At 35.2% G+C, this 57,671-nt stretch carries 46 protein-coding genes, 1 tRNA gene and 4 pseudogenes (2 of these 51 cut by a window edge); 21 read left to right on the plus strand and 30 right to left on the minus strand.

Annotation, left to right across the window (positions count from 1 at the left end):
* Both RT723_RS01590 and RT723_RS01595 read left to right on the plus strand, forming a co-directional pair.
* On the plus strand, window positions 1-782 hold the 3' portion of the coding sequence (locus tag RT723_RS01590; protein ID WP_315945620.1) for a dihydrolipoyllysine-residue acetyltransferase. 850 nt of this gene lie to the left of the window's left edge; the window shows 782 of its 1,632 coding nt (coding positions 851-1,632); its start codon lies beyond the left edge, outside the window; the stop codon is at window positions 780-782.
* Window positions 783-954: 172 nt separating this feature from the next.
* The gene (locus tag RT723_RS01595; protein WP_315945621.1) at window positions 955-2,802 is read left to right on the plus strand and encodes a protein kinase domain-containing protein; all 1,848 of its coding nucleotides are present in this window, start codon (window positions 955-957) and stop codon (window positions 2,800-2,802) included.
* Here RT723_RS01595 and RT723_RS01600 read toward each other — a convergent pair whose 3' ends face one another.
* Both RT723_RS01600 and RT723_RS01605 read right to left on the minus strand, forming a co-directional pair.
* Complete coding sequence (locus RT723_RS01600) at window positions 2,803-4,446, minus strand: response regulator (protein ID WP_315945622.1); 1,644 nt, start codon at window positions 4,444-4,446, stop codon at window positions 2,803-2,805.
* Between the two features lie 229 nt (window positions 4,447-4,675).
* A tRNA-Tyr gene (locus tag RT723_RS01605) sits at window positions 4,676-4,760 on the minus strand.
* 107 nt (window positions 4,761-4,867) lie between these two features.
* On the opposite strand from RT723_RS01605, the gene RT723_RS01610 reads away from it, so the two are divergent.
* The 4 genes from RT723_RS01610 (at window position 4,868) to RT723_RS01625 (ending at window position 10,023) form a co-directional block, all read left to right on the plus strand.
* Window positions 4,868-5,449 (plus strand): VC2046/SO_2500 family protein, encoded by a 582-nt coding sequence (locus RT723_RS01610; RefSeq protein WP_315945623.1) that lies wholly within the window; start codon window positions 4,868-4,870, stop codon window positions 5,447-5,449.
* A 123-nt stretch (window positions 5,450-5,572) separates the two neighbouring features.
* Window positions 5,573-8,653: a D-2-hydroxyglutarate dehydrogenase YdiJ gene (ydiJ, locus tag RT723_RS01615; RefSeq protein WP_315945624.1), complete on the plus strand. Its 3,081-nt coding sequence runs from the start codon at window positions 5,573-5,575 to the stop codon at window positions 8,651-8,653.
* A gap of 54 nt (window positions 8,654-8,707) precedes the next feature.
* The gene (locus RT723_RS01620; RefSeq protein WP_315945625.1) at window positions 8,708-9,355 is read left to right on the plus strand and encodes a LysE family translocator; all 648 of its coding nucleotides are present in this window, start codon (window positions 8,708-8,710) and stop codon (window positions 9,353-9,355) included.
* Between the two features lie 107 nt (window positions 9,356-9,462).
* The gene (locus tag RT723_RS01625) at window positions 9,463-10,023 is read left to right on the plus strand and encodes a hypothetical protein (protein WP_315945626.1); all 561 of its coding nucleotides are present in this window, start codon (window positions 9,463-9,465) and stop codon (window positions 10,021-10,023) included.
* A 77-nt stretch (window positions 10,024-10,100) separates the two neighbouring features.
* Here RT723_RS01625 and RT723_RS01630 read toward each other — a convergent pair whose 3' ends face one another.
* On the minus strand, window positions 10,101-10,862 hold the full coding sequence (locus tag RT723_RS01630; RefSeq protein ID WP_216055740.1) for a DUF2884 family protein: 762 nt from the start codon (window positions 10,860-10,862) through the stop codon (window positions 10,101-10,103).
* A gap of 309 nt (window positions 10,863-11,171) precedes the next feature.
* Here RT723_RS01630 and glnS point away from each other — a divergent pair, with 309 nt between their 5' ends.
* Window positions 11,172-12,842: a glutamine--tRNA ligase gene (gene glnS, locus RT723_RS01635; protein WP_315945627.1), complete on the plus strand. Its 1,671-nt coding sequence runs from the start codon at window positions 11,172-11,174 to the stop codon at window positions 12,840-12,842.
* An 84-nt stretch (window positions 12,843-12,926) separates the two neighbouring features.
* On the opposite strand, the pseudogene ttcA (RT723_RS01640) reads toward glnS, so the two are convergent.
* Window positions 12,927-13,700, minus strand: a pseudogene (ttcA, locus tag RT723_RS01640) (tRNA 2-thiocytidine(32) synthetase TtcA); the annotation flags it as partial.
* Between the two features lie 688 nt (window positions 13,701-14,388).
* The gene (locus tag RT723_RS01645) at window positions 14,389-15,360 is read right to left on the minus strand and encodes an integron integrase (RefSeq protein ID WP_315945628.1); all 972 of its coding nucleotides are present in this window, start codon (window positions 15,358-15,360) and stop codon (window positions 14,389-14,391) included.
* A 260-nt stretch (window positions 15,361-15,620) separates the two neighbouring features.
* Between RT723_RS01645 and RT723_RS01650 the strand changes: the two genes are divergently transcribed.
* The 6 genes from RT723_RS01650 to RT723_RS01675 all read left to right on the plus strand — a co-directional run bounded on the left by RT723_RS01650 (window position 15,621) and on the right by RT723_RS01675 (window position 19,744).
* Window positions 15,621-15,881, plus strand: coding sequence for a hypothetical protein (locus RT723_RS01650; protein ID WP_315945629.1), 261 nt, complete (start codon window positions 15,621-15,623; stop codon window positions 15,879-15,881).
* Between the two features lie 502 nt (window positions 15,882-16,383).
* Window positions 16,384-16,704 (plus strand): hypothetical protein, encoded by a 321-nt coding sequence (locus RT723_RS01655; RefSeq protein WP_315945630.1) that lies wholly within the window; start codon window positions 16,384-16,386, stop codon window positions 16,702-16,704.
* A 118-nt stretch (window positions 16,705-16,822) separates the two neighbouring features.
* Window positions 16,823-17,659 carry a hypothetical protein gene (locus tag RT723_RS01660; protein WP_315945631.1) on the plus strand — a complete coding sequence of 279 codons (837 nt, stop codon included), beginning with the start codon at window positions 16,823-16,825 and terminating at the stop codon, window positions 17,657-17,659.
* Window positions 17,660-17,769: 110 nt separating this feature from the next.
* Window positions 17,770-18,135, plus strand: a complete 366-nt coding sequence (locus RT723_RS01665) for a hypothetical protein (protein ID WP_315945632.1) — start codon at window positions 17,770-17,772, stop codon at window positions 18,133-18,135.
* Window positions 18,136-18,256: 121 nt separating this feature from the next.
* Window positions 18,257-18,832 (plus strand): hypothetical protein, encoded by a 576-nt coding sequence (locus RT723_RS01670; protein WP_315945633.1) that lies wholly within the window; start codon window positions 18,257-18,259, stop codon window positions 18,830-18,832.
* A 114-nt stretch (window positions 18,833-18,946) separates the two neighbouring features.
* On the plus strand, window positions 18,947-19,744 hold the full coding sequence (locus RT723_RS01675; RefSeq protein WP_315945634.1) for a hypothetical protein: 798 nt from the start codon (window positions 18,947-18,949) through the stop codon (window positions 19,742-19,744).
* A 415-nt stretch (window positions 19,745-20,159) separates the two neighbouring features.
* Here RT723_RS01675 and RT723_RS01680 read toward each other — a convergent pair whose 3' ends face one another.
* Entirely contained in the window at window positions 20,160-21,314 is a 1,155-nt protein-coding gene (locus RT723_RS01680; RefSeq protein WP_216054036.1) for an IS110 family RNA-guided transposase, read from the minus strand.
* A 124-nt stretch (window positions 21,315-21,438) separates the two neighbouring features.
* Between RT723_RS01680 and RT723_RS01685 the strand changes: the two genes are divergently transcribed.
* Entirely contained in the window at window positions 21,439-21,861 is a 423-nt protein-coding gene (locus RT723_RS01685; RefSeq protein ID WP_315945635.1) for a DUF4160 domain-containing protein, read from the plus strand.
* 426 nt (window positions 21,862-22,287) lie between these two features.
* On the opposite strand, the gene RT723_RS01690 is transcribed toward RT723_RS01685, so the two are convergent.
* The 3 genes from RT723_RS01690 to RT723_RS01700 all read right to left on the minus strand — a co-directional run bounded on the left by RT723_RS01690 (window position 22,288) and on the right by RT723_RS01700 (window position 24,351).
* Window positions 22,288-23,055, minus strand: coding sequence for a hypothetical protein (locus tag RT723_RS01690; RefSeq protein ID WP_315945636.1), 768 nt, complete (start codon window positions 23,053-23,055; stop codon window positions 22,288-22,290).
* 605 nt (window positions 23,056-23,660) lie between these two features.
* Window positions 23,661-24,092 carry a thermonuclease family protein gene (locus RT723_RS01695; RefSeq protein WP_315945637.1) on the minus strand — a complete coding sequence of 144 codons (432 nt, stop codon included), beginning with the start codon at window positions 24,090-24,092 and terminating at the stop codon, window positions 23,661-23,663.
* Window positions 24,093-24,099: 7 nt separating this feature from the next.
* Window positions 24,100-24,351 carry a helix-turn-helix domain-containing protein gene (locus tag RT723_RS01700; protein WP_315945638.1) on the minus strand — a complete coding sequence of 84 codons (252 nt, stop codon included), beginning with the start codon at window positions 24,349-24,351 and terminating at the stop codon, window positions 24,100-24,102.
* 410 nt (window positions 24,352-24,761) lie between these two features.
* On the opposite strand from RT723_RS01700, the gene RT723_RS01705 reads away from it, so the two are divergent.
* The 5 genes from RT723_RS01705 (at window position 24,762) to avs4 (ending at window position 34,157) form a co-directional block, all read left to right on the plus strand.
* Window positions 24,762-26,105 carry an SNIPE associated domain-containing protein gene (locus RT723_RS01705; RefSeq protein ID WP_315945639.1) on the plus strand — a complete coding sequence of 448 codons (1,344 nt, stop codon included), beginning with the start codon at window positions 24,762-24,764 and terminating at the stop codon, window positions 26,103-26,105.
* 9 nt (window positions 26,106-26,114) lie between these two features.
* On the plus strand, window positions 26,115-27,362 hold the full coding sequence (locus RT723_RS01710; protein WP_315945640.1) for an SNIPE associated domain-containing protein: 1,248 nt from the start codon (window positions 26,115-26,117) through the stop codon (window positions 27,360-27,362).
* 192 nt (window positions 27,363-27,554) lie between these two features.
* A complete protein-coding gene (locus RT723_RS01715; RefSeq protein WP_315945641.1) occupies window positions 27,555-28,139 on the plus strand; it encodes a hypothetical protein in 585 nt (194 codons plus the stop codon).
* A 549-nt stretch (window positions 28,140-28,688) separates the two neighbouring features.
* A complete protein-coding gene (locus RT723_RS01720) occupies window positions 28,689-29,279 on the plus strand; it encodes a hypothetical protein (protein WP_315945642.1) in 591 nt (196 codons plus the stop codon).
* A gap of 165 nt (window positions 29,280-29,444) precedes the next feature.
* Window positions 29,445-34,157 (plus strand): AVAST type 4 anti-phage nuclease Avs4, encoded by a 4,713-nt coding sequence (avs4, locus tag RT723_RS01725; RefSeq protein WP_315945643.1) that lies wholly within the window; start codon window positions 29,445-29,447, stop codon window positions 34,155-34,157.
* Between the two features lie 904 nt (window positions 34,158-35,061).
* Here avs4 and ttcA (RT723_RS01730) read toward each other — a convergent pair.
* The 17 genes and pseudogenes from ttcA (RT723_RS01730) to ccoN all read right to left on the minus strand — a co-directional run bounded on the left by ttcA (RT723_RS01730) (window position 35,062) and on the right by ccoN (window position 51,695).
* A pseudogene (ttcA, locus tag RT723_RS01730) lies at window positions 35,062-35,945 on the minus strand (tRNA 2-thiocytidine(32) synthetase TtcA).
* Window positions 35,946-36,199: 254 nt separating this feature from the next.
* On the minus strand, window positions 36,200-36,613 hold the full coding sequence (locus tag RT723_RS01735; protein WP_315945644.1) for a hypothetical protein: 414 nt from the start codon (window positions 36,611-36,613) through the stop codon (window positions 36,200-36,202).
* A 193-nt stretch (window positions 36,614-36,806) separates the two neighbouring features.
* Window positions 36,807-37,367, minus strand: coding sequence for a hypothetical protein (locus RT723_RS01740; protein ID WP_315945645.1), 561 nt, complete (start codon window positions 37,365-37,367; stop codon window positions 36,807-36,809).
* 170 nt (window positions 37,368-37,537) lie between these two features.
* Complete coding sequence (locus RT723_RS01745) at window positions 37,538-39,187, minus strand: hypothetical protein (RefSeq protein ID WP_315945646.1); 1,650 nt, start codon at window positions 39,185-39,187, stop codon at window positions 37,538-37,540.
* Window positions 39,188-39,193: 6 nt separating this feature from the next.
* The gene (locus RT723_RS01750) at window positions 39,194-40,921 is read right to left on the minus strand and encodes a hypothetical protein (RefSeq protein ID WP_315945647.1); all 1,728 of its coding nucleotides are present in this window, start codon (window positions 40,919-40,921) and stop codon (window positions 39,194-39,196) included.
* The gene (locus RT723_RS01755) at window positions 40,905-42,113 is read right to left on the minus strand and encodes a site-specific integrase (RefSeq protein WP_315945648.1); all 1,209 of its coding nucleotides are present in this window, start codon (window positions 42,111-42,113) and stop codon (window positions 40,905-40,907) included. Before RT723_RS01755 ends, RT723_RS01750 begins: the two co-directional genes overlap by 17 nt.
* Window positions 42,114-42,314: 201 nt before the next feature.
* Window positions 42,315-42,458: pseudogene (locus tag RT723_RS01760) on the minus strand (tRNA 2-thiocytidine(32) synthetase TtcA); the annotation flags it as partial.
* Window positions 42,459-42,594: 136 nt separating this feature from the next.
* Window positions 42,595-43,524: a universal stress protein UspE gene (gene uspE, locus RT723_RS01765; RefSeq protein ID WP_315945649.1), complete on the minus strand. Its 930-nt coding sequence runs from the start codon at window positions 43,522-43,524 to the stop codon at window positions 42,595-42,597.
* A 93-nt stretch (window positions 43,525-43,617) separates the two neighbouring features.
* On the minus strand, window positions 43,618-44,337 hold the full coding sequence (gene fnr / locus RT723_RS01770) for a fumarate/nitrate reduction transcriptional regulator Fnr (protein WP_315945650.1): 720 nt from the start codon (window positions 44,335-44,337) through the stop codon (window positions 43,618-43,620).
* Between the two features lie 16 nt (window positions 44,338-44,353).
* Window positions 44,354-45,034 (minus strand): sulfite exporter TauE/SafE family protein, encoded by a 681-nt coding sequence (locus tag RT723_RS01775; RefSeq protein WP_315945651.1) that lies wholly within the window; start codon window positions 45,032-45,034, stop codon window positions 44,354-44,356.
* Window positions 45,034-45,236, minus strand: a pseudogene (gene ccoS / locus RT723_RS18055) (cbb3-type cytochrome oxidase assembly protein CcoS). The gene RT723_RS01775 and the pseudogene ccoS overlap by 1 nt, the downstream one beginning before the upstream one ends.
* Before the next feature lie 7 nt (window positions 45,237-45,243).
* Window positions 45,244-47,727, minus strand: coding sequence for a heavy metal translocating P-type ATPase (locus RT723_RS01790; RefSeq protein WP_315945653.1), 2,484 nt, complete (start codon window positions 47,725-47,727; stop codon window positions 45,244-45,246).
* Between the two features lie 5 nt (window positions 47,728-47,732).
* Window positions 47,733-48,197 (minus strand): FixH family protein, encoded by a 465-nt coding sequence (locus RT723_RS01795; RefSeq protein WP_315945654.1) that lies wholly within the window; start codon window positions 48,195-48,197, stop codon window positions 47,733-47,735.
* A gap of 175 nt (window positions 48,198-48,372) precedes the next feature.
* Complete coding sequence (locus RT723_RS01800) at window positions 48,373-49,440, minus strand: c-type cytochrome (RefSeq protein ID WP_315945655.1); 1,068 nt, start codon at window positions 49,438-49,440, stop codon at window positions 48,373-48,375.
* Window positions 49,433-49,618, minus strand: a complete 186-nt coding sequence (locus RT723_RS01805) for a cbb3-type cytochrome oxidase subunit 3 (protein WP_216055750.1) — start codon at window positions 49,616-49,618, stop codon at window positions 49,433-49,435. Before RT723_RS01805 ends, RT723_RS01800 begins: the two co-directional genes overlap by 8 nt.
* Before the next feature lie 5 nt (window positions 49,619-49,623).
* Window positions 49,624-50,268: a cytochrome-c oxidase, cbb3-type subunit II gene (ccoO, locus tag RT723_RS01810; protein ID WP_315945656.1), complete on the minus strand. Its 645-nt coding sequence runs from the start codon at window positions 50,266-50,268 to the stop codon at window positions 49,624-49,626.
* A 14-nt stretch (window positions 50,269-50,282) separates the two neighbouring features.
* Window positions 50,283-51,695: a cytochrome-c oxidase, cbb3-type subunit I gene (gene ccoN, locus RT723_RS01815; protein WP_216055752.1), complete on the minus strand. Its 1,413-nt coding sequence runs from the start codon at window positions 51,693-51,695 to the stop codon at window positions 50,283-50,285.
* Between the two features lie 318 nt (window positions 51,696-52,013).
* Here ccoN and RT723_RS01820 point away from each other — a divergent pair, with 318 nt between their 5' ends.
* Window positions 52,014-52,319, plus strand: coding sequence for a hypothetical protein (locus RT723_RS01820; RefSeq protein ID WP_315945657.1), 306 nt, complete (start codon window positions 52,014-52,016; stop codon window positions 52,317-52,319).
* A 779-nt stretch (window positions 52,320-53,098) separates the two neighbouring features.
* On the opposite strand, the gene RT723_RS01830 is transcribed toward RT723_RS01820, so the two are convergent.
* The 3 genes from RT723_RS01830 to RT723_RS01840 form a co-directional block, all read right to left on the minus strand.
* Window positions 53,099-53,254 carry a hypothetical protein gene (locus RT723_RS01830; RefSeq protein WP_315945658.1) on the minus strand — a complete coding sequence of 52 codons (156 nt, stop codon included), beginning with the start codon at window positions 53,252-53,254 and terminating at the stop codon, window positions 53,099-53,101.
* Window positions 53,236-53,751 (minus strand): hypothetical protein, encoded by a 516-nt coding sequence (locus tag RT723_RS01835; RefSeq protein ID WP_315945659.1) that lies wholly within the window; start codon window positions 53,749-53,751, stop codon window positions 53,236-53,238. The genes RT723_RS01830 and RT723_RS01835 overlap by 19 nt, the downstream gene beginning before the upstream one ends.
* Window positions 53,752-53,826: 75 nt before the next feature.
* Window positions 53,827-55,275: a hypothetical protein gene (locus tag RT723_RS01840; RefSeq protein WP_315945660.1), complete on the minus strand. Its 1,449-nt coding sequence runs from the start codon at window positions 55,273-55,275 to the stop codon at window positions 53,827-53,829.
* A 139-nt stretch (window positions 55,276-55,414) separates the two neighbouring features.
* Between RT723_RS01840 and RT723_RS01845 the strand changes: the two genes are divergently transcribed.
* Window positions 55,415-56,425: a helix-turn-helix transcriptional regulator gene (locus RT723_RS01845; protein WP_315945661.1), complete on the plus strand. Its 1,011-nt coding sequence runs from the start codon at window positions 55,415-55,417 to the stop codon at window positions 56,423-56,425.
* Between the two features lie 110 nt (window positions 56,426-56,535).
* Here the strand turns inward: RT723_RS01845 and RT723_RS01850 are convergent, their stop codons facing one another.
* Window positions 56,536-57,671 carry the 3' portion of a PDDEXK-like family protein gene (locus tag RT723_RS01850; protein WP_315945662.1) on the minus strand. It continues 172 nt past the right edge of the window, so 1,136 of the gene's 1,308 nt are visible here — the last part of the coding sequence; its start codon lies off the right edge, out of view; it ends in the stop codon at window positions 56,536-56,538.

Below are 57,671 nucleotides of genomic sequence, written 5' to 3' on the forward strand. Positions count from 1 at the left end.
AAGCGCAAACACCATACGTAGCAGCCTCAGTTATTCAACAGCAACCTCAAGCTGAGCTAACACAAAATACTAGTGATTCGAGTTATGTTGAACCTATCAAAGGCATTAAAGCAGTTATGGCTAAAGCCATGCAAACGTCTGTTTCAACTATTCCGCATTTTACATTTTCAGATGAAATTGATTTAACTGAAATCGTTAAATTACGTAAACAGTTAAAACCTGAATATGAAAAACAAGGCATTAAATTAACGATGATGCCTTTTTTCATGAAAGCTATGTCATTAGCAATTAAGCAATTCCCAGTAATGAACTCGCAACCAAATGACGACTGCACTGAGTTAACTTATTTTAACGATCATAATATTGGTATGGCCGTAGACTCTAAAGTTGGTTTATTGGTACCGAATATTAAATCTTGTCAAAACAAGAGCATTAAAGAAATTGCGATTGCGGTAATGGAAATGACGGAATTAGCTAGAGAAGGCCGTTTGTCTCCTGATAAATTAAAAGGTGGCACTATTTCAATTTCTAATATTGGTGCGTTAGGCGGTACAACAGCAACACCTATTATTAATAAACCAGAAGTGGCTATTGTTGCCTTAGGTAAAATGCAAACATTACCTAGGTTTAATGATAAAGGTGAAGTAGAAGCACGCCAACTAATGAACGTAAGTTGGTCTGGTGATCATCGAGTGATTGATGGCGGTACAATTGCTCGATTTAATAACCTTTGGACTCAATATTTACAAAACCCAAGCTCTATGATCATGGATATGATTTAAAAAAGAGTAAAACCGAGTTGATGTTGAAACGCTCAGTGGTGTTAATTGCATATTGTGATTAACATTCTGGGCGTTTTTTTATCTTTGTTATCAAAGTCAGTTTCTCTCAATTGAATTCATTAACCATTAAGTGCAATACTGTTAGTAATTAATATTAAGGTGTTCTTAAAAGTTGGAATCAAATCTAAAGAATTTTTACATTGCTGATGAACAGTCAATTTACTTATTATCAGCTAATGACGCCAAAAAATTAAGAGACTGGGTAGAGCTATGTAAAACCCAGCTACGAAAAATGGGCTATTCCAATGTTGAAATGATTGGTAAAGGCGCGTTTGGTTTTGTATTTGTAGGTACCGACAAAAACCAAACCGAACGTGTATTTAAATTTTCACGGATCACGCTAGCGCAAAACATAAGAGAACGTTTAGAAGAAGAAGGGTACATGTTAAATCTTCTAAATCACCCCAACATTCCCGCTTTTATCGACTTTCAAAGTATAAAGAAACAGGGCATTTTAGTAATGCACCGGGGTAAAGGCATTGATTTACACGAACTATCCAAACTACGTGGGCGCTTGCCTGTAAGTACTGTGATTAAAATTGCGATTCAACTGGCGAATATAATCAAGTACTTACGTAGTTTCACTATGTTAAGTGCAAGTGGTCAATTTGAAAACAAACCTATTGTGCATGGCGATATTAAACCGTCTAATTTGATGTGGGATGAGGCAACCGAAACGTTATCGTTAATTGATTGGGGCTCCTGTGTGTTTGCTCAATTAGATGAAAACGCACAACCTGTAGTCAATAATGTAATGGAGTTAATGTCTGCAGATATGCAAAATACCAATGCACGTTTGGGTGATGTCTACTTTATTGGTGATGAGCAATTAAATGGAGCGTTATCTAATACCCGTTTTGATGAACAAGGCGCTGCAGCAACACTTTACGCAATCGCATCAAATCAAAACTGCCGATACGGTTATAATGCCATTCCTCCATCGTCATTAGGTTTACCTAAGGCTTTTGCTCAAACCCTTAATCATTTATTAAGTCACGACGAAGAATTAAAATGCCATGCCGGCGATCAATTTATTAATCATGTTCAACAAATGGAAAATTGGTATTTACCTGATCTGGAACTTGAACCCGAGAGCGCCTACATCCCAATTTGGAATAAACGGTCTAATACTAAGTTAGATACAGTGGTCTATTCATCTCGTAAGTCATTTCTTCGCCAACAGGGCATCCATAGTGCGCTTTATGGTGTTAAAGATGCTCAGCTAGATAAGTACTATAAAAACTATCTACAAGGCATGGGAGACAACGAGAAAGCGTTTGTCGCAACAGTAAGTCGGTTGAGTGAATTTCCAATTGTAGGTGGTTTTGCAATACATTGGTTAGAAGATGGAGTGTATGTTGATTCAAACTTAAATTTGTTTGACGATGTGTATCGAAAAAGTGTCACTGAAACGGTGAATAATATTATTGATATTGCCCGTTCATTAGATCTTAGAGACGGCATTTTTAAAAGTTGTTTATTTGATGCTAAAAACACGATTCACGTTGAGCGTGAAAATGAAAACCAACAATTTGAATTAACGCACATTCCAAATATACCTTTTGAAATAACTCACACACCGGAAGTTGAACAAGGGAAACAACACTCGTACTTTGAAGATGGTGATGATCCAGACGAACGTTTACGTTTACCTGAGCAGATCATGGCACATATCGTTGCACTCAATGAGATCAGACATACAGGCTGTATTATCTTTGAAGTTTTACCTAAGCATTTAAAAATACATAATTATTACAATTTGTTAGACAAAACTAAGGTTGGGGAGTTTACCTTTCATTTAAATGGGATTTTACAAAATATAAAGTATATTGATGATGTTGGCGTATCTGGCTTCATGAAATTACCATATAAAGACGCAAAATTGTTTTGTTATCAAACGTGTCGCTCAGATTTATATTATCCGCAAGACCCTAAGTCGTTTATCCCGAAAAATAGCTAGTTATTTCTTCGCTAAAAATTGCTCAAATTGTTCTTTTAAATCGGTAGCTCGTTTTTTATGACCTTCACCAATTGGCATACCATCAATAATTCGAAATACATTTTTACAGCGTTCAATGTACGTCCATTTTTGTTTTGGATTTTGCTTCATTAGCGCAATCAGAACTTGCACTAAGTTTAATGCACTGCCTGTATTCATTGGGGCAATCACCAATGACTTCTCAAATAAGTCATTGGCTTCTTTTAAGTCACCACGTGAAAATGCTTCAATACCTGTTTTATTTAACAATCGCATACTGGTCATATGGTCTTTCGCCATATATTGCGCATCCATGATCATAGAACGCGTAAAGTCATCTAATTCTATTTTTGATTGTTTTATTTGTTTTACATAATCTAACGCCGTTTCAAATTCACCAATCTTTAACATTAATGAAATACTGTCGGCCAGTAGACCGGATGGAATTTTAAAATCTGGGTCGTTAAATTTTTGCGTTAATTCAGAAAATGACTTTTTAGCTTTTAAGTTAAGTCCATTTACAGAATCTAACCGCGCTAAACATAATTGTTCAAAGTCTTCTTGATCTATATCGGTAAAGGATGAGCTATCGCGTTTGGATTGTTGTAATGCATATAACGCGTCTTGGTTATATTTGCGTTTTTTCTTTTCATCTTCTTCAAGGTCAACAATATCAATAATGTTTCTTATGTGGTTTAACAAATGACGATAATCTTTTTTAAATGAATTAGACGTTAAATCAACCACTTGGCTGCAAGCTTTAATTGACGATTCAAAGTCTTTATTTAATTTAGCTACAGCACTTAACTTATATTGACGTGGTACTGAGAAAGGAGAGCGTTCAATACCAGAACGTACCCAATTATATGCTTGTTCTATTTCGCCTTTTGCTAAGTAACAGTCGGTGATCACGTCATACGCTTCAACATTCATTTTACTTTGTAACACCGCTTCTTTGGCAAACTTAATGGATGCTAGATACTTTTTTTCGTGTTTCAAAATTTTTGATTTGTAAATTAATGCCCAATTCAAACGCTTTTTTTCTAAAAAGCTATCGATGTAATCATTCAACTCTTGGTATCGACCTAAATAGAATAATACTTGTGCTTTGTATTTGTTACAGGACGCTTTATAACGTGGATACTTGGCAATTATCTTATTGATTAGTTCTAACGATGTTTCATAATCGTTGGCATTCATACTGTGGTAAAAGGGCACAAATACCTGTTTTTTTAGCCATGATTTGGTAACGCGTTGCAGTAATAAATTTTGAGAGAATGGCTTGACGATGTAATCGTCGGGCAACACTTCTAGTGCCCCCACGACAGCTGTAGCCTGACTTTCACCCGTTACTATGATGCAAATACTGGAGTCTGGAATTAACTTACGTTCCTTGATCTCTTCAAATAACTGTCGACCATTACGACCAGCACCTAAGTTATAATCTATCAGTAAAATATCGTATTGATTTTGCCCACACTTAACAATAGCGGCTTCGCCTGATTGGGCGACCGAAATTTTACTCACATCGAGATCTTTTAACATTCCTCGTATCATCACTTGAAATGGTTTTTGATCATCAACTATCAGTATTTTCTTACCACTAAATATAATATTTGAACGCAAATCTTTACTACTTATTTAATTTAACTATGCCCATTCTTGTAAAAATACACATAAATACAAGTGTTATTTTCATTTAATTATCGATCTGGGTTCGAACACTAAACCTAAATGTAATTTAAATTGATGGACAAGGTTAATTTGAAAGGCTTGAAGATAATTATATGAAGTTAACAAAGCGCAAGATCAAAAAAACCGATGTTAATTTCTTAACATCGGTCTATTGAATAGATGGTGGAGGGAGGTGGATTCGAACCACCGAAGGCAGAGCCAGCAGATTTACAGTCTGATCCCTTTGGCCACTCGGGAACCCCTCCAACAGGATGCGCATAATACCAAAATTGTTTTGTCTGTAAACATAAAATTAAAGTTTTTTGTTTAACTGCCGTTTAAATACCCAGATGCACAAAGAAAAGAAGTATTGATGCAAACCCAAACCAAAGAACCAATCGCTAAAAACATCCAAGTTATACGGGAATCTTCCGTATTTTCTGATATTCAAAAATCGGTTCACAGCAACGACAGCTCTGCCTTTAGCTTACTTTTAGCTATGGTCACACAAGACAGAATGGAGTTAGATGAATTCCATTTACCAAAAAATAAAAAACCTAAAACAACTTCTGATTTAGAAAAAACATTTCACGTTGTACCTAAAAAATTAATCGATAAAGTAAATAATGAACAAGATTTAATGTTCAATCAGTTAATTAATTCAGGATATAGAGAAAGTGTGAGTCTCATGTTGAATTTACACCCTCAACCACTTATTTCGACAAATAGTGAAATAAATAACCCTATCAATATTCCAGCTAAGTTATTTAACAGCTTGGATATAAACCAACAAGCTAAGTTATACCAAGAGATCCAATCTAAAACATCAAATGTGGTAACAGAAGCGCCTGTGATGACAACAGATAAAAACACTGATGACGAGAACATCGAAATGGATGTAGGTACTTGGTTTAGTGTACTAGAACAAGCAAGAACCTTAAGTAAAGTGGCGTAGTTAAGCCACTTATCAATACGTTAAATAATGAAATGTTATAACAAAGTGATTTGAACAATTTCATTTATTAAATTTCTCGTTATAATCAACCGCCTAAATAACTCATTCTTTAGCCGTTTATCTATGATCCGTCGTATTACCAAACAAGAAATCTTATCCGTTACCGTATCTAATTTTTGTGACGAGCTCAAAACCTTTACTGCAAGTAACGGGTTAAAGTTTAATGGTGATGTGGATACTTCATATTCAGCACGTATCTCACAGGCAACAGATAACAGTATCTATCAGGCATTGCCACAAGGGATTTTGTTCCCACGCAATACCGACGACATCCTAGTTTTAACTGAGTTAGCCAACCAAGATAAATACTTATCTCTTCGTTTTTCACCAAAAGGCGGTGGAACTGGGACAAATGGCCAGTCCTTAACAGATCATTTAATAGTAGATATGTCACGCCACATGCGTGAGATAATTGAAATTAATGTTAAAGAGCGTTGGGTAAGAGTACAAACCGGTGTTATTAAAGATCAGTTAAACGACTTCTTAAGACCTCACGGTTTTTTCTTTGCCCCTGATTTATCCACGTCTAATCGTGCCACTATTGGCGGTATGGTTAACACAGATGCATCTGGCCAAGGTTCTTTGGTTTACGGTAAAACAAGTGACCATGTTATTGCATTAGAAGCCGTTACAATAGCTGGAGAGCGATTAGAAACGTCTGACATTGCCATCTCCGAAGCTCAAGCATTAGCGAACAGTGACAGTCCATTAAGCAGTATTTATAAACAAGTACTTGATACATGTACCACTCATCGCGATAACATTCTTGCTACTTTCCCAAGACTCAACCGCTTTTTAACCGGTTATGACTTAGAGCACGTTTTTAATGAGGATATGAGTCGTTTCAACTTATCCCGTATATTAACGGGTTCTGAGGGCACATTAGCTTTCATTACAGAAACAAAGTTAAACATTACGCCAATCGCTAAATACAAAACGATGGTGAATGTAAAGTATGACAACTTTGATTCTGCTCTTAGGAACTCGCCGTTTTTAGTTGAAGCCAATGCAACCTCGGTTGAGACTGTTGATTCCAAAGTTTTAAACTTAGCCAAACAAGATGTGATTTGGGATTCTGTTTCCGATTTGATCACAGATGTACCTAATCAAACCATGAATGGCCTTAACATTGTTGAATACAACGATGAGGATCCAGACAATCAAAAACAAAAAATAGAACACCTTTGTGCTCGTTTGGATGCGTTAATTGCCAACAATAATGAAAATGGGGTGATCGGGTATCAAATAATTGAAGACTTGGCTGCCATTAATAAAATTTACGCCATGCGTAAAAAAGCAGTTGGGTTATTAGGTAATGCTAAGTCTAGTAAAAAACCTATTGCCTTTGTTGAAGATACGGCCGTTCCGCCTGAACACCTAGCCGACTTTATCGCTGACTTTAGACGTTTGTTAGACAGTCATCAACTTGATTACGGTATGTTTGGACATGTTGATGCTGGCGTTCTTCATGTTAGACCTGCTTTAGATTTAACTGATCCGGCGCAAGAACAATTGTTAAGAGTTGTCTCTGACGAAGTAGTAAAGCTAACAGCAAAATATAATGGTTTGATGTGGGGCGAACACGGGCGAGGTTACAGAAGTGAATATGGACCAGAGTTTTTTGGGGATGCATTATTCAATGAGCTGAGAAAAGTAAAAACAAGCTTTGACCCTAACAATCGACTAAACCCAGGCAAAATTTGTACGCCAATTGATTCAACTGAAAACTTAGTCTCTGTTGACGGGATTAAACGTGCTCATTTTGATAAACAAATTCCATTATCCGTTATTGAAAACTTTGAAACCACCGTGAATTGCAATGGTAATGGACTGTGTTTTAATTATGATGTTAACAGCCCAATGTGTCCATCTTATAAACATTCAAAAGACCGTTCATTTTCGCCAAAAGGTAGAGCCAATCTGATGCGTGAGTGGATCAGGTTACAAGGTAATAACATCAGTGATGAACAACTTAATCGGTCACGCGATACTATTTTTCAACTAATGACCTTGCCATACAAAGCATTTAGAAGTTTAGGTGCCAAGATGGGGATGTACGATTACAGCCATGAAGTGAAACACTCAATGGATAACTGTTTAGCATGTAAAGCGTGTAGCACGGCATGTCCTATAAAAGTTGATGTTCCTAGCTTTAGAGCTAAATTTTTGTCTATGTACCACCAACGTTACTTCAGACCGTTAAGTGATTATTTAGTGGCGAATATAGAACATTTATTGCCCACTTTGGCCAAAACTCCAAAACTGAGCAATTTGTTTATGCATAATCCGTTATCCACTTGGGTGACAAGAAACATTGTCGGTTATCTAGACGCACCTAAATTTAGTGATTATTTGAATACTCACTTAGACGATGAATTTAAGTTTAGTAAAAACAAGATAACAGCATTATCTGCAGCGGATAAGTCAAAGGCCGTATTGATAGTACAAGACCCATTTACTAGCTTTTACGAGTCACAATTATTGCTTGATACCGTCATTGCATTAAAAGGATTAGGCTTTAAGCCATTTGTTTTACCTTTTAAAGAAAATGGTAAACCGGCACATGTTAAAGGCTTTTTAACTAAGTTTAATAAAATCGCGTCTAAGGCTAATAACTTCTACAACCAAATTGCTACATACGATATCCCAATGGTAGGTATGGATGCCTCTTTGGTATTTGCATATAGGGATGAGTATGTTGAGTCTCTAGGCGCTGACAAAGTAAACTATAAGGTGAGTTTATTAAGTGAGTGGTTATGGCAACAAGATTTTGATCTGTCATCTGAAACTTTATCGCAGAATAGCAATAATGAAACGCCACAGTTTAATTTAATGACACATTGTACTGAAAAGTCAGTATTGCCAAACATAAACACTCAGTGGCAAACTATTTTCACTAAATTAAATATGACAATTAACCCTATTAATACAGGGTGTTGTGGGATGGCAGGGACCTTTGGTCACGAAGCCAAAAACCAACAAGCTTCAAGCGATATCTATCAATTGAGTTGGAAACCTGCACTTGAGCAGGTCAATCATCGTCCAGTTTTAGTAACCGGTTTTTCTTGTCGTAGTCAGGTGAAACGTTATGAAAACAAGTTACTAAAACATCCTATACAAATTGTGGCTGACTTATTTAGATAAACATCACATGTTTGTGATAGTCACTTGCCATCTTATTGTTATTAATTGGAGATAATGTTGGATTACAGTCAATATGGTGTTGAGTTTTTAACCATAGCGTTCGCTCATTTAATTGCTGTCACAAGCCCAGGGCCTGATTTTGCAATTGTGATGAAATATTCGATTAATTACGGTAAAAGGATCGCATTACTCACTAGTTTGGGTGTTGGTTCAGCAATATTTTTACATGTGACTTATGCGTTGGCCGGTATCGGATTAGTGATAAGTACGACCCCTTGGCTTTATAATTTGTTGATTATAGTGGCATCCAGTTTCTTGTTATATCTTGGCTTTGGAGCGATACGATCACAACCTGTATCTGAGCAGAAGATAAAAGATAGTTCGCCAGTCAGATCTATTTCATCTAAAAAAGCATTCCTAATGGGGTTTTTAACCAACGGAATTAATCCTAAAGCAACCTTATTCTTTTTGGCATTGTTTACTGTTGTTGTAGATATAAATACACCTCTGGTAATTAAGGGGTTGTATGGCCTATATATGGCTATAGCAACGGCTATTTGGTTTTGTTTTTTGTCTTTAATTTTAACCCATAAAAGAGTTCAACACTTTTTCCAAGCTAACGCTTATATATTCGATAGGGTAATGGGAGTGGTCATGATCGGTCTTGCTTTAAATATCCTAGTTAATGAATTCTTATTATAAATAAACATAACAAATCATAGCTATACTTAACCCATAGTGCGATGTGGTCTAATTTATGTATACATTTTAACCACATTTAACTTAGGCAGTGATGTCAGGAGGCCACAATGGCTTCTCAAACTCAATTAATTAATCTGTGGGTTGAAACAACCAATTTAAATAATGGTACAAGTGAAAAAAGACATATCACTGTTCCTATAGCAACCCCAACATATAGTAAAAAAAACGTGTTGACCTTATTAACACTTTGTTTATTACCACAATTTAAGTTTAATTCTAAACCTAAGGTTAACCCCAATATTCAGCATATAAACCCAGATATTTATATACAAGATGACGTTCACCTTGGTATTGATAGACTGTGGATTTACACTCGATCATTGTCAGCATCTGAATTGAAAAAAGCACAACACAAATGCCAAAAGCTCCTTTGCATTGGAAGTTCAGAGACTTCTGAACTGATCAATAACCATGACCTTCAATTTAATACCGCCTTAATAGAACAATTATCCAGCAACATACAAAAAAAACTAAACTGGAATATTCTAATAGACGAAGAGTCAATTGCTATTACGGACTCTGAACATTATTTATCAGGCAACTTCATTGCTGGACCAAAGTTTAAAAAGTTAAACAGCAATCAGTACCACTTTGATTTAACAGGGTAATATTAGGTCTAATTGTAATTGATTTACCTAAACGAAAAAGGGGACGAAAACGTCCCCTTAATGTTATTGATTTTGTATTAGTGCTCTATTTCCAACAAGTCTAAATAAACAAACTTGGGATTAGTGGCTACCAATGCCTGTTCTAATTTGTCTACTCGTTTCATACTATTGCAAAATGCATCCGCTTTAACTTCGATGAGATCAGCTTTAGCTTCAATCTCTCGTTCAATATTCTCGCCAAAATTATCAAAATCTATATCATCACCTGAGGCGATGGCTTGTCCCATATTAGATATTAAACCACCAATAATAGTGGGTACCATATCATCGACAATTTCATTAACTAACTCGTCAACTTCACCGTCGTCAATATCCATATTAAACTCACCTTCAGTAATTGAATATCGACCTTCATTACTATTGTATTTTTCTCTTATTTTTTCTTGTATTATCTTAAACTTATCTTCATGAACTTCCATATCGACAAATTTACCAAGACCAGCATTTAAACCTTCAAAGGCCAATCCAACCGCCTCAATTGCTATTTCAGTAACTTCTGGTATTGCTTTGCGTATGGAAGTTGAATACTCATTAATCATCGATTGCTGTTTATCCGTTAACTGTATTTGTTCACCTTTTATAAACAAAATACGGTCTTTGTATATATCGACCATAGTTTCATCATCTTCAATGATACGAATATGATCAGGAGTGACCGATAAATCATTCTTTAACGACAAATGGCATTCGTTGTTGTGAGCGTTTGCAGAAACTGAATTAAATAGTAATAGGGTAGAAGCAATGACAGGTAAGGCTAATTTATTTTTTAATGTATTCATTAAACATTCTCCAACAGAAAGGTAATTTTTTAAATCTAAAAAGTGATAAATCTAACTTTATTGTGTTTGTTATAACAAATACAGTGCCAGTTATATTTTACTTTAAATACAATGACTTAGCCTCAATGCGAATAGTTGAGTTATTATAATACGCGTTATTTTCGTAAATTTAACCAATAATTAGTGTTTAAGTTTAATTTATAACCCGTTGAATAAATTAAATCATTAATTTCTATATTTAAACTTGGAAAAACACTGAGTGGCAATGATATACTCGCGCCAATTAAATTGTTAGAAAAGGTTATATAAATGGCGGATGTAGAGAATCGTCCATCTAATTTTATTAGAAATATCATCGACGCAGATTTAGCGGCAGGAAAATACCCTACAACCCATACACGTTTTCCTCCAGAACCAAATGGTTACCTTCATATTGGGCATGCAAAATCTATCGTGTTAAATTTTGGCATCGCTCAAGATTATGATGGATTATGTAACCTACGTTTTGATGATACCAATCCAGAAAAAGAAGACATTGACTATGTTAACGCTATAAAAAATGACGTTAGCTGGTTAGGTTTCAATTGGAGTGGTGAAATTTGTTATTCATCAAACTATTTTGACCAGTTGTTTAGTTATGCAGAAGAACTGATCAATAAAGGCTTAGCGTACGTTGAATTCTCTAACCAAGAAACCATGCGTGAAATGCGAGGTACGTTAACATCTCCAGGTACTAACAGCCCATATAGAGACACCAGTCCTGCTGAAAACTTACAGTTATTCCATGACATGCGTGATGGCAAGTACAAAGATGGTGAGTGTTGTTTAAGAGCTAAAATCGATATGTCATCTAGCTTCATGTGTATGCGTGATCCTGTTATTTATCGTGTTCGTTTTGCCCATCATCACCAAACCGGTGACAAATGGTGTATTTACCCTATGTATGATTTCACTCATTGTATATCTGATGCAATAGAAGGGATCACACATTCTTTATGTACGTTAGAGTTCCAAGATAACCGTCGTTTATATGATTGGGTGTTAGATAATATCTCCATTGAAACGCGCCCACATCAATACGAGTTTTCAAGATTAAACCTTGAATACACTATGATGAGTAAACGCAAATTAAATGCGCTAGTTACAGAAAATCATGTACAGGGTTGGGATGATCCTAGAATGCCAACCATAGCTGGTTTAAGACGCCGTGGTTACACGCCAGGCGCAATACAAGAGTTTTGTAAACGTATTGGTGTGACCAAAATGGAAAACACCATTGAAATGGGCGTTCTAGAAGCCTGTATCCGTGAAGATTTAAATGAAAATGCACCACGTGCTATGGCCGTTGTTGATCCAATCAAATTGGTTATTGAAAACCTACCCGATGACCATATTGAATGGATAGACGCACCAAATCATCCAAGTGATGAAAGCATGGGCACGCGCAAGCTACCATTTAGTAAAGTGGTTTATATTGAGCGTGAAGACTTCCGTGAAGAAGCCAATAAAAAATACAAACGTCTAGTGATTGGTAAAGAAGTCCGTTTACGTAATGCATACTTTGTGAAAGCTGAGCGTTGTGACAAAGATGAACAAGGGAATATCAACACTGTTTATTGCACCTACGATGAATCAACATTAGGTAAGTTACCGGCTGACGGTCGTAAAGCGAAAGGGGTAATCCATTGGGTATCAGCCTCTCATGGTGTTGAAGCTGAGATCAGAGATTATGATCGAATGTTTACCGTTGCTAATCCTGCTGCAGTTGAAGACTTTACCACAGTATTAAACCCTGACTCTTTAGTTATTAGACAAGGCTATATTGAGCCAAGTTTAGTAGAAGCAAAAGCTCAACAAGGTTTCCAATTTGAACGTTTAGGCTATTTCTGTTTTGATGGCAATAAAAACTCAGATGGTAAAATGATCTTTAATAAAACGGTTGGTCTAAGAGATACATGGACTAATAACGAAAATAAATAATTTTTTGTGTCGTTACAAACAAAAAAACCTAAACAATTGTTTAGGTTTTTTTATATCTAGTTAGCAAATTACTGAGAGTTAAATTTAAACCAGTTCTATTACTTTAACGCTCGTTGTGTCTATCTCTGTAACATCAGATTCTGGGTCTATATATGTCGGTATCTCTGGCGCATCAAAAGCCACATCACCTTCTTCAACGTCTTGAGTCAAAGTTTTAAAGTCAAATAACTCTGTGTCAGCAAGATGACTTGGAACCACATTTTGTAACGCGCTGAACATACTTTCAATGCGTCCAGGGAACTGCTTGTCCCAATCGTTTAACATTTGTTTAATTTGTTTACGCTGTAAATTCTCTTGTGAACCACATAGATTACAAGGAATAATCGGGTAACCTTTTATTTGTGAAAACAATTCAATGTCTTTTTCTTTAGCATAGGCAAGAGGGCGAATAACCACGTGTTCGTTATTATCACTTTTTAATTTTGGCGGCATCGATTTTAACTTTCCACCATGGAACATATTTAAAAACATAGTTTCTAGTATGTCATCCCTATGATGACCCAAAGCAATTTTTGTCGCGCCTAGTTCTTTTGCTGTACGGTACAAAATACCTCTACGCAATCTTGAACATAATGAACAAGTTGTTTTGCCTTCAGGTATCTTATCCATCACGATAGAGTAGGTATCTTCCGTTACTATCTTATATTCAACACCTAACTGTTCTAGATATTGTGGCAGTACATGATCAGGAAAACCGGGCTGTTTTTGATCTAAATTAACCGCTACTAATTCAAAATTAATAGGGGCAGCCTTTTGCAAACTCATTAAAATTTCTAACATGGTGTAACTATCTTTGCCTTATATCAAATATAAGAAAAACGACAATAGATTAATAGTCTAATTTACAACTAGTTAGAAGCATTATAATTAACAAAATAAAGAGATTTTGTTAATTATAATGCTTATTTATATTTTTTAAGGTAATAATCATTCACGATGGTTTACAAAATACCATCAAAATAAGAGCTTACTTTTTTTAACTGAGAGTTTATTTTACGATTGAGTATAGATAAGCCTACAGCCAATAAACATCAATTCATAGTGTTCAAAACATCAATTCATAGTGCTTAAAGCTTCTTACGGTAATGCCGTTGTAAGTGAAATAGTATCCATTTATGGGGGTGACACGTTTCGTGTAAACATTGGTGGTTACAACGAAATCATTGGAAAAAACATTCCTATTCGACTCAATGGAGTTGATACTCCAGAAATCGTGGTAAGCGCCAACATGAAAAAGAACAGGCAAGGGCTACTAAGCAATTCAAGGTTGCTAAATTACGTGCAGCCAAAAAGATTGAGTTTCGTAATATGATGCGTGGTAAATACTTCCGAATTGCCGCTGATTTATACGTTGATTGAAAGTCGCTTGGACTGATGTTAATTGATCACGGTCATGCTATTAAATACAGTAGTGGCAAGAAGGCAAAAGATTGGTTCGGCTAAAACGTTATTGCCCCAAAGTAAGTTAGTGTAATTACTTTCGAATCTAAAGTAACTTACTGAACGGACTGACAACGCCATTAGCACCTTGCTGTAAAACATGCGTATAAATTTGAGTAGTTTTCACATCAGAGTGTCCTAGTTGAGATTGCACAGTTCTTATATCAGCGCCACTTTGTAACAAGTGCGTGGCAAATGAATGACGTAGAGTATGAGGTGTTATTGGCTTAGTTAATTTTGCGGCTTGCACAGCCTTTTTTATCGCTTTACGAACGCCCGTTTGGTGGAAGTGATGCCGCCGTATTTCACCCGTTTCAGGATCTGCACTTAATTGATAGGAAGGAAATAAATATTGCCAGCCTAGAGATTTATTCACTGATGGGTATTTTCGAGAAAGCGCATTAGGCATCCAAACTCCTGCATATTGTCCATTTTGTAAATCTAGCTGCAAATATTCATCAACCTGCATAATCTGATTTCTAAGCAAGGGTATTAGCTCAGTAGCTAGAGTAACAATCCTGTGTTTATTTCCTTTGCCATTCCAAATTCGAATGCATTTGTAGTCAAAGTCGATGTCTTGAACTCTTAGCTGTACTGCCTCCATAACCCGCAAACCACTTCCATACATTAACCCAGCTATAACATAATAACGCTTACTTAAATGCGATAGTAATGCTTTAACTTCTTCAGTCGTCATCACAATAGGTAATTTCGATTGGCGTTTACTTCTTATGAACGTTAAATCTAAAGACAGCTCATCCTTAATAATATGTTTATATAAAAAGACTAATGCATTAAGTGCGGTAGCTTGGGTTTTAGGCGAAACGTTCTTTTGTAATACAAGAAAATCTAAGTAGCTGACCACTTCATTATTACCCATTGATGCAGGGTGCCTCTTCTGATGAAAATGGATATACGAAGCAATCCACTTTAAATAGGTATCAATGGTTCTTAGAGAGTATTGTCTAACCAACATATAGTCAGCAATACTATTTAAAAAAGGCGATCGAAATCTCATAAGTAAACTCAACTAACACTGTTTATATGTACAGTATTGATTCAAATTCTCCTATAGTCAAGAAATCGACCCAATGGGTCGTTTATGTCGGATGTATGGTTAAGCTTAAATTTTGTAAGTACATGATGTAGAAAAAAATAGATATTTTTTATGAGTATAGGTAGGATTAAAACGACCGCGATGTGCGGTAGAAAAACGACCCATTGGGTCGATATTAAGTTGTTATGTGCCAATTTATATAATCAAGTTTTGGAGTTGTCTTGAAGAAAGTAATATTAGTTTTAACTGTAGTTATCGTTGGATACTTTGTAAATTTAAAGTTTGTAGAGGTAGCATATTCATTAGGCTTTGCTGAGTTAAAAAAAGAAGCTGTATTAATTAATTCTGAAAAAATGAAAGTTAAATGTCATTCATATGCACTTGGCTGGTTTGATGAAATTAAATTAGAGAATAAATTTCAAGCATGTGTCAACGAGCATGAAGCTAATGGCTATAAGGTTGTTGACAGTTCTAGCACATAACAAGCAACTCAAGACGGACACAAACAGTTGGCTGTGCTCGTACCTCGCAAATTATAGCCAACTATTTTTAGCCGCTTAGTAGGGCGTTCTGATGGAATTGGAAAGGAAGTAACTTAGATAGTATAGTGCATACAGGAACTTTTGCTGTATATTAAAACAGTATAATTGGTTTAAAGGTTATGACTATAAAATCTAACAAAGAAACTTGACGGTACTATACTGTATTCATCCTCTAAAGCTTAGCTCAGAGGCGTTTGAAACCAGCTGGATTTACAATAAGACCTCAGAGCTAAGCTTTAGGATCTGAACTCCCGCCCAAGTGCCACTTTTTTTGAATTTTCCAATCTACGCAGCCAAAACGACTAAGGTCTGGTTGCCACAGAACAAGTCAATAAATACGACTCCGCTAGTGTGTCATTTTTAGTTGCAAACACCGCAACAAAACTGCCAAACTAGCTGCACATATTATTGAAGCGTTATACAACTAGAGAAATTGAGTGAAATGGAAGTTACAGCTAAAAAAATATCAAAATCATCCCTTTTCAAGATATTGGTGCTAGGAAATTGTTTAGGCTTATTTGTCCTATGTATTTTATTTGGTGTTGCGGCTTTTTTTGGTGCAGAAACTGTTCAATGGAATGATGAATACAAGACTGGTCTTGATGGTTTATTTTACAGTATATTGATGGGTCCAATCTTTGGTTTTTTCTTTGCTTGTGTGATGTGGGTTTACTCGGCATTTGGTTTATGGGTGTACTCTCTTTTTCGGCCAATTAAAATTACATTTGTTGAAGTAGATCAGAGTCCAGAAAAAGTTGTATAACAAGCGCCTAAACTCCGACAATGTAAAGTTGTCATGGTTTTGGCAAACAACGCAAAAAGCCACGCCAACACATTGCGTGTTAGGCGGGCGTTAGTTTTCAATCAAGGAAGGTCTGAGTTTGTCTCCCAGTAAAGTAATAACAATTTCTATTCTCTTATTCATTTTATGCTCTGCCATATCTGGATATATAGGCTATATAAACCCGATATGGATCCTCAACGAAAATCAAATTTTATACCTTTTTTCTACTTCTGCTCAGGTGCTAGCTGGGGTTTATGGTTTAACCCTAACAGGGTTCATTTTTTTCAGAAATGAACTGAGCAGAGAAGAGTTTGATGATGACTCATTGACTGATGCTGTTGAGGCACTAAAAGAGCGCTACTTCAAACTTCTTGTATTCATAACATTATTTTCTGTTTTTACTTTATTAATATCTAACTTTGTTATATCGATAGAAAGTAGTAAAAATTCGAATATGGGGACATTTTTTATTAATGTAGGCCAAGCATCTTTCGTAATTAATTTACTTGTTATCACGTACTTTATTTTTGATGTGATTGCACCTAAAAGAATCGAAAGAGCAAGTAAAAACCTTCAAGAAACATTCGACCCTGTCAGCTCTACAGAGGAAAAAGGAAGTCTGGAAGAGTTCTTGACGAACTTCAATCAAATTGAATATATTTTACAGAAATATGGCCAAGCTTTTCAGTCTGAAATGAGTGGCTTTCAGCCGAAATCGAGACGAAGAATATCAAATGTAAAACTTGCGCAAATCATTCTACAAGCGGAAAGAATAGATAATGGACTTTTTGATGAAATAAAGCGTCTTATTACTTTAAGGAATTCTATTGTGCATGGTGAAGAACCTATCGTAAGCTTAAAAATGGTGACAGCTTCTAGGAGTATTCTAGTTGGGCTGTCAAATGCATTGGGTGTTCATGTACCTGAAAACTAACAAGTCATTCAAAAGGACAAAAAACAGTTGGCTTTTTGCTCCTTCGTCGCTAATTTTAGCCAACAATTTTTTGCCTGTTAATATGGGCGTTATATGCTAAGGAGATAGCATTGAAAAATCTTGTAATATTCTCATTATCCTTTATTTCTTACCTTGCGCACGCAAATCAGCCTGTAGAGGTTATTCCGCCTCAACACAAAGTATTAGGTTCCGAAAATGGTAGGTTTGTTTTTGGTCAGGTTAGTAGTTTCAGATCTGATCAATACTTATTAGATACTCACACAGGTCGTATGTGGCAAATAGTTGAAAACAAAGATAAGCAATCTGTATTACGACCAGTTCCAATAAAGCAGTTATTTGGCGAAGAGGCTTATATCCCTGAACCAGTGGAGAGGGATGAGGCTTTTAGAGATATGTTGCGCACCAATACTATGGAAAAAATGAAGCAAGAAAATGCTAAAAAACAGAGTGATTAGCATATAACAAACGCATCAACGTATGGACTAATAAAGCTTGGCTTGGTTCATGCCTCACCAATTATAGCCAAGCTTTATTAGCCCGTTATGCGGGCGTTAGGCAAACAAATTGGATTTTTAGATGACGGATATAAAAAAACACTATATTGAACCTGAGTCTTTACCTGAATTATTTCCGACACATAAACATGAACCTGCCTTTTGGGAGGTTTTAGGCCGAACTGTAGCTACATTTGGATTTCTGGAAGAAATACTTGGTAAGGCTATCTTTGCTTTGACTGCAACAAAACCTTACAGTGAAGAGGATATTCAAGCAGCTTATGAAGCATGGTATAAGAAGTTGGAAAAAGCACTGACAGATCAACTTTCTTACTTAACAAAATCATATGATAAATCTCTACGTGAGCATCCACAATCAACAATTACGAATATCGATGAGTTGATTGAACAATTAAAAGAAGCTGCAAAAATTAGAAACGTAATTTGTCATGGTTCTTGGCGTACACCTGACGATTCTGGAGCATCAATCCCACATTTTGTTAACTTTGAAAAAATGATCTTTGATACACCAATTGATAAAGATTTTCTTTTGCAAGTTCAAAAGCATGTGAGTGATCTAATATGCACAGTTATAAATACAGTTACTCAAATGGGTTTTCAATTTCCTGGTAGTAGCGGGCCCGGCAAACCAATTTGATGGGATTTGCCTAACAAGAACTTCAAACGGAAAAAATACAGCTGGCTGTTTTCACTCCGTTCAACATTTTAGCCAGCTATATTTTTCTGCTTAAGCGGGCGTTAGCATTACTAAATGGAGATTGGTGCAATTATTAAACTGAGTAGTTACTTTTATATTAATGGTGAAACGGCTTTACATAAAAACTTTTTGTTTTGGTTTGCGACTTTATTCCCATTGATTTTAGCTTTTTGTTTTGCATATCCTTTATCACATGGACTTAAATTGTCAGGAACTGTTGAAGCATATTCTAATTTTATTTCAATATTTAAATTACCTTTATGGATTGCGTCTGGAAGCTTGATACTCGGAGTAACAGTTAGTCGGTTCCATAGCTCAGAGCAGCGAGCTATGACAATTAAACAAAGTATAAATCAAAATAACTTTGCTAATTACTTAAACCACCGAGATCATTTTCAAAAATACCTAACCCCAATAGCTACAAATTTTGATGTAGAAGTAGATCCCTTTAAGATATACGGCATTATTTTTAGTTCCTCTACACCATATAATGCAAACGTAAAATTGTCAGATGGAATATTTGACTTCTTTTCCGAAAAATTAGAAACAGAGTTTTGGTCAAAAATGAAATTTTCAGCGCCAAATTTCACTAATCAAGAGGTTAATATTTATTTCCCCAGATTTGCTAAATCAATAGGCATTAATGCAGAAAATATTACTCTAAGTGACTTTGAAGAATTAAAGACATTATTAGTTAAAATTCGTAAAATATATCGCCGTGCTATGGAGTATGGAATAACTAGAGAAACATCAGAATCTTTCCAAGAAATAGAAGAATCTGGTTTTTCTATGCTAATAGGTGAGTTTAGTCAGTGGGCACATGAAAACAACTTTAAGAAGCGGTGGCCGTAATGCTAACAAGTCACTTAAAAGGACAAATAACAGTTGGTTTTTGCTCCTTCGTCGCTTATTTTAACCAACTATTATTTGCCTCTTAGTGAGGCGTTGGTATGACTCCCCACGTCAAGTTAAAAACACTGATCCCTCTTAATCTTTTTAAGCCTAATTAGTCTGTTTTTTTCTCAATTAAAGTTGAGTTAACGTATTAGATGAAGCAAGTAATTTCGTCGGTTTTCATGCTGGTATTCGTGGATTATTAACCTTGCAGTTAACAGCGCCTACCTTACTTATTCCGTCGTGACACCTATCTTCAGTCTATGTTCGTGGTTCAATCAATATTTCTATTCATTGCCATCCTAACGCCCTCGGTGGTTGTGCCACATCCGATGCTTGATCTAAATACGCTAACTCAAAAACTGTTTTCATTTTATGCTGGAACCCTTGCAATACGTAGTTTCGGATTAACAGGGGTTAGTACTACTTCTCTTGATATTGCCCATATATAGGCGATCATTTCCCGAGCAATCGCCGTCACGGCGACATTGTAATGTTTTCCTTTAAAGATCAGTCGTTGGTATCGACGGCACAGTCTTAATTGTGCTTGCCATGCGATATCAATAATCTCTTTGGGTAATCCTTCTTGTCGTTTTTGTAGGTCGGTTGATATATTGGCCTGGTAACGATAAGAATGTGCGCCTTCAACTAGCAGTCGCCTTGCTCGGCCATTGCCGCATTTAGTGATTGAGCCTTGTCGTTGTTTTCCGCCACTTGAGTGTTCGCTTGATACTAACCCTAAATAACTCATGAGCTTTCTAGGGTGGTCAAAACGGGTCAAGTCACCTAACTCAGCAATAACACCAGTGGCAACCAATAACCGAACACCACGCATCGCTTGAATGGCCTTTACGACAGGGTAATACCGCCAATTTCTGACATGGTGCTCTAACTCATTATCAAGTCGTTTTAATCGAGCAATACGCTCATTAATAGTTTGTAAGTATTCTTGAAGGACAATATGCTGAGCTGGATGAGGCAATATTAATTCGGTCAACCAACGTAAGTGTTTTAATGACCAATTGGCAGTGCCTGAGTAGTTAATGTTGTTTCTAAGTAATAAAGCTTTGAGTTGGTACTTAGCGTCTTTTAAGTCTTTCATTGCCGTTTCACGAGCCCGTGATAAATCACGAACGGCTTCATCTTCAGACTCAGGTACATAGATGGCGGTTAAGTCTTCGGATTTAAGTAACTTCGCTAAGTTCAGTGCATCACGTTTATCGGTTTTAACTTTGTCCCCAGGCTTTTTGGGAATAAGTGAAGGGGCAACAACATAACAACAATGACCAAGACTCGTTAACAAACGGTAAATCCAATAGCCACAAGGACCCGCTTCATAGACAAAGTGCAACGTCGCACTCGGGTATTTAGATTCAAACTGGCGAGCGAGCTTTTTGATAGCCACTTTAGCTGATGATATGCGACCAAAGTGAACAGGCTTAGCACCTCGTTGGTCTTCAATATAAGCGACTTCAACGAACTCTTTGTGCGTATCCAAACCAATAAAAAGTATGTTATGTTTATTCATGCTGATCTCCGATTTAGTTTATTAATCATTAACTATTATGGCTCTGGCTTTCAGCTAACCCACGATTAATTGGAGATCAGCACTTTCGTGGGGAGTCATTATGTCTATGTGCCAAGGAGGTTCAGTGAGTATTCCAAAGGATATTGCTAGGCAATACGATCGTTTCCACAAAGTTTCTCCTGATGAACTTGACGATATCAATGAATTTGCAGAGTGGCTTGATGCTCTTTTACATGGGCCATGTTATGTTAAAGAATACAATGGCGAACTTTGTTTAATAGAAATAAAACAGCTTATCGCAAAGGTCAAGTCGTTAAAAATAGAAGTTTATTCTAATGAGCACCCACCACCTCACTTTCATATTAAGTCGCCTAATATTAACGCTAGCTTTGACATTGAAAACTGTGAAAAATTAGAGGGTGAAATTAGTGGAAAAGATTATAAAGTGATTAAGTTTTGGCATTCAGAAGCAAAAGAACTTTTAATTAAATCATGGAATGATACTCGCCCTACAAATTGTACAGTTGGCGAGTACGTTGGCACATAACAAGCCGTTCAAGAGGGAAAATTTACAGTTGGCTGTTTTCACTCCGTTCAATATTTTAGCCGACAATTTATTGCCCCTTAACGAGGCTGAATTTCAAACTCACTTTTGTCCAAAAACGAGTTTCAATTAACCACCAATTCGTCAGATCACCTGTCGCTAAATAAGTTTAGGATAACGTCTGCTTTCGTATCAAAGTGATCATTAGATTTGATGACTAATGTATTTGATTTTAGACAGGGTTAGGGTCAACAAATCGAACAGTAGTAACTCATTTCTGCCCCAAAATGAGTTAGGTTAATTATTCTATATGTCAGCTTTGAGCGAGTAAGCGCATCACCCAACCTATGGTGGCACCAGAGTATTTCATTCACTTAAAGCTGACTAAATTCGAGGGAATATGTTTTAAGAAAACCTCAAATATTACATCTATGAATCTAAAAAGCTTTTAAAAACTGGTGTGTAATATTTTTCAAATAATGGACTGTCGCTTTTGCCAAATTGCAAAACTATTAATTCATCGATTTCTTTTTTTATCTCATATCCTTTCTTTGTTAACACTGGCTTTTTAATCGGCTCTCCGGGCTTTGTAATCATAAAGTTTTCATCTAAAGCATTTAATAAGCTGACGAATCGCTCACTGTTCAAAAATGTTTTGAGTTCAAGAAATGATATTGAAGCAGGAATAAGAAACTTTAGACCAAGTAAATTTTCGGCGTGTGATTGTTCAAGTTCAGTAATATCTTTTATTATTTTAGGAATTATTGTTTCAGACGCTTTAGCTAAGCACAATACTGGAATATCTTCTTTGAGATAACCTGTACCACGCCCCATTAAAGGCTTGTCATCATAATCTAAACCATCGTAAAAAATACGATAATTTGAATTAGCAATATTTTTATGGGTATAGGTGTGGGTCCTTAACTCACCCTCAAGACGTTCTAATACCAATTGGGGGTTTATATGACCACACTGAAATTTACTATTGAACTCGGTGTTTAATACATTCAAACAAGTTTGATTAACTTTATAAGTTAGAGGTAATGCATTGATTAATCCATTAGCGGTTTTGTACTGTTGCGAATGAGCTAATAATTCTTTAAGTCGTGTTGTTTTAATATCAACTTTTAGATCTTTTAAAATAACTTTAAGGTGATGTGTGACGGTGTTTAAATCTTGTGTAGAAACAATTTTCATGATTAATCCTTTTCTGCATTTTGTCCCAATTACCAACAGCAGCTTAATCAAAAAAATTTAGATGTTTGGAGTATGTATACGAATAGAGTTGGGCTCAGGCTCCGTGGCCTACGCAACTTACTAAGGTGCGTTAAGGTTGATTATTTATAACAATTAGACCTTTGTCAAGCTAATATTCGTTACTGTAGATTTGAATAGAAAATACCGATACTTCTTAGTTTTAGTAGGTTGTTCCTTACTTTAAGCATTTCGCGAAACCTTATACTAATACCTATTTTCTTTTCACTTCTCGCTAAAGTTTGGGGCTGCGAATGTGAAAAAATCAGAATGCGACTTGTTACTAGTGTGGTTACTTGTTCGTAGCGGTTTTTCAGAGTGGCTGTAATTTGTGTATGCTCTCTTCGGCTGACTGAAGTTTTCAGTTTGTCGAACAACTTGATTTTGTCCATTGGCGAGTTAAGCTGTAACTCGCCTTTGCCCAAAGATAAGTTAAAGTGACTGTTAGCTTTTGACCCGTATATATCAATCAGATGAAGTCTAAAGCTATGATCTAAACTGTAAGTCAGATATGAGCTAATACAATTTAAGGTTGCTAGTTTGTTAGATTAATCACACCAACTTATGTTTTTCTTACCTCCATCGTATCTTATGGCATGACCTTTCTCCAAAAGCAATTGGCTCAATGACATTCCATCTAGATATACATCAGCCACAATACGAAAATACTTACCGCGAACCATATCCTTTAATTCTATTACTTTAGCGGCTCGTAATTTAGCAACCGTAAATTGCTTTGCAGCTCTAGCAAGTTCTTTTTCTTTTTCGCATTTACCACGCATTTCGGGCGTATCTACACCATTAATTCTGATAGGTATGTTTTTACCAATTAAGTTTGGAAAGTTGCTTAGATTGACTCTAAACGTATCTCCATCATAAATAGAGATAACTTCGCTAACGACTGCATTACCATATTGTTGAGTTGCAAACGTGGATGATGAAAAGAGTAAAACAAATATTAAAATACTAGATTTGAGCATTGGTAACCTATGTAACGGATTGGATTGTTTTTTTTGAATTAGCAATGACTAGCTCGCGAGAGATGTCTAATGCTAAACAATAACTGTCAAATTCTCCAGCACTCAGTTTTCTATTTCCAGTTTCAACTTTATTGACAAATGAGTGGGGGATGCCTAACAACTTTGATACATGAAGTATAGGCAATCCGAGCTCTCGTCTTCTATCTCTTAATGTTTGACCAATGGCGGTATCTAATTGTTGTGACTGTTGGAAATTCATAATTAACTCCTTTTATTTAATGAATTAACAGAATAGTAGCTAAATTAAAAATTTCCAATATAGGTAATTTATATATTCAAGTTTATTGTGATTAACACATATTAAGATGATACGAATGATTCTTAAAGTTGTTGTTTTTTATGTATATAACTGACAGTTCAATTAAATCTAAACCACTTGAAATAAAATTTATATTTAATTACTAGTTTCTGTAAGTCAAATTGATTATAAGGATTGATCTTTTTGTATATAACCTTTTGCAAATAATACGTTAACTCTAAGTCTTTAGGTGAGTCAACGTAAATACTCTAATGGCCTCATGTTAACTAAACAAGATAAGAATATTTTTCATGCTTCATCCATTTAAAGACCTATGATATAAATATAAAAAATACAATTAGGTACTTCAAATGGACATTGAAATTATCCAAACAATTTGGACAGCGCTATTCTGCCTTACATTACTTCTTTTGATTAGAATTAAATCCAAAACATCCCAAACTGCGAAGTTGGAAAAACAGATTGCTGATAAGAAAGCATCCATTAATAGCGAATCAATTGAAGCAAGGCTTGAGCGACTTATTAATGAGCAGTCAGATGTACGACATAAAATAAACATCGGTAAACCCACTGAAACCAAACTTAAAGACGCGATAAAAGTAACTGAAGATGATTTGAAGATGATTAATGTTGGCCTATTACCTCCAGTCTTTAATTTTGATGATTGTGAAATGCTGAAAGAAGCTATCTCGGAGTGCCATGTTGCACAATATGACGTTATCAAACAAAATAATGCGACGGTAGGTTACTCTGATTGGACTTGGATGGGAGATAAGAGCATAGGTCATCGTATGGTAAGACAGTATCGCGAGCTCTTGTTAAGAGCTTTTAACGCCGAGTATGATTTCATTAGAAAGCAAATGCGCCACTCAAGTTACACCACAGCAGTGAATAAACTCCAAAAGTTAGCCGAGCAACTAAGTAAGTTAGGTGAAGCCGCTAAAGTCGAAATTACTGATGAATATCTAGATATGAAAATTGAAGAGCTGACGATATGGCATAGTGAATTAGTTCGTAAAGAGGAGCTAAAAGCGGAACGTAAAAAACAACAAGCATTATTGAGGGCACAAGTTAAAAAAGGGGGCGATGATACAGAAGAGCTCGAGGATGATATTTATTATCGCAAATCTGACCTAAATAAAGTACAAAAACTTGCTAGAGAGTTGCACGGTGCTAGTGCATTAGATATGGAAGATAAGATAGCTAAGATGCAAAAGGAAATTGATGTACTTGAAAGTAAATTCGAGCGTGCGACATCACAAGCCCAGTTAACGAAGATGGGCTATATCTACGTTATTTCAAACATAGGTAGCTTTGGCAATGGGGTTGTTAAGATTGGTATGACGCGAAGACTTGAACCAATGGATAGGGTGAAAGAGTTAGGGGATGCCAGTGTACCATTTATGTTTGATGTGCATACGCTCACCTTCGTTGACAATGCACCTAGTATCGAAAAAACACTTCATAGAAAATTTGATAAATATCGTGTGAATCAAGAAAACTTTAGAAAAGAATTCTTTAATGTCAATCCACAAGAAGTTGCTGAGGCAATGGTCGAGTTAGGTATTGAAGCTGATTGGTACTTTGATATAGAAGCTAAGGAGTATAGGGAAAGTTTGTTAATTCGAGAAGCGAGAAACAAACAGGTGACTAAAGCTCCAAAAACATCCACTCAACTACCAGATTCAATTTAAGGAGGCAACATGTTAAATATGATTGTTGTTTCAGTTGCACTATTATCTGCCTTTGTTTGGGTTTTGTCTATTAACGGTAGGAAGAAAAAGCTACTTAACGCCGTCATTGGTGAGCTTAAAGTGGTGGATAGTTTATTTTCACCAGTCAATAAAGAAGAAGATAAGTTGCAATCTCTCAAAGAACAATACAGTACACTTCAATCTAGTTATAAGAAAAGTCTAGCCATACTTAAGAAAAATGAAGAACGTTTGTCACAGTTCAATATTGGAGTGGGCACCTCAGATGCAGTGGTTTATGAGAAACTAACTGCTGATAAATCACTTAATGAGATTCAGGATAAGATTGATGACGTTAAGAATTGCATCAAAGAGACCGTCAGAATGAAAGATGCTTGTATCTGTAAGCTATATGGGCAAATGGAAATTAATGGTAAAAAGTCTGAAGCCAACAAGTTTTTTAATCGAGAAATTAAGCTACGCATTAGGTGCTTAGATAATGAATTTAAAGCTGCAAAGGCCCTAGCCGATTGGAATAACATTAACAGATTAATAGCCCGTACTAAAACAGCATTTAGTGATATCAATGAGCGTGGTGATATCGTTCAAATAAGCCTTCAGAGCGCATATTTAAACCTGAAAATTGAAGAGTTAAAGCTAGGATATGAGCTTAAGTTGGCCAAGCAGGCCGCCGAAGAGGCAGTTCGAGAGGAGGCTAGACATATTCGAGAAGCAGAACGTGAGGAAAAACGAATTAAAGCTGCAGCTGAAAAAGCTGAAAAAGAGCGTATTTTAATGGAAGAACTAGTGGCTAAAGAGTTAATTAAGTTGAAATCCTTTACTCAAGAACAAAAGGAGCTCTATGAATTGCATAAGCAACAATTAGAGCGGTTAAAAGAGAAAGAGCGACGTGCCGTGTCACTCGCGCAATTGACTCGTGCTGGTTACGTTTATGTGATATCCAATACAAAATCATTTGGTGAGGGAGTTGTTAAAATTGGTATGACTCGCCGTGCAGATCCAAATGAAAGGGTAAAAGAGCTTGGAGATGCATCTGTACCCGAATTATTTAAAGTTCATGCCTTTGCGTTCACAGAAGATGCTCCAAACTTAGAAAAACATTTACATAATGAGTTTGCTGAGCAACGAGTGAACTTAGTAAACGGGCGTAAAGAGTTCTTCTATGTTGATGCTGAAAGAGTTTTAGAACGTTTTAACACGTACGACGGACAGTATGAATTTAGCGAACTGACGAAATAACTTAAATATCCACTATTAGAATTTGTAATACTAGTTTCAACTCATAATAACAGGTGGATATATATCAAAAAAAACCATTCTAAGGTAGTTGATGAAGATAACTTAGTCACTTTTAAACATAATGTGACTCATAGTATGTTGACTTGTATATTAGTAATATTTAACTAAATTTATAAAAGGAAACCAAATAAAATGAAAGGAATAGTAATAACTGACTTTAATACTGATAGTGAGATACAAAAAAAAGGGGTTGAAGTTAATGACATTATTGTTGAATTAGATTATGTGAAAATCACATCAATTCAACAGTTTGAAAATACGCTTTCGCTTGCCAAGGGTTTAGAAAAAGAGGAAGTGAAGCTTGTAATACAAAAAAAAGATCGAAAAAAATACAGCATTAAGATAAATCCACTTAACGAATTAGACTTTAAAGTAAGTGAAATATTAGAGTCAAGCCCGCATGTTAATTGGAATCCCACAAATTCAGAACCTCAAGTAAATCATTCTTCAAACTACGCTACTGCAATAGGCGTTTCGAGATTCATATCATTTTTAGGTTGGGTGGTCTTTGCACTCGGTATAATTGTTCTACTTATTGGAGTAGGCAAATCTTCACAGTACGGCAGTGAAGCTCTATTAGTAACTTTGTTTCCAAGTATAGGGTTAACCATTTGCGGATTGTTTTTAGTGGCGGCAGCTCAAGTTACCAAAGCAACCGTTGACAATGCAGACCACACTAGAGAGATCTTAGTTTTACTGAGAAGCCGAAATAACTAGTTTTTAAACAAATGACAGATTTACATGCAATTTTTTATGCGTGTTCTCGTAATTAATTTTATCCACTCTCGAATAAGTAAATTCTCGGCTACAGGGTAGCCTAAACAATTGTAATTCCTTTTGGCTATGTGTAAATTATTAACAACCGTATTTTGATGATCTTACATCGCAAATTATAGCCAACTATTTGTGTCGTTTACGGCAAGCGTTAGCCGATTGCTGAGTTTGAGGATAATGATGAGAACTGTTGATGCTTTTGGAGTAAAAGAGCAAATATTTGAAGACATGCTTCATGATTATGATGACGCGAAGCAATGGCTGGAGAATATAGGAATCATAATAGAGTTAGGCAGGTTTCAGTCCTATAAAAAACTAATTGCACAAAGTTTATAAAAGGGAAAGTTCAATTCCCCAGATGTACACGATACTGACGCCCTTTGGGCAATTGCTGAACTTAATGATCTGCTTGAAATATCTAATTTCCTTCGAGATATCGAACCAGAGGATATTAAAGGCACATTAAACTGGCTGAAAAAAGGAGCTCCTTTATTGTCAGCAGAGCCTAAAGATGGTGGAGGAATTCATGGAAGGAATTTTGCATTTGAACTTTATGCATCTTCAAGATTTTTAAGAGCAGGATTAGACGTAAGCTATCAATCTGATGCTGACCTGAATATCTTTATAGCTAATACTCTTCTTCATGTTGAGTGCAAAAGAGCTGTAACTGAAAATAACTTAGAAGCTCTTATTGAAAAAGCAATAGAGCAAATTGACAGGTCTTGTGAACGAAACTATAACGACCGTGGGTTAATAGTTTTATCATTGAGTAAATTGTTCTGGAAGATCCAAATGGGATTAAACCAAGGCAATGTCGCTGATGAGAATGAATTACAGTCATTACTGCATCCTGTGTCAGAACAAATCACAAGAGAAATAAGCGCAAGGTACACTACAAAATCAGATAAAGTTCTTGGCTTAGTTTTTCACTATAAAATGCCTTTTTATAGGCGTTCAAATGGTTTTCCTGCATTTATTAACAGGTTTTCATTTGTATCGTTTTCTGAGCCAGGGTCTAAAAACAAGGCTATTTCAGATGAATTATCGACGCAACTTAAACAATCAGTTTACGGAAGAGGCTAACAAGAAAATCAATCGGATTAAAAACGCTTGGCTTAGTTCGCTGCGCTCACAATTATAGCCAATTCAGAAAAGAGAAAACTTGAGCGAGGCAGTAGAAAATAATTTAGTAGTGTCGTTAAATATATTCTCACCATGTAGCATTGTAATTTTATAAGGAAATTTGAGTTGATTAGAATTGATTGGGGAATATTTAAAGCAAAGTTTTCAGCAAACCCTCAAGATGCTTTTGAGTGGATGTGCTATCTCCTTTTCTGTAATGAATTTAAAGCTAAAACTGGAATTTTTCGCTATAAAAACCAATCAGCAATAGAGACCAACCCAATTTCTACAAATGGAGTTAATGTTGGCTGGCAGGCTAAATTTTATGAAACCGCATTATCTAGCCACAAAATTGACATATTAGAAACAGTCACAAAAGCGAAACGTGATTATCCTGATTTAAATAAAATAATTTTTTATACCAATTCAGAGTGGGGTCAAAACAAAGGAAAGGAACCACAAGGAAAAATAGACGTAGAAAAAAAGGCAAAAGACAACAATTTAGAAATTGAATGGAGATGCTGTAGCTTTTTCGAATCGCCGTTTGTTGTGGATGACTGTAGCCGAATAACTTCTTATTTCTTCACTCAATCTTATAATTTATTCGGGCTTTTGGACTCGTTGGAGTCTCATACAAATGCAATTTTAGACGATATTGAAACTGTTATACCCTTTGGCAATGAAGATGTTTCAATCAATCGCTCTCATCCAAAATCTGAAATTGAAAAGTCAGATGCTAGCGCGTTAATTATAAGTGGCGAAGGCGGCACAGGAAAAACAGCCTTGATAAAAGATCTGTATGAATGCAAAGGGAATAATGATGCCTTTTATGTCCATAAAGCAACAGAATTTTCTGTTAGTAGCTTGAATGAATTTTTATCCGGTGTTTTTTTAAAGGATTTTATTGAGGCTCATGAAGGAGCAGATAACAAAATAGTTGTTATTGATTCTGCGGAACATTTACTTGCTCTAGAAAATACTGATCCCTTTAAAGAATATCTATCCAATTTAATCAAAACTGGATGGAAGGTGTGGTTCACAACTAGAAATACCTACTTAGATGATTTGATTTTTCAGCTATTTGAAGTGTATAAAATTAGCTTTAAATCGATACACATAGAAAAATTGAACGAAGATATATTATTCGAGGTTGCTAAAAAACATGACTTTATTATTCCTGATGATAAGAAGTTTAAAGCATTTATATTAACACCATTTTATCTCAGAGAATATTTGAAGCATTATCAGGAAAACAAAGGTGCGAGTTACTTTGAGTTTAAAGAATCACTATGGCCCAGAGTCATTACAAAAAGATCTCCTAAAAGAGAGCAATTTTTTATTAGTCTTGCTAAAGAAAGGGCCAATACAGGAAAGTTTTTCGTCATTCCTGATCCTAGCTACGCCAATGAAAGAGTAGAAGAAGCTTTAGTTACTGAAGGGATTATTAGTTATGAGCCCAATAGAGGGTATTTTATCACTCATGATATTTATGAAGAGTGGGCACTGGAAAAGTTCGTAGAAGGTAGCTTCTTATCGTCTGAAAATGCAGAAGTATTTTTCGATAAAATACAGCAGTCTTTGCCCATCAGAAGAGTATTCAGGCGGTGGCTATCAGAAAAGCTTAGCTCTGCAAATGAAGAAGTTAGTCACCTCATCGTAGAATCCTTATCATCTCGTGATATAGACAAGTTGTGGAAAGATGAAGCGTTAGTTTCTATGCTTCTATCTGACTACTCTGATTATTTTTTTAACATTAATAAAAAGTTACTATTAGAAAACGACCTCAGTCTTCTAAAGCGAATATGCTTATTAATCAGGGTAGGTTGCAAGGAGATAGATAATAGTCTTTTTGATGGGCTTGGAGTGCGAAGTCCAGATATATTATCAATGGATTATGTGGTAACTAGGCCAAAAGGAACCGGGTGGAACTCACTAATTAAGTTCATTTTTAATAATATCGAAAATATCGGTGTAGATAATCTAAATTTTGCATTACCGGTCCTTTATGACTGGAACAGTAACAATAAGTCTGGCGATACTAATAAATATGCTAGCCTAATTGCTTTATCGTTTTACAGGCATGTAATTGAAAAAGATATCTATATTAGAGATGATGGATTTTCTAAAAACTTGATCCTAACTATTTTGTATGGAGTAAGTGAAATCAAAAGCGAGTTAGAAGCTATTATTGATGAAGTAACTCTAAACAATTGGAAGCGACATAACGATCCATACCACCTTCTGAGTGAATTTATTTTAACTAAAATGGAATGCTTTAATGTAGCTATGGAGATTCCAGAAAAAGTAATTGCTCTAGCTAAGTGTTTTTGGGTGTATGAACCACCAAAAAACGACGATTATTATAATTTAAGACTAGAAGTCGACCATGCGTTTGGTGTTGAGAAAAGGCATCAAGATTATTATCCAGCAAGTGCTTATCAGACTCCTATATACGCCTTGCTGAAAACAGACTTAAAATTAGCACTAAATTTTATTGCCGACCTAATAAATTATTCATCAAAAATATATGCTGAATCTAGTCTCGATAAAAGCCAGGTTGAAACTGCAACATTGATTCTAGATGATGGTAAAAAAATTAGCGTACCTATTTCAAATCGTCTTTGGTGCATGTACAGAGGAACACAGGTAAATCCAGATCTCCTTGAGTCAATATTAATGTCTCTAGAACGTTTCATTCTTGAAAGAGGAAAAAGGACTAAATCTGAAACACTTGAGTATTATTTAAATTATATCCTAGCACGGGCTGAATCCTCTGCGCTCGTAGCTGTTGTTGCAAGCATAGTATGTGCGTTTCATGAGAAAACATTTAATGTAGCTAAAATTTTATTTAGAACTAAAGAATTCTTCTTCTATGACACTGTTCGAGTGAGTCTAGATCAGACGCATAAAAGTCAACTTACTTCGATCAATGGCTTTGGTTTTAACCAAATGAAAGAGCTTCATGAGAATGAGAGGATAAAGGCCTGCGACGAAAAACATCGAAAATTGACATTAGAAGATATTGCACTTCAATATCAGTTCTTTAGAACCGAAGATACATCAGAAGAAGAGTCTGAGAAAAGGGTGCAGGACGTCTGGGATATTTTGGATATTCACTACAAAGAATTACCAGACAAAGAACAAGAAAATCATCGAGACAAAACATGGCGTCTATATTTAGCCCGTATAGATAAAAGGAAAATGTCACCTGAAGCGAAACAAGTAGAAAATGGTATAGCAATAGAATTCAATCCGGAAATTGACCCAGAACTTAGAAAATATAGTGAAGCTGAACAGGAAGAAGCAACTAAGCCATTTAAACATTCCAGTTTAAATATTTGGGCTGATAGCAGACTCTACGATAGAAGCAACTACAAAAAGTACGATTCTTATGAAAATGATCCATTGGTTGCATTAAACGAGGCTAAGGAAATATGGAAACAACTTCATAATAAAAACATGACTGAAGAACTACAGTTTGTTAGAGCTTTACCATCGTATGTATGCGCCGTGCTATTGCGGGACTTTAAAGAAAAATTAGGAAATAACGAACTAGAGTTTTGTAGAGAAGTTATATTTGAGTATGCAAGTATTGTAGATAATGATGACTACACGCACCAGATTGGAGACGGACTAGTTCCTGCGCTATTTGTACTTCCAAAACTGATAGAACATTTTCCAGATGAAAGGCTTAACATCAAGATTACCTTAATTAGAGCCTTAATGAGACATGACTCAATAACGATGATGGGAATAGATAGGATAAATTCTGTAGTTATCCAAGCTGTTCAGCATCTATGGAAAGACGAGCCTGAGTTCATGAAATCTTTGTATATTGGGTATTTGGCGATAGCTCAAAAGTATATAGATGTACAGGGGCGATTAAGAGAAGAGGCTTATAAACAACACAAACATGAGATTGACCAAAATGATTTAGAACAAGAGTTGTTTAAAGGATTAGAAGAAATAGTAAAAAGCTTAGAAGACGAAACCATCTCGGAATCAGCGGTTGATAGTATTGAACGTATTGATAGAAACGTATTGATAACTGCATTTCAACTAATACCATTAGATAACAATTGTATGGAATCGGTGCCATTTATCGAGGAAATTATCAGGGTAATTTCACAACAATTGCTTTCGCGTGATAGAGAAGAACGTCTTGATTATACTGACAAACGTGAGTTTTCTAAGCATTATGCTCATTTTATCCTTCACCTAGAAAATGACAAGAAAGACATATTCCTGAAATATTTTACAGATGATTTCATATTGAATGAAGGCATGGCTAATTTACTAAATGAATTTGTTAGCGCTGAAGATTCACTCAATATGCCTGAATCATTTTGGTATGTATGGAATCGATTTAAAGATCACATTGTGGAGTCAATAAATAGTAAAGGTTGGCGACATGATAAAGAGCTTATAATCAAGTCTTTTTTATTTGCAGGTACCTCTTGGAAAGATGACGCAATGGCATGGCATACACTTTCACCGGAGAATAAAGTTTTTTTTAGTGATTTAAGCGGTAAGATTGGAGGAGAATCATCTTTTATTTATAGTCTTAGCAAACTACTTTGTGGTATAGGAAGTGAATTTTTAGATGACGGAATTTACTGGTTCAGTAATGCAATAAAGACCTTTGATATCGACTTATCACAAGATAAATCAGGTAATACATTATTTTGTTTGGAAAAATATATGAGCAGGTATCTATTTAAAAACCATGACAAAGTGAGACAATCACCAAACTTACGGGCACAGTCAATGATAGTTTTGGACTTTTTAGTAGAACAGTATTCCATTACAGGATACCTGCTGAGGGAAGATATCGCTTAAAAATACGAAAGTTCGTCGCTAGAGCGATTAACGAAGTTATTTAAATTAAGTGGATTAACTTTGAGTACTTGTAAATTTGTTAATGTTCAAAAGTGAGTTTGAACTTTGTTGCCAAGATTTCGTTAGGTAGGCACGTTGATTGAGTCTAAGCATCAATCTTAATTGCTACTTATTGTCTATTGCCTCACTTAGTAATCAGTACTGTGTTAGAGATAAGTTTTGAACTTTAATGTCCACCGACATCACTTACACCAGAAAATGACACTTTATATAACAACTGGTTACGTTATTTGTCACTTATCACCAGAAAATGACAATTTATATAACAACTTGTTATGTTATTTGTCACTTATTACCAGAAAATGACAACTTATATAACAACTTGTTATGTTATTTGTCACTTATTACCAGCAAATGACAACTTATATAACAACTTGTTATGTTATTTGTCACTTATTACCAGAAAATGACAACTTATATGACAACTTGTTATGTTATTTGTCACTTATTACCAGCAAATGACAACTTATATAACAACTTGTTATGTTATTTGTCACTTATTACCAGCAAATGACATTTTGTTTAAAATACGGTTATATTAATTGTCACTTGTCGTTGAACATTAAAGCTTGAAACTCAACAATAATGAGTAGAACTACGAAATTAAATATCAAAGTTTTCGATGTTTTTTGTTGTAGTTTGTCATTTATTCTAACAAGGCTTTGCCCTAGAAAGGTTTAATGTAAATACTCTATTGGCTTCATATGAGGGGTTTCGGGTATTTAACTGGCTTCAATCATTTCCAATTCGTTTCAATAACGGACTTTCAAGCAAGGTTCCCACATTTTCAAAAAAATGTGCTAAATGTACACTTTTATCTTATTCACACAAGTTAACAAATACGCTAAATAATTTCAGTTATCTTAATATTATTTACATTTATTAGGTTAGATGAAGATATATCAGCACCAGCAAATTCGTAATCTTTACGCTCTGCTGATCTATCGATATTAAGACTAGAAAAATCAAATGAATTAATATCAGAAAGTTGAGAAAGACTTATGTTTTGTGTACTTTTAAAAATACTTTCGACTCTGCCTGGTGTTACGAAGTCCCAATCAGATAACATTTGTTTTATTTTTTTCTTTGTAAATTTTCTTGAGTGCCACAAAGATTACAAGGGATGATAGGGTAGTTATTTATATTTGCTAATACCTCAATATCTTTTTCTCTACAATAAGCTAAAGGCCTTATCACTATATTACGTTTGTCATCACTTAATAACTTCGGTGGCATAGCTTTTAGTTTTCCATTATTAAACATATTCATGAGTAAAGTTTCTACAATATCATCCATATGATGACCTAATGCAATTTTACTAGCGCCGATTTTCTCAGCAAATCCGTACAGAGAACCTCTACGTAACCTTGAACACAAGGAACAAGTTGTTTTACCTTCAGGCACTTTCTGTTTAACTACAGAATAAGTATCTTTGTCGATAATATAATAATCTATATTGTGCTTTTCTAAATAATTAGGAAGAACATCCTCTGGAAATCCAGGTTGTTTTTGATCTAGGTTTACAGCAACTACTTCAAAGTTTATAGGAGCAACTTTTTGTAGATAAAGTAGAGTATCTAACATTAGAAATGAATCTTTTCCTCCACTAATTGCCGCTAAAACTTTATCTCCTTCTTCAATCATGGAGTAATCAAAAACTGCCTTACCAACAAGGCGTCTAATTCTTTTTTCTAGCTTGTTTATATCGTATTTACTTTTATCTTGCATATGTACTATATGAGGTTGAGGATATCTAAGTTGATTTTATCACAGAAATTTTCAAGCATTTAAACCTTTATATTTAATTTGGGCTGATTTTCACACTTAAACAATTAAGATATTACCTAATTCACATTATTAGGAGCAAATGAAATTATAGAAATGTTAATATAAGGAAAAACAAAGGGATTAATAAGGCAGTCATTTTATTTCTAAAATCGAGAAAAAGTTACGGGCATCATACTTATACGTTTTAACGTTCATTAATCCTTATCTTCCGATCGCTGTCTAAATAATGCATCTATATTCCCCTTTAAAGCGGGTATCTCTGCAGCGTTCTGCATTAAGCGCTGTAAAAATCTCTTTTGTTCGTTGATTATTTGGTCTTTGAGCTCAATTTCGGCTAGGAGCTTATCAAGCCTATTTTTTAACTTAACGTCACTACTAACAATAGATCGATCAAACTTTGGGTCTACGCCTCGGAGCATTTCTTTCTTTTGCTTATAAGCTGTATAGATACCCTTGTAGTCCTCCAGTGTTTGTCTTGTAACCTTTAACCCAAGTTCAATCTCAACCGCTTTTATAAGTGCCGCCCAGGTAAACTTACCTTCCCATAACCTGATTATCCTCTCAATTGAAAATTGAGTTTCTACGGTAACTTTCTGCTTTGCAGGCATTGGATATAATCCTATTCATTGATAGCGAGTACAATAATATACCAAGATGGAACAATTGGAATTGCCTCTATAATAAGTAACCTCAATAACACCAGTTGTCTTACATGCTTTGACTACTGAGAACTTGATCTCTGATGACATCAACAGGCTTAAGGATTTATTTATATTTCTTCTTTCATTTAACTTTGGAATATTAATGAATCTTAGCTGAATTAATGACTTCCAACATTCCTTGAGGAATAGATGAAAGGTTTTCCTGATTGATATCAGATACTTTCAGAATTTCACTCTCCAGGGGTAGCTGTATTTTAAACTCTTCGATCACGCCTGTTTCAGTGTTAGTAATATAGATAATTTCGTTATCTTGCGAGAATCGAACTAACAGTCCGATGCTATATGTTTTTAGAATATGTATCAGCTTTTCAAGTGCATATACAGCTTGCGTATGAATAACAAACCATTTTTTTGAAGCATCGGAGAATGTGTATTTCTTTTCGGTTTTAATGATTTCTATGCGCTCTTGCTGTAACTTTAGGTCTTTCTCGAGTAGTTTTATAGCATCAGCATCTTGGCAAATATAACAGGAGTTTTGGCACCCGAAACATCCGTTCATGAATTCGTTAAGATATTCGCAAGGATATACTGATAACTCTTGAATGCAAATTCCAGTATCTGTAAGGGATGCAGGATAACCTCCAACAGTTTCTAATACCTCTTGAGAAAAGACACGAATATCTTTCTCATCATCGTGCAACTCCTGAGTTGCAATAAGTCGTTCTGCCTTTTCATCTTCTGGGGTATGTACATACTCTAAAGTTTGACTAATTCTTTTACGACCAGAAAAAGCTGCGATAACCTCTAAAGGAATTTCACTTTGCTCAAGTAAAGTGTTCGAGAAATGTCGTAATGAGTGAGGTTGAAGAGTTAACCTGCCGTAACCGTAAGCTTCGAAAATATTGTATTTATTTCTTTTTTTCCATAAGATTTGAATGTTAGGTCTTTAAAAGGATTATTGAATAACACTTTTATATTAGCCACTGATAGGAGCTTAAATATTGTTCCGCCCATTCCAGTTGTCGTAAAATTAGCTTTATATTTAGGATTTATACAGAAAAGCGCATCCTCTAAATCAATCATTCTTGTACTCTGATAGATTGAGGAGTAAGGGAAATTAGAAAAGTCCCCCTTAGAGCTATCTATTATAACTTTAGATAAAGAGTCGATGGTTGTATGGCGTTTAATGTAATTAAGATCATTCAAATTAATAATTTTATCTAATGTATGTGTAAGGTGTCTCCCTGGTGTTAGCAATGCACTACTTTGATTTTGAAATCCATCCAAGGCTATAAGATCGTTACTATCTAGTAAACCAATAGATTTACGAGTGTAAAAGTCACTATGCTTAATAACTAAACCTCTTACTCGCTTGCTTTTGGGCATTCTTGCTCTTAGTAATTTCTTATAGAATCTAAAACCACCTCGCACCGTAGAGTCCTCAATGATTAGTTCTGAATCGTTAAGAATCATAATTTCATGATCTACAGGGTAGTAACCTATTGCATATGAAAATGTGAAAATATTGGGCTTCATTTTAAAGTCGATATTCGCCTGACGTTCAGGGTCGACATCAAAGCCTTTTAATAAATATTTCCAAGTACCTAATGGATTTTTAAGAAATCGGATAAAGTAACGATTTGGCTTAAATTGAACTGAATAGAAATTTAATATTTTATTAATAATTGGTGCCATAACTGCAAGAATATGGCTGCTATTATCTTGGTACTTTTTGCTGCCAGGCCAATCCAAATAATATATTTTTTTACCATTTTTTGTTTTTGAAGACTTGAGTTTTTGATTTAAAAGATAAGGTATTTCAACAGAGAGTCTAGAAGGTGTGGCCAAACCGAAAATAGCAAAGGTTATGGGTAACGCATCTTTAAGTCTCACTTCCTTCCCATCAATTATTGTTCCGTCTTCATTAACATATCTAAAGACTTCATGATAAATTTCAGCTATTGCTGTTATTATCGATAAAGGGGTTTTCTTAAACTTCTCTTGTTTTTCATGAATTCGTGTTGACGCATACCTATCACGGTTGTCAATGGTTTTTGGCTTTACTCCAGATAAAAATTTATTATCTTTACAAAATTGCCAAAAAAATATTAACCCTTGTTTTTTAGCCAGTTTTTCATAATCATTTTTCGAAAGACAGTTCAACTCCTCATATGACTCTGCAATAGTTAACATTTGCCTTGCTGTTCTTATTAAAGCTTGCTTCTGGCCCGTACTTACATTTTTGTTGATTATTTGCTCTATAAAGTAAACCTGTAATAAAACGGTGTAATCTCTACTGAGGGGTGCCTTTAGAGGACTTTTATCATTTGTATCAGGATCGGACCGACAAAACATAAACCTTTCATAGCATTTTTTCTGAGGATTAAACTCAAGCCAAATAGGCTCTCCCCAACCAGCTAAGGTTGTTTTATCATCTGAATAGACATTTTCAGGAATTATGACTGTATTATTATCAACCAGTTTTTGAAGGGATTGAGTATATATAGAAATCTTATCCATGCACAATTAACCTTTATTACCGTTTGTTTCAACAGCTCTTTCCTGCTTTATCAATTCATCGCATATCGTAATGGTAACTTCAATGTACTTTTTCGCTTTTAGTAATCTTTTGGTAGATCCAGATTGCAAATTGGTAAGAGCATTTTCCTCAAGAAATTTTAATTTTTGGTCTACTTTTTCAAGTATATTCCTATGATTAGCTTCTTTAATGGGGACGAAATTCGAACAACCATAACATGGAATTGGACGATGAAAGCGCATTTTGTTTTCGCATGCATTACAAGCAGATTTTTCTTTTCCGATACCAAGCGACCCAGAATCAATAGAGCCTATTATCTCATCATCTATTGACGTTTTCGAAACTGGATTAAATAGCCTTTTTAAAAAATCATTCCCTTTGTATTTCTCATCAATAAGCTCTCGTTCTTTAGTGCCCAAATCAATATATATCCTTGCCGCAGGAATAGTAACATCTGTGATCCGAGCTATTTTTTCAATCGAATGTCCTGAAAAAGCGGCATTGGATGCTACTGTATGCCTAAGTCTGTTATTACTTACGCTTAAAGAGGCGGTTCTATCGGATGGTGAATCGATCATTGATGCTATACGTCTTCCTATACTTCCTCCGTCAACATGAAATATTTCGCTCGTTTTATCTAGAATTTCTTTTAGATTCTTATTTGTAAATTTAAAGGAAAATAACGACAAATCAGGTATTAGGGGTAGATATGAAAAAACTTTATGAAGTTCTAAATCTGACAGAACTACTTTTGAATTAATCAAACACTGCCTAAATCCATGCATATATATTACTTTGTATTTTAGCAAGAACTCTGAAATGTCCTCCGATATATGAATAGAGTTCTTTTCTACTGTAGCCCTAAACTCATTGTCACTATCATTCTGCTTGACTTTATGTATCCTTATATGTAGAGAAACAGCTCCAATAGGCATTGGCTCCATATTTACTTCTTCATCATTGAAACTTACGCCAATAGGCAAGATATCGTTCCACTTAATCATACATATCTGACTAGGCCTTCTAACCAGCTGCGTTAAGACTCTGGTGCTAACTAAATTACGAAATGAATCAAACGAGATATTTTCATTGTCAGGATTGTAATGTTCACTATTGGCTTGCTTGGTGAAGAAGCATTCTTTAATCTGATATATATTTAAAGTTTTAAAGTAGTTGCAAAGATTCCTAAGAGTACTTAGGTAAGAATCGTATTCGAAGTCTGTTAGCCTGCCTTTTGTGGGGTGCAACACAGAAGGGGTGGCTTTATATATGAATTTTTGGGTAAATTTATACCATTTTTCCATCAATTCTTCGTGATGTTTATAAGCTACTGAGAAAAAGCTCTTTGTAGTTTTCTTTCTTGAGTCTACTAGTTCCGGCCAAATCTCCTTAAACCTTTCAAATGAATTTACATTTTCAAAAGATTTTCTAACTGCTAGGTTGATTGTGCAAAATGTTGCTGCTGATTTTTTCTGTGCGTAATAAATCAGGGTATCTATGATCGCGTATTTGAAATCATTGTCTAGTTGTAAGCTTCCTATCCAAGAAACATTTTTATAACATTGTCCTTGGTACTTTGAACCCTTACCAGATAGCTCCCAGTAATCATTGAATACCTCAATCTCATCACCGGACCGAGCAGTAAAGGTTTCTGGCAAGTCAAAATCTGTAGGGGCAAAGCCAAAAACAAATATATTTTTAAACTTTCTTGCCATCAACTCGTTCCTGATGTTCATTCATAATTTTTATAGTTTCAGCCTGCAACTTCTTATCGTTATAAATATCGCCCATTCGAGATTCAGCACCCCATCCCATTGAACTCCTTCGCATATCCTCTAGGTAACCATGATCTATACCTTTTTCAATACCACTATCAGTCAAATTTTCATTCCACTTATGTCGTAATAAATGAGGATGAAAATTATAATCAATAGCATTAGATACTTTAGAAATGATGTAATTAACCATCTCCCTCACTAAAGGTGAGCCAGCTGTTCCTCTTGAGTTTTTCTCTGCGACAAAGACAAAATCGTGCGTATGCGCATGTGGAAAGTTATTTCTAACATGTTTGATATAGAAATAAAGATCACTCATTAAAGTCGGTCTCAGACCTGATAGATGGTTTTGACCAGCCTTTTTGTTTGGCTTGTTTAATCGAGGGTCATAAGGGTCGTCAGGGTTAGAATAAATCCATATTTTGTTTGCATCACCATGAAATAAGCAGTCAGATATCTTCATTTTGCAGACTTCACTCCTTCTAATACCTGTATCAATAAGAATTTTACAAATCAGGTAATTTCTAAGTTTTGCGCTGGTGAATGGGTTATGAGGGCTACAAGGCTTTATGATCTCTAATAGCTTATTATACTTTTCTTTGGGGATAACAGAGTCTTCTAGGCCAGAATTAACCACTGAATTTGGAGTAGCCCCATAGCCTTCGTAACTCTTCAATTTTGAACAGTTTTTTTTGTAAACTACCTCTAAATCCTTTGGTTGTATCCTGTCACCATGATAATGTTCATGAAGATATTCAATGTACTCCCTTAAAGTCCGAACTCTTCCGGTTGCAGTTTCTTTTGCAACTTTATTCTTTCTATAAAGGTTTGTAGCAATGGTATTCCGCATAGACTTGCTTTCAATGGAGGGTATGACAGATATCTTCTCTTTATAATCAAAAAACTCTTTCCTAAGTCTCATAATGTCGTAGAAGTTAGATATTTCTTGGTTTGTTAAATATAAACCATTGGCAACCCTAGCGTTTATATCGATCTTTATGGATTCAAAATATTCAAGGGTCAGATTCAACTCATAAGCGACTCTTGTTTTGGTGGAAAAGCTTGAATTCAGATGAGTCTGATAGATAAATGAGTTTGCTAAAGGATTTACAGGTATTTCGTTATCACCCACAAACGCTATAAATCTCCTGTGTTTATCTTTGTATTTGCTAACTCTCATAGGTTACATTCTATATTTAACATATAAGTAGTATAGAAAATAAACGGTGAATTACAAAAAATTTAATTTATCTCGTCAAACTAATCTAAAAGTCTTTATGAAAGTAGTTGAGGTAGAATTATGATAGCTTACATAATTATTTATTTAATATAATTTACCACCAGATAAACAAACCATGACACGGTCACCGTCTTCAATCATGTTAAAGTCATTAATAGCCTGACCCACTTGACGACGGATTCGTTTTTGTAGTTTATTAAAGTTATATTTTTGTTTTGCTTCTAATGATGTTGCCATACTGCCTCTCAAATTAAACATCAATAAGAGTTATCGAATTGATATAAGTCGCGCATTATAATGTCCTTACATAAACAAAGAAACCGCTAATTTAAGTTAGCGGTTTCGTAAGTAACAATAATGGTCCTAGATTTGACTACACTTTAATTGGACTAATAAAGTCAGGTGGCTTTAATGCTAATAAATCACAGTTTAAATTATCGATAACGTGTTCTGCCGTATTACCTATTAAAGCTGCACTGATGCCGGTTCGTCCCACTGTGCCTATCACTACTAATTCAGCGTCCAAAGTACGTGCAATTTCTGGAATAACGTCTTCTGGTAATCCTTCAACTATGTGAGTCTTATTGTCGTCGATGTTAAAGTCTAAAGCCAATTTTGATAAAGATGTTTGATGATGATTTTTCATGTTTTCATTGTACTTAACAGTATCAAACTCTGGAATTTCAACCGCTATATTCATTGGCGTAGGTGGATAAGCATTAATCAGATGCGTGTCTGATTGTAATAAACCGGCCATAAAACATGCATGATTAATGATCTCATAATTTAACAACGCATGACTAGCATCGTCCGTTCCAGCACTCACCGCGGCGAGTACTTTACTGTTTTTAGGCCATGCATGATCTTTAACTAATAATACTGGGCAAGGGCACTTTCTTAATAAGTGCCAATCCGTTGGGGTAAAAATAACTGATTTTAACGAATCATGTTTGTGCGTGCTTTTAATAACTAAATCAAACTGGCCTTCAATCGCTGCACGGGTAATGCTTTCATATGGTCGATTATGCCAAACGACTTCCGTTGAGATATTAGTATTATTTTGTTTAGTTTGTTTTATTAATTCAATTAACCATTCTTTCTTATCTTCTAACACAGCATTTTGCATCACTGTACGTTCATCGCTGGATAACATAGTGGTCATTTCATAAGAAAAATCATAAATAGTTAAAAACACTGTAATGTCACAAGGATGTTTTTCTGACATTTCTAAAGCACGCGACAGTGCTTTGTGGTTATCTTCTGTGGGGTCAATTACTACTAATATTTTATTAAAGTGACTCATATTATTCACCTTCCATTTTTATGGGCACTTGCTAAGTGTAGTAAATTATTTGGATTTTGAAGCGGTTAATTGAATGATTTTATTCGTTTTTTATTAATTACTTTCTAGCCTTCTAAATTTCTCGACATTGTCAATTTCAATTAATTTACCATTAACTTGAATGAAACCCGCTTTTTGAAATTTACTAAAGATACGACTAACTGTTTCTACCGTTAATCCCAAATAATTACCAATTTCACCACGAGTCATGGTTAATCTGAAAGAGTGTTTTGATAATCCTCGTTGAGAGAAACGATCTGACAAAGAAGTAAGAAATATGGCTATCCGTTCCTCAGCAGATTTTTTATTCAACATCATAAACATATTTTGGTCAGCTGAAATTTCGTTGCTCATTAAACGGGTAAATTGATTACGTAATTTAGGCATTTTGACAGTGAGTTCATCCATTGTGGTATAGGGAATTTCACATACCATGGACGTTTCTAGGGATTGACAATAAGTTTGATGTTTTTGTGTTGCTAATGCATCAAACCCAATGACATCGCCAGGTAAATGGAAACCGGTAATTTGCTCGACACCTTGATCATCCACTAGGTAAGATTTGAAACTACCAGAACGAATTGCGTAAAGTGATTTAAATGTTTGTCCCGCTTCAACAATACAATCATTTTTATGAAATGGTTTTTTACGCTCAATCACATCATCTAGTTTACGTAATTCATTTTCGTCTAATGAAAAAGGGATACATAATTGATTTAAACTGCAATTTGCACAGTTCAGTGAAAAGTTACTAGAAGAGTTATTATTCAACATTAAAGACCTACAATACTTAGAGAAACATTATCCGATTGAACGCAAAATAAAACTGCCATAAAGCCATTATAATCACGCTAAATCCTAGTATAAACCTAACATAGCTATGGTTAAAAATACTATTTAATTTAGCATTTATTAACGTTAATCCGACTAAAGTAGGTAAGGTTCCAATACCGAATATAAACATGACTGAGAATCCAGTTAATGGTGAAGGTGATGTTATTGCTAAACTTAATGCAGTATAAACGAGTCCACATGGTAAAAATCCCCAAAACAAACCATACAACAAACATTTAAGTGGTGTATTTATTGGTAATATTTTAGATTTAATCGGATCAATAAAAGGTTGAAACCACTTACCAATAAACTCTGTTTTCAAAACAAAACTGTTAATGTTAGCAATATGCAGTCCTATTCCAAACATTAAAATTGACGATAAAAGGGTCAGGTATAACACGCCACCTTGAGTAATACTGACAACCGATTGGGCAAAAAAGTTAACTATTAAACCAATAAAGCCGTAACCAAAAATACGACCAATACTGATTAAAATCGAGTAGAGGAAAAATGATTTTTCTTTAGGGACTGAAAAACCCAATGCCATGGACAATGACCCACACATAGCAACACAATGACCACTTCCCAAAAAGCCCATTAGAAACGCAGGAATTAGATATTCAAAAGGGAACGACATTATAGTTTGTTATTGTGTTGATCGGAATTTGACGTTGTTTTATTTTGGTCATTAGATTGCAATTCATCGTCGTCCATTAAAATAGACAAACCTTGTTTCTCTAAATCTTCAAACTGTTCTGATTTTGTTGCCCAAAAAAAGCGATGACACCAACTATCACAAAGATAATTGCCACTGGTATTAGGTAATAAATAACATTCATTGGATGTTTACTTGACCTTTAATAAGCGTAATGAGTTCGTCACTACTAAAATGGAGCTCGCTGACATGCCAATTACTGCAATATATGGTGCAACGTAACCAAGCATAGCAACAGGTAATATAACGAGATTATAAATTAAGGACCAATATAAATTTGACTTAATCGTGGTTCTTGTTTGTTTGGCCGCGTTAATTAACGAGATTATTGAGTTCAAGTTGCCTTTTAAAATAATGATATCGGCGGCATATTTGGTTACATCCGCACCATCCCCCATAGCGACACTGACATCTGAAGCTGCAAATACAGGGGAGTCATTTATACCATCTCCAACCATAAGGACTAAATTAGTGGGGTCAACTTGTTGAATATCAGAAACGTATTGTGCTTTTTGATCCGGTAAACATCCCGTTTCGACTCTATCTAATTTTAATTGCTTACCAAGTAATTTAGCTTGCTCAGACGAGTCACCTGTTAACATAGTAAGCTGATAACCCGCGTTATTAAGTTGAGTTAATACTTCGATAGATTCTGATTTTAATTGGTCAGATACGTAAAACTCAGCAAGAATTTGACCTTGATAACAAACAAATACATTAGCATTTGATAGGTGCAAACTAGAACCAACACCACAAAATTGCGCGCTACCAACCTTTACGGTTTGACCTAAATATTCACCTTTAATACCGGAACCAACAACAGCAGAAATGTTAGTTAAGCTGTCTATCTGCAATTGAGTTTCAGGTTGTGTTCCATGCTCTAGCTCTACGGGAGCTTGTTCGAATAAAGTTTGATCAAATGCATTAGAAATAGGGTGTTCAGAGTGTTTTTGTAGACGAATGATGATAGCTTTCAACAAAACTACAGGCAAACCCAGTGATAATAAATTTGTTTGATGATAATAAGCTTGTTGTATCTCAAACCGTCCTTTAGTCAAAGTGCCCGTTTTATCAAAACACACATGAGTCAAATGACTTAATTTATCAAAGGCTAATGGATCTTTAATTAAAATACCTTGTTTATTCAGAGCTGAAATAACACAAGTATACGCGGTTGGGGTCGCTAAACTTAACGCACACGGACAAGTGGCAACTAAAACAGACAAACTTACCCAAAGGGCATCAACAGGCTCTACAAAGTACCAAATAACATAAGTGATCAAAGCCAGAATTAGCTGGCTGAAGACAAACCAATGGGCAATCTTATCAGCAAACTGGGTATAAACGGGTTTATGCCTAGCAAACTCTTCTTGTAAGTCACCAATTTTAGATAGGGTCGTTTTATCCCCCATAGCCGTCACTTCGACAGTTATAACACCATCATTATTAATACTGCCAGCCAAAACAGTATCGCCAGTTAATTTTGCTATAGGTTCAAACTCACCATTTAATACCGATTCGTTAACGCTGGTAACCCCATCTTGTATAACACCGTCAATCGCAATATTTTGTCCAGGCTTGATAAGTACAAGATCACCTAGTTTTATATTTTTTACCAATTCAACCATAGGTTCACCATTAACTATCTTATTGACAGTGACAGGTAAATTTTTATTTAAATTGGCGTTAGATAAAATGGCTTTACTTTTAGCCCTGAACTCTAAGTATTTACCAATCAATAACAAAAAGGTGAACATGGAAATACTTTCAAAAAATACTTCTCCTTGATCACCATTTAGTCCATTAACTAATAATTGATAAAAGCTGGCAAAAAAAGCACCGTAAATTGCAAATGCGACGGGGACATCCATATTTAACTTTTTAGCTTTGATAGAGTAATAAGAACCAAACAAAAAAGGTAAAGCAGAATAAAAAACCACAGGTACAGATAAAATCAAACTAAGCCATTTAAAATAGCCTACTTGGTGTGACTCCATATTATTAAACGCACCAAAGTACATAGCAAAAGCGATCATCATCACTTGCATAGTAAATAGGCCAGCCACACCTAGGCGTTTGATATATTGTTTTTCTTGAAATTTAAGTTTGTGTTCAGTGTCTGACACATTAAACGGGGAGGATGGATAACCCACTGCAGTTAATTTAGATAATATAGAAGACAAAGGCAAAGTAGGGTGTTGCCAAATAATCTCAGCCCTTTGGTTAATCGTATTCACGTTAACTTTGATAATGCCATTTAACGTAGTGAGGGATTGTTCAATTAACCATGCACAAGCTGCACAGTGGATATTATCAACAGAAAGGATTACTTTTCTTACATTTGGATCTTCAGTAACACTAGATATCTGTTCTAAAAATCCAATATCGTCATAAACCAAGAAGCGTTCATCGGTTACATTTTCCTCTGGTTTAGAGGCCATATCAGAACGGAACTGATAATACGTGCCTAAACCATTGTTATAAATATGCTCTGTAACCGATTTGCATCCCAAACAACAAACTTGAAAAGTTTGTCCATTAATATCCGCAGCAATCGGACTTTGATTTTTAGGTAAATCGTTACCACAATGGTAACAAGATGTAGTTTCCGCCATTTATTTTATAAAGCTATCCAAGTTGAATTTGGTAATGCGATATCTTTACGGATCTTCCAAGCGTTATCCATAGGAGCAATGATTATTTGCCATTTGCCAGCCATAATTGAATCAACGGAAGATGAAAGCGTGCCTTTGCCATTTGGTGTTAGGACTAAACTAAAATCTTGATCTGCCAAGGTAGAGTGAACAACATTAACTTTTAACGCAGTGTACGTTTGTGGAGATTTTAACTCAATTCGTTGTTCATCAATCTTTAAGCTTAAGCTTATACCTAGCTCTTTAGCGTTATTGTATAATGTAAGTTCTTGGTTGATTGCTTTGCCTTTTTTATAGTAATCATCAATCACCATATCTGGCTGGTTTTGATTAGTAATAATAATAGTGGCGATACCACCAATTACTGCGAGCATTGGGAAGGTTATGATTAACCAAACCCAAGGATTACGATACCAAATATCCGATTTCATATATTTCACCTACTAATAATTATCCAATACCATCACGTTTAATGGTATTACCGACTTATAAAGAAAGAAACTGAAGCAATGCCTTTTTTTATAAACCAATATGGTTTCGTATGTTTAACAAACTAATGGGAACATAAAAAAAGCCTCCGTAGAGGCTTCTTACAATATGAAGTATCTATTTGTTAGGATGTGATATCCGATAAACGTAACTTGATATAACGTGTACTTTATCTTCGCCTAAAACATCTTTCCAAGCAGGCATGACACCGGCACGACCGTTACGGATTGATTCTTCAACCGCACGTTTAGAGCCACCATATAACCAAATATTATCCGTTAAATTAGGCGCACCTGTCGCTAAACCATTAGCTATACCACCTTTACCATCTGCACCGTGACACGCAGCACAAAGAGCAAATTTAGCTTTACCAGCTTCAGCCATTTTGTCGTTAACTTTACGACCGGCTAATTTAAGTACGTACTGTGCAACTTCTTTAACACCTTGTTCACCGCCTAAAGCAGGTCCCCAAGCGGCCATTCCTGTTGCTACACGACCATGCATAAGTGTTTCTTTAATTTTTTCTGGCGTACCACCATATAACCAATCACTATCAGTTAGGTTAGGGAAGCCAGTAGAACCACGTGCATCTGAACCATGACATAAAGCACAGTTTTGAAGGTATAAACGTTGACCAACTTTAAATGGTTCTATTTCAAGCATACCTTGAGGTCTTTTGCCATCAGCATCTTCAACACATGCCGTCTCAGCATAAACTTCGCCGTTTTTTTCAAAACATAAACCATCAGAGTAAGCTAAATCTAAAATAGGTTTGTCAGCCATAGATTTGAACAGTGGTCCATAGATTTCATCTGCACGTTTGATCTCTTGATCTAACTGAACAAATTCACCTTCAGCAATAGATTTGGCTGATAAAGTACGAGACTCTTCTAGAGAAACAATACCTTGGTGTGAACTTTTCCAACCAGATAAACCTTCCCAATTCCCCATACCAGGCATAATGATTAAATAACCAATCGACCATAATAAGATGAAGTAGAACATATATGTCCACCACTTAGGTAAAGGGTTATTTAGCTCTTCTATACCATCAAACTCATGGCCCATAGACTCGCCTTCGCCGACGTGGGTATAGTTAGTAAGATTAATTGTGATAATCCAGAAACAACCGATGATAGAAATACTCGTTAGTATTATTACCCACCAATGCCAAAATTCAGTCATTACCATTTTTTTGCTCCTTTAAATTAGGATCTTTGTTTACTTCATCTTCTTCGAAAATAGATTGAGCTATATCGTCAAATTTACTCTTACTTTTTTTGTTGTAAGCCCAGTAAACAATTACCAAAAACAAAACCATTAAAATAAGCGTATAAACGCCTCGATACGTTCCGTAATCCATATTCATTACTTAAGATGCGTGCCAAGTTGTTGTAAATAAGCGATTAAAGCCTGCATTTCAGTTTTACCTTCAACGGCTGCTTTTGCGCCTGCTATATCTTCAGCTGAATACAATGGTATGTAGTTTCCAGCGTCGTCTTTATGGGTTTTGCCTTTTGTTAAAGTATTAAATACTTCAAACTTTTTGCCAATGATTTCGCCATCTAACACAGCTTCGTCTAACCATTTAAATGAAGGCATGTTGGATTGTGGTACAACCGAACGTGGATCCATTAAATGAGCATAATGCCAATCGTCACTATAACGTTGACCTACGCGAGCCAAATCAGGACCTGTACGTTTAGATCCCCAAAGGAAAGGGTGGTCCCATACAGATTCACCGGCAACTGAGTAATGACCATAACGTTCAACTTCAGCACGGAATGGACGGATCATCTGGCTGTGACAGTTATTACAACCTTCACGAATATAGATGTCACGGCCTTCCATTTCTAACGCTGTTAATGCACGCATGCCTTTAACCGGTTCTGTTGTATCTTTTTGAAACATCAAAGGCGTGATTTCTACTAGGGCACCAAAGCTAATTGCTACAACCGTTAGGATAGCCATTAACGTGATATTTTTTTCAATCTTCTCATGATGATTTGCCATATCTATAACTCTCCTTACGCTGCACTAACTTGTTTGCTTTCGCGAACGGTTTTAACTACGTTGTATACCATCACTAACATGCCAGCAACAACAAACACACCACCTAAGAAACGTACAAAGTAGAACGGGTAAGAGGCTTCTAAACTTTGAACAAAGCTATAAGTTAATGTTCCGTCAGAGTTAACCGCACGCCACATTAGACCTTGCATAACACCTGAGATCCACATAGCAACAATGTAAAGAACAACACCAACTGTGTGTAACCAGAAATGCGTATTAATTAGCTTAATGTCTGCCATTTCAGTTTTGCCATATAGGCGAGGGATAACATGATATAAAGCACCAATAGAAACCATGGCAACCCAACCTAAAGCACCTGAGTGAACGTGGCCGATTGTCCAGTCTGTATAATGTGATAATGCGTTTACTGATTTGATAGCCATCATCGGGCCTTCAAACGTAGACATACCATAAAAAGATAAAGAAACGATTAAGAAACGTAAAATAGGGTCAGTTCTTAGTTTATGCCAAGCACCTGATAACGTCATAATACCGTTTATCATTCCGCCCCAAGAAGGGATGAATAAGATAACTGACATAACCATACCTAGTGATTGAGTCCAATCAGGTAAAGCTGTGTAATGAAGGTGGTGAGGACCAGCCCAAATGTATAAAGAAATTAATGCCCAAAAGTGAACAACAGATAAACGGTATGAATATACCGGACGTTCTGCTTGTTTAGGCACGAAATAATACATCATTCCTAAGAAACCAGCTGTTAACAAGAAGCCTACCGCGTTATGTCCGTACCACCACTGAACCATGGCATCAACCGCACCAGAGTATATAGAGTAGGATTTAAACAAAGTAACCGGTATAGCTGCACTATTTACTAAGTGCAATACAGCAACCGTAATAATAAAACCGGCATAGAACCAGTTTGCAACATATATATGACTTGTCTTTCTAATGGCAACGGTACCAATAAAGACATATGCATAAGCTAACCAAACAATCGTGATTAAAATATCAATTGGCCATTCTAATTCAGCATATTCTTTTGAAGTAGTTAAGCCCATTGGTAAAGTAATTACCGCCGATACTATAACGGCTTGCCAACCCCAAAAGGTGAAAGCGGCCACTTTATCGCTTATTAGTTTTACTTTACATGTACGTTGTACAACGTAATAAGAGGTAGCGAATAACGCACTAGTACCAAATGCAAAAATTACAGCGTTGGTATGTAGTGGGCGTAAACGCGAAAATGTTAGCCATGGAGTTTCAAAGTTTAACGCAGGCCATATTAATTGCGCAGCAATTAATACACCAACAGTCATGCCTATAAGACCCCAGAAAACAGTTGTTAAAGCAAATTGCTTTACAACTTTGTAGTTGTACTCTGGATGAGCGATCGTAGTTGTTGTCATATTTATGATTCCACTTACATGTGAAAATTATTGGTATACAAGTTTAAAAGTTTAGACTCTTTAAGATTATTTTGTGAAAAATAACCAAAATCAAACAGATAAGCTTATGGGCAGATGCATAATAAAGACTTTAGGGATAAAATAACAGCGGCTATTCACAAAATATTGTCATAGATCAAGAGACTGAAACATCGCATGAACAAAATATGTACAAAGTTAATTCAATTAGTAACCAGCTTGTTATTTATTACTTTATTATTGGGATGTCATAGTGAAGAAATTTCGAGATTAAACACCTGTGAAAACCAGTGTTTAACCATGGAAAACCAAAACCTAAAGGTGACCGTTAACACCCAATATATTTTGGTAGAACAGTCCTATCAATTATCCATTACCTCAGATCAAAAAATATCATCAATCTTCATAACTGGTATCAACATGAACATGGGTAAATTACCATTAATCGCGCAACAGATTAAACAAGAGAACGGACAATATTATTACCAGGCCTCTTTTTTGTTAGGTTTATGTTCTGATCCGCAAATGTTATGGCAATTAACCATAAATACAGAACATTCAACAAATCAATTTGAATTTACCTCGTATTGGAAACAACCTGAATAAATACTAAAAAAAGCAGCCAATGTAATTCACACTAGCTGCTTATTTTTCAATTAATCTAATCGATATTTCTAACGTAAAATGATCAAAGGTAAGTTGGTATTTTCAATCATTTTTAGCGTGTTACTGCCTAAAAAAGCGTGTGCCAATTTTGAATGAGAAAACGCCCCCATAACGAGCAATTAACGGTAAGGGATGGTTTTAATTATGAAAACTGTTTCAAAATACAAAGTATAGAATGAAACTTGAGAACAGTTTATAAGTAAACTAAACCTTAACTTAATCAGTAACTTTAGATCAAATGGTGCATATCTATTATAACGCTCGTCAAAATATGGTTTCAGGGCATCTTGTCATTAGATAGCTAAATACATAGATAAGGCCAAACAGAAGGGTTAAATGTATATAAAGCTATAATTCTGTATATGAATGTTATATTCTATCTAACACTCTATTTAACATAATATACATTATACGCATATCACTATACCTATCTATTTGATAAGTAAGATATTCGTATGATAATCCAAGTTAGATTCTGGATCGATCCAGTTTTGGCTTGTAATGAACAAAGCCAGTATTTAATTGGTCTACAGAGTTATTGCAATAATTCTTAAAACCCAAGTTACAAATTTAAGGCTGGATCGAATATATATAAATCGAATATAAGTTAACGGTGATATTACAGGCTAAGATCTGTAAGAAAAGTGATTTAACATAATCACTTCTTAGACGAAGTTCGGATAGAATTACCGTCTCAGCCAGAAAAAGCCCTTAGACCATCATTTTTGTGACTTAATTGGTTCTTCTATTTCCCCAAGCTCGACATATTTCTTACGTGCTGCTCTTACAATATCGGTAGTTCTTGCGTCATTCAATAACCTTAATTCACCACCAGATAGCTCATCAAAATTTGCAATTAATTTGGGGCAATACATTCATTGTTTTCTTTATCTACTATTCGGGAACCAAGCTCACTTTTATTGTAAAAATCTTGGACAGTCTGGGAAGTCCAATGTGAATATTTTCGAGAGATATAATGTATTTCAAGGGCTTTAGTTTCTATCGCCTTAAGTACCATGAAATGTTTTATAATGCGGGTCTGAGAAATACTCAACTTGACAATCATTAATTTCAAAACGATTTTTAATTTCAGCAATATTTTTTTCCTAAACAAACTTTTGTCTAAAATAATTTTAAACACACCTCTCCCTGAATCATAGAGCACCCTGCCACGAGGAAACTCTTGATATTCAGTATTTATTAATTCAGGAAACTTTGGTAAGTATGTTTGATTATTTTCCCATTCCTCTACATGAAGAAAAGATGAATCTATCAAACCTATTGAATCAGCTTTGACATTTTTAACTGGTTCACTTTTGGCAATTATTTCATTGTTGTAAAACCAAAATATACCAACTTTTGAGTGTTTCATATTGATCCTAATTAAAGTGAAACTATGTGCAGACTCTACTATCGATTCATGCACATCAATAAAGTAATCAAATCGTTACTCAGAACAACTTTCCCACGTATCTCCATCTAACGAACAATATCGAGTACTTGTGCCATCTTCAAAAGTAACCTGTTTTGTGTACGAACCATCATTAAATTTCTGAATCCAAATATTGTCACTCCCTTCATCGTAACGTTTAGATTTCACAGCAAAGAGTAAAAATTCAAGATTAAAGCTTCTTTCGTCTTCATATCGATATGGCAGTATACTTAACTGAGCAGTCAATTCGTCAACTGATAAGTCATCTTTTTGTGCTTTTAAATTTAGCCAGTTGGATAAAGTGCTAAACCCCAGTTCTGGTTTTTCGATTGCAACTTGAGTACTAAATTCAATATCATTTTCTGAATAACTAAAGAATAAATACCTTGAAGTAATAACATCTGAAAAGTCAGTTACCACACAATCTTCAAATACGTTAGCGTCTCCATTTGCTAGATTGGTTAAACCATATTCAACACCTTCTATATCCGTATATTGAGCGCTTTCTTTTATGTCGCAGGTATATGGTGATTCATCGCCGCTTCTCGACTCAAATTCAAAACTTTCACTAAAATCTAATGTTTGTTCTTTATTGTTAAATGTTGCTCTCTCACCATAAATAATAGTCCTAACAGCTTCACTCAGGTCTTCGTTCAATTTTTGTAAGTGGGTTTTCCAAAAATCATTTGCAAAGACTGACTCTTCTCGATACCAAGCATTTGGATAATCATCTCCAGCATCACGACTGCTAAACTTAAAGTATCTGACTTTCACAAATTGGGCGTTTGGATATAATTCCTTTAATTTAGCGGTTTCTGTAAAACTTAATTTCAGTCCTTTCACTATCTCCTGTGCTATTTCATAAGCTTCATCATCATCATTGGCGACAAAATCAGTAAAGATCCTTTCTTCAGACAGATTATAATGTAATACGACATCGTCTACTGAAGACTCAATTAAACGTTGTATATTTTCTCTTAACTCAATATTTTGGTGAATGCTTTCACATGAAAGCGATTCTGACACTTTATTTAATTCATGCTCTACGCTTTCCCATATCACAGAAGTTAGAGGCGATATATTGAGTAAATCATCATAAGTTAAAGCAGTAAAGCTAGGTGGTAGCACCATGTTATAAGCTTCTGTCACTTCACCTTCAGTTTCGTCTACAGCACCAACAGGAATATCTACCACAATTGGGACATAACCAATACAAGAAGCATGCTCTTGACTCAATTCAAGAGAATAATCACCTCTATCGGTAGATATTGTTGATGGCTCTCCTTCCGTTAATAAACCATCAAAATTCAGATCTAAGAAAACGGTTGCTCCTGATACATAACCATCTATAACTTTACCTCCAGCACTCACTGTTATAGCTGGAGTCTCAACTAATTTTTTGGATTCGTTAGAACAGGCTTGAAGACACGAAGCTAATGCGATTGATAAAATAATTTTTTTCATAAACTTACTCTCCTTTTTTAAAGTAAATTTATAAAACCATTCCATTGCGACAAAATACGACGTCAATTAAAGTTGGTATACGACTTATTTTGACGCAATATACATTTAAAGTTAGCAAAACATAATTTGGGAATTAGCTATGCCAGCAAGAAAAGTAAAATCGTTAACAAGAACCTTAGGCATGCTTAAATGTATTCCTATTGCCCCTAAATTCTTAACCACTTTTCAAATTCATGAGCACTTATTAACCGTCGACCCTGATGTCAGTTTAAGAACCGTCCAACGTGATTTAATGGAGTTATCCGCCATTATGGGTTTAACTTTTGGCGAATCACCTGAAGGTTATAAATGGTCTTTTGCATTTGATTCACCTAACCAGTTCATACCGGCTATTTCAAGAGAAGAAGCCCTTTCTTTAAAACTTGTACAAGAACACCTAAAACTATTTTTGCCAAGCCATGTTTATGAAAGGTTAACTGCGTTATTTAAAAAATCAGATGATATTTTATCCAAATCCTCTAACTCAAAAGACTGGAGTAATTTGGTACGTCCTATGCCTCAAGCATTACAATTTAAGCCAGTAGATATAAACCAAAAGTATATCGATACTATTTATAATGCGTTGATTAATAAACAATGGGTAACACTAAAGTATGCAAACAAAGACAAGGTTTATAAAGTTAAACCCTTAGGTGTCATTATAAGAGACGCAAAGTTGGTTTTAGTCTGCCAATACCAAGGTTTTGATGATGTAAGAAATCTTTTAGTTCATCGAATAAAGTCGGCTGAAATATTAAACCAAACGTTTCAGTCTGACTTTTCACTAAAGGAATATATTACCAAACAAGCGGCAGCTGTTTTACTGAATCAAGAAAACATCGAATTAACATTTGAAGCTAAAGGCTACGTTAAGCATTTATTAAACGAAAGTGAAATAAATGAAACTCAGGTAGTAACACCACTATCTAAAGATTGGGTTTCAATAAAAGTATCCGTTCCCCACACTGTTGAATTAGAAAATTGGCTCTTAAGTCAGTTGCATGAAATTAGACTGCTCGGCCCTGAACCTTTAAAAAAAGAGTGTTCAATAAAGCTAAAGCAGCCGCGGAAATCAATAATTATTAGCGCTATTGAGAAATGTTATTCATAAACTGGTTCAGCTTTCCCTCTAATACCCTTGGAGTTAATTCACTTTTCTCGGTGATATACCGTGCCACTTCTCTCGGCCTTAATTCTGAATATATTGACGATAAGTTTTCTTTATGACTCTTGAAAAAATGACAAAAGAGCTTTCAGGGATAACCAGATGTCAGAATTTTCATGGTTCTCGCCTAACGTCCAAATTTCTTCTTCTAAGACAAAGCTACTGGTTAAGCATTCTAGTCCGGTTATACGTTTCCATCCTTTTTTGTATAGAAAACCTTTCGATTTTAATTCGTCGTTTTGTAAGCAACCATCCTGCAAGGCAAGCCCTACATGAATTAACTTTTTACCATAACCTAAAAATATATAAGACTCGCTACCTATCCCAAGCCTTGATGTTTGAAATTCTGTTAATTTAAAGAATCGCCCTTTATCTTTATTTTTGTTTTTCTTTATTTCATTTGTAAACCATTCTTTGGCGTAACTTTCAGTAAATGTTAGGTATATTTTTTTATCGGAATAGTTTTCAAATTCAACCTCTTCAGTTACCCCATTCTCCTCTAGTAAGCTCTCGAATTTGTTGAATAAATTCAATAACCAATTCGCTTTTATAGCTGGTAACTCTTTCTCAATGTGCCTTAACATTGGGATCATCTTTAATTCTCTTTGTAGGTGCTTAGCCAATGTAACCACTTTATTAGTGTCCTTATTTAAATATTTATTCAGTACCATCTGATAATCTTCTAATGGATATATCATGGAATCATTTGTCTTTAATCCCTGTATACATAAATTTAGCCAATTCAAGATATCAGTGTTGTAATGAAGGTTTAGGTAACGGCACTTAATATCATCATCAGCAGTTACAATTCCTTTGTTTAAGTCAACAATGAACCTATCTTTACTGGCCAAGCTAGGCTCTTTTCTATCTTTCGTTAAATATATAAATGTAATATCTTCCCATGTAACTTCATTTTCAGAATTATATAAAAACCAATCTATATACCTAGCCATTTGTAGGTTTTGGTCTGATGCATCTAGCTTATTTTCTATTATCCAATGTTTAACACCGTCGGTTATATATATATCAATAAACCCTTTTTTATGATTTGGATATCCTAGTACGCTTCCCGTAAAATGTTCTACTTCAACTACAACGTTTTCTGGGTACTTAAAATGATTTTCTTTTGGTATTAACGTTTGTAATCTCTGTAAAAAGTAGTCCTTCTTTAAGTGCGGATTATTTGGGTTTA

The sequence above is a fragment of the Psychrosphaera aquimarina genome (genome assembly GCF_032461525.1).
Lineage (GTDB): Bacteria > Pseudomonadota > Gammaproteobacteria > Enterobacterales > Alteromonadaceae > Psychrosphaera > Psychrosphaera aquimarina.

Bases quoted from the DNA above. Each gene is read 5' to 3' on its own strand.
- uspE (WP_315945649.1), bottom strand. From the start codon at position 43,524: ATGAGTCACTTTAATAAAATATTAGTAGTAATTGACCCCACAGAAGAT.
- RT723_RS01655 (WP_315945630.1), top strand. From the start codon at position 16,384: ATGGAAGTTACAGCTAAAAAAATATCAAAATCATCCCTTTTCAAGATA.
- RT723_RS01670 (WP_315945633.1), top strand. From the start codon at position 18,257: ATGACGGATATAAAAAAACACTATATTGAACCTGAGTCTTTACCTGAA.
- RT723_RS01805 (WP_216055750.1), bottom strand. From the start codon at position 49,618: ATGGATTACGGAACGTATCGAGGCGTTTATACGCTTATTTTAATGGTT.
- RT723_RS01675 (WP_315945634.1), top strand. From the start codon at position 18,947: ATGGAGATTGGTGCAATTATTAAACTGAGTAGTTACTTTTATATTAAT.
- RT723_RS01820 (WP_315945657.1), top strand. From the start codon at position 52,014: ATGGAAAACCAAAACCTAAAGGTGACCGTTAACACCCAATATATTTTG.
- RT723_RS01745 (WP_315945646.1), bottom strand. From the start codon at position 39,187: ATGGATAAGATTTCTATATATACTCAATCCCTTCAAAAACTGGTTGAT.
- ccoN (WP_216055752.1), bottom strand. From the start codon at position 51,695: ATGACAACAACTACGATCGCTCATCCAGAGTACAACTACAAAGTTGTA.
- RT723_RS01705 (WP_315945639.1), top strand. From the start codon at position 24,762: ATGGACATTGAAATTATCCAAACAATTTGGACAGCGCTATTCTGCCTT.
- fnr (WP_315945650.1), bottom strand. From the start codon at position 44,337: ATGTTGAATAATAACTCTTCTAGTAACTTTTCACTGAACTGTGCAAAT.
- RT723_RS01690 (WP_315945636.1), bottom strand. From the start codon at position 23,055: ATGAAAATTGTTTCTACACAAGATTTAAACACCGTCACACATCACCTT.
- RT723_RS01840 (WP_315945660.1), bottom strand. From the start codon at position 55,275: ATGAAAAAAATTATTTTATCAATCGCATTAGCTTCGTGTCTTCAAGCC.
- ydiJ (WP_315945624.1), top strand. From the start codon at position 5,573: ATGATCCGTCGTATTACCAAACAAGAAATCTTATCCGTTACCGTATCT.
- RT723_RS01735 (WP_315945644.1), bottom strand. From the start codon at position 36,613: ATGCCTGCAAAGCAGAAAGTTACCGTAGAAACTCAATTTTCAATTGAG.
- RT723_RS01790 (WP_315945653.1), bottom strand. From the start codon at position 47,727: ATGGCGGAAACTACATCTTGTTACCATTGTGGTAACGATTTACCTAAA.
- ccoO (WP_315945656.1), bottom strand. From the start codon at position 50,268: ATGGCAAATCATCATGAGAAGATTGAAAAAAATATCACGTTAATGGCT.
- RT723_RS01845 (WP_315945661.1), top strand. From the start codon at position 55,415: ATGCCAGCAAGAAAAGTAAAATCGTTAACAAGAACCTTAGGCATGCTT.
- RT723_RS01835 (WP_315945659.1), bottom strand. From the start codon at position 53,751: ATGAAACACTCAAAAGTTGGTATATTTTGGTTTTACAACAATGAAATA.
- RT723_RS01830 (WP_315945658.1), bottom strand. From the start codon at position 53,254: ATGTATTGCCCCAAATTAATTGCAAATTTTGATGAGCTATCTGGTGGT.
- RT723_RS01630 (WP_216055740.1), bottom strand. From the start codon at position 10,862: ATGAATACATTAAAAAATAAATTAGCCTTACCTGTCATTGCTTCTACC.
- RT723_RS01715 (WP_315945641.1), top strand. From the start codon at position 27,555: ATGAAAGGAATAGTAATAACTGACTTTAATACTGATAGTGAGATACAA.
- glnS (WP_315945627.1), top strand. From the start codon at position 11,172: ATGGCGGATGTAGAGAATCGTCCATCTAATTTTATTAGAAATATCATC.
- RT723_RS01645 (WP_315945628.1), bottom strand. From the start codon at position 15,360: ATGAGATTTCGATCGCCTTTTTTAAATAGTATTGCTGACTATATGTTG.
- RT723_RS01775 (WP_315945651.1), bottom strand. From the start codon at position 45,034: ATGTCGTTCCCTTTTGAATATCTAATTCCTGCGTTTCTAATGGGCTTT.
- RT723_RS01695 (WP_315945637.1), bottom strand. From the start codon at position 24,092: ATGCTCAAATCTAGTATTTTAATATTTGTTTTACTCTTTTCATCATCC.
- RT723_RS01750 (WP_315945647.1), bottom strand. From the start codon at position 40,921: ATGGCAAGAAAGTTTAAAAATATATTTGTTTTTGGCTTTGCCCCTACA.
- RT723_RS01610 (WP_315945623.1), top strand. From the start codon at position 4,868: ATGCAAACCCAAACCAAAGAACCAATCGCTAAAAACATCCAAGTTATA.
- RT723_RS01700 (WP_315945638.1), bottom strand. From the start codon at position 24,351: ATGAATTTCCAACAGTCACAACAATTAGATACCGCCATTGGTCAAACA.
- RT723_RS01625 (WP_315945626.1), top strand. From the start codon at position 9,463: ATGGCTTCTCAAACTCAATTAATTAATCTGTGGGTTGAAACAACCAAT.
- RT723_RS01680 (WP_216054036.1), bottom strand. From the start codon at position 21,314: ATGAATAAACATAACATACTTTTTATTGGTTTGGATACGCACAAAGAG.
- RT723_RS01620 (WP_315945625.1), top strand. From the start codon at position 8,708: ATGTTGGATTACAGTCAATATGGTGTTGAGTTTTTAACCATAGCGTTC.
- RT723_RS01795 (WP_315945654.1), bottom strand. From the start codon at position 48,197: ATGAAATCGGATATTTGGTATCGTAATCCTTGGGTTTGGTTAATCATA.
- RT723_RS01710 (WP_315945640.1), top strand. From the start codon at position 26,115: ATGTTAAATATGATTGTTGTTTCAGTTGCACTATTATCTGCCTTTGTT.
- RT723_RS01800 (WP_315945655.1), bottom strand. From the start codon at position 49,440: ATGACTGAATTTTGGCATTGGTGGGTAATAATACTAACGAGTATTTCT.